This window comes from Brevibacillus centrosporus, from assembly GCF_003710815.1.
GTDB classification, from domain to species: Bacteria; Bacillota; Bacilli; order Brevibacillales; family Brevibacillaceae; genus Brevibacillus; species Brevibacillus centrosporus.
Genome location: NZ_RHHP01000017.1, coordinates 1 through 57671 on the forward strand (window position 1 = coordinate 1; position 57671 = coordinate 57671).

Annotated in this window: 58 protein-coding genes and 2 pseudogenes (1 of these 60 running past the window's edge); 50 read left to right on the forward strand and 10 right to left on the reverse strand. The window is 50.5% G+C overall.

What is annotated here, in order from left to right; translation table 11 throughout:
* Positions 1-141: 141 nt before the first annotated feature.
* Positions 142-1167, reverse strand: coding sequence for an MFS transporter (locus tag EDM55_RS16460; protein ID WP_122960813.1), 1026 nt, complete (start codon positions 1165-1167; stop codon positions 142-144).
* A 2-nt stretch (positions 1168-1169) separates the two neighbouring features.
* Between EDM55_RS16460 and EDM55_RS16465 the strand changes: the two genes are divergently transcribed.
* On the forward strand, positions 1170-1625 hold the full coding sequence (locus EDM55_RS16465; RefSeq protein ID WP_246070944.1) for a LysR family transcriptional regulator substrate-binding protein: 456 nt from the start codon (positions 1170-1172) through the stop codon (positions 1623-1625).
* 97 nt (positions 1626-1722) lie between these two features.
* Positions 1723-2070 carry a VOC family protein gene (locus EDM55_RS16470; protein WP_092275947.1) on the forward strand — a complete coding sequence of 116 codons (348 nt, stop codon included), beginning with the start codon at positions 1723-1725 and terminating at the stop codon, positions 2068-2070.
* A 150-nt stretch (positions 2071-2220) separates the two neighbouring features.
* Here EDM55_RS16470 and EDM55_RS31030 read toward each other — a convergent pair whose 3' ends face one another.
* From EDM55_RS31030 to EDM55_RS16480, 3 genes and pseudogenes are all read right to left on the reverse strand, one after another.
* Entirely contained in the window at positions 2221-2646 is a 426-nt protein-coding gene (locus EDM55_RS31030) for a GNAT family N-acetyltransferase (RefSeq protein WP_258957920.1), read from the reverse strand.
* 96 nt (positions 2647-2742) lie between these two features.
* Positions 2743-3336: pseudogene (locus EDM55_RS31035) on the reverse strand (GNAT family N-acetyltransferase); the annotation flags it as partial.
* Entirely contained in the window at positions 3320-4297 is a 978-nt protein-coding gene (locus tag EDM55_RS16480) for a LysR family transcriptional regulator (protein WP_311133299.1), read from the reverse strand. The pseudogene EDM55_RS31035 and the gene EDM55_RS16480, both read right to left, overlap by 17 nt.
* A gap of 21 nt (positions 4298-4318) precedes the next feature.
* Between EDM55_RS16480 and EDM55_RS16485 the strand changes: the two genes are divergently transcribed.
* The 3 genes and pseudogenes from EDM55_RS16485 to EDM55_RS16495 all read left to right on the forward strand — a co-directional run bounded on the left by EDM55_RS16485 (position 4319) and on the right by EDM55_RS16495 (position 6723).
* Positions 4319-5509, forward strand: a complete 1191-nt coding sequence (locus EDM55_RS16485; protein WP_122960815.1) for an acyl-CoA dehydrogenase family protein — start codon at positions 4319-4321, stop codon at positions 5507-5509.
* A 183-nt stretch (positions 5510-5692) separates the two neighbouring features.
* Positions 5693-5956, forward strand: coding sequence for a helix-turn-helix domain-containing protein (locus EDM55_RS31465; protein WP_326245083.1), 264 nt, complete (start codon positions 5693-5695; stop codon positions 5954-5956).
* A gap of 177 nt (positions 5957-6133) precedes the next feature.
* Positions 6134-6723: pseudogene (locus EDM55_RS16495) on the forward strand (SDR family NAD(P)-dependent oxidoreductase).
* A 52-nt stretch (positions 6724-6775) separates the two neighbouring features.
* On the opposite strand, the gene EDM55_RS16500 reads toward EDM55_RS16495, so the two are convergent.
* On the reverse strand, positions 6776-7588 hold the full coding sequence (locus EDM55_RS16500; protein WP_092275935.1) for a DUF6492 family protein: 813 nt from the start codon (positions 7586-7588) through the stop codon (positions 6776-6778).
* Positions 7589-7849: 261 nt separating this feature from the next.
* Between EDM55_RS16500 and EDM55_RS16505 the strand changes: the two genes are divergently transcribed.
* The 7 genes from EDM55_RS16505 to EDM55_RS16535 all read left to right on the forward strand — a co-directional run bounded on the left by EDM55_RS16505 (position 7850) and on the right by EDM55_RS16535 (position 14062).
* Complete coding sequence (locus tag EDM55_RS16505) at positions 7850-8407, forward strand: helix-turn-helix domain-containing protein (RefSeq protein WP_122960816.1); 558 nt, start codon at positions 7850-7852, stop codon at positions 8405-8407.
* A gap of 31 nt (positions 8408-8438) precedes the next feature.
* The gene (locus tag EDM55_RS16510) at positions 8439-8918 is read left to right on the forward strand and encodes a YbaK/EbsC family protein (protein WP_122960817.1); all 480 of its coding nucleotides are present in this window, start codon (positions 8439-8441) and stop codon (positions 8916-8918) included.
* 198 nt (positions 8919-9116) lie between these two features.
* Positions 9117-10550, forward strand: a complete 1434-nt coding sequence (locus EDM55_RS16515) for a right-handed parallel beta-helix repeat-containing protein (protein ID WP_246070943.1) — start codon at positions 9117-9119, stop codon at positions 10548-10550.
* Complete coding sequence (locus EDM55_RS16520; RefSeq protein WP_122960818.1) at positions 10547-11101, forward strand: nitrous oxide reductase accessory protein NosL; 555 nt, start codon at positions 10547-10549, stop codon at positions 11099-11101. The genes EDM55_RS16515 and EDM55_RS16520 overlap by 4 nt, the downstream gene beginning before the upstream one ends.
* 22 nt (positions 11102-11123) lie before the next feature.
* The gene (locus tag EDM55_RS16525; RefSeq protein WP_122960819.1) at positions 11124-11930 is read left to right on the forward strand and encodes an ABC transporter permease; all 807 of its coding nucleotides are present in this window, start codon (positions 11124-11126) and stop codon (positions 11928-11930) included.
* A 3-nt stretch (positions 11931-11933) separates the two neighbouring features.
* The gene (locus EDM55_RS16530; RefSeq protein ID WP_122960820.1) at positions 11934-12662 is read left to right on the forward strand and encodes an ABC transporter ATP-binding protein; all 729 of its coding nucleotides are present in this window, start codon (positions 11934-11936) and stop codon (positions 12660-12662) included.
* 38 nt (positions 12663-12700) lie between these two features.
* Positions 12701-14062, forward strand: coding sequence for a PepSY-associated TM helix domain-containing protein (locus EDM55_RS16535; RefSeq protein ID WP_122960821.1), 1362 nt, complete (start codon positions 12701-12703; stop codon positions 14060-14062).
* Positions 14063-14163: 101 nt separating this feature from the next.
* On the opposite strand, the gene EDM55_RS16540 is transcribed toward EDM55_RS16535, so the two are convergent.
* Entirely contained in the window at positions 14164-15276 is a 1113-nt protein-coding gene (locus EDM55_RS16540) for an N-acetylmuramoyl-L-alanine amidase family protein (RefSeq protein ID WP_122960822.1), read from the reverse strand.
* Between the two features lie 182 nt (positions 15277-15458).
* Here EDM55_RS16540 and EDM55_RS16545 point away from each other — a divergent pair, with 182 nt between their 5' ends.
* The 3 genes from EDM55_RS16545 (at position 15459) to EDM55_RS16555 (ending at position 17698) form a co-directional block, all read left to right on the forward strand.
* Positions 15459-16349 (forward strand): fumarylacetoacetate hydrolase family protein, encoded by an 891-nt coding sequence (locus EDM55_RS16545; RefSeq protein WP_122960823.1) that lies wholly within the window; start codon positions 15459-15461, stop codon positions 16347-16349.
* A 291-nt stretch (positions 16350-16640) separates the two neighbouring features.
* Positions 16641-16904 carry a CD3324 family protein gene (locus tag EDM55_RS16550; protein WP_122960867.1) on the forward strand — a complete coding sequence of 88 codons (264 nt, stop codon included), beginning with the start codon at positions 16641-16643 and terminating at the stop codon, positions 16902-16904.
* A 155-nt stretch (positions 16905-17059) separates the two neighbouring features.
* Positions 17060-17698, forward strand: coding sequence for a FusB/FusC family EF-G-binding protein (locus EDM55_RS16555; protein WP_122960824.1), 639 nt, complete (start codon positions 17060-17062; stop codon positions 17696-17698).
* Positions 17699-17757: 59 nt separating this feature from the next.
* On the opposite strand, the gene EDM55_RS16560 is transcribed toward EDM55_RS16555, so the two are convergent.
* Positions 17758-19284 (reverse strand): alpha/beta hydrolase domain-containing protein, encoded by a 1527-nt coding sequence (locus EDM55_RS16560; protein ID WP_246070942.1) that lies wholly within the window; start codon positions 19282-19284, stop codon positions 17758-17760.
* 186 nt (positions 19285-19470) lie between these two features.
* Between EDM55_RS16560 and EDM55_RS16565 the strand changes: the two genes are divergently transcribed.
* From EDM55_RS16565 to EDM55_RS16620, 12 genes are all read left to right on the forward strand, one after another.
* Positions 19471-21183: a sigma 54-interacting transcriptional regulator gene (locus EDM55_RS16565; protein ID WP_122960825.1), complete on the forward strand. Its 1713-nt coding sequence runs from the start codon at positions 19471-19473 to the stop codon at positions 21181-21183.
* Positions 21184-21200: 17 nt separating this feature from the next.
* On the forward strand, positions 21201-21929 hold the full coding sequence (locus tag EDM55_RS16570) for an endonuclease/exonuclease/phosphatase family protein (RefSeq protein WP_092275903.1): 729 nt from the start codon (positions 21201-21203) through the stop codon (positions 21927-21929).
* A gap of 352 nt (positions 21930-22281) precedes the next feature.
* The gene (locus EDM55_RS16575) at positions 22282-23913 is read left to right on the forward strand and encodes an ABC transporter substrate-binding protein (RefSeq protein ID WP_092275900.1); all 1632 of its coding nucleotides are present in this window, start codon (positions 22282-22284) and stop codon (positions 23911-23913) included.
* Between the two features lie 8 nt (positions 23914-23921).
* Complete coding sequence (locus EDM55_RS16580; protein WP_092275896.1) at positions 23922-24869, forward strand: ABC transporter permease; 948 nt, start codon at positions 23922-23924, stop codon at positions 24867-24869.
* 9 nt (positions 24870-24878) lie between these two features.
* Positions 24879-25751, forward strand: coding sequence for an ABC transporter permease (locus EDM55_RS16585; RefSeq protein WP_218033699.1), 873 nt, complete (start codon positions 24879-24881; stop codon positions 25749-25751).
* A gap of 19 nt (positions 25752-25770) precedes the next feature.
* Positions 25771-26754 carry an ABC transporter ATP-binding protein gene (locus EDM55_RS16590; protein ID WP_122960826.1) on the forward strand — a complete coding sequence of 328 codons (984 nt, stop codon included), beginning with the start codon at positions 25771-25773 and terminating at the stop codon, positions 26752-26754.
* Positions 26751-27734, forward strand: a complete 984-nt coding sequence (locus EDM55_RS16595; protein ID WP_122960827.1) for an ABC transporter ATP-binding protein — start codon at positions 26751-26753, stop codon at positions 27732-27734. The genes EDM55_RS16590 and EDM55_RS16595 overlap by 4 nt, the downstream gene beginning before the upstream one ends.
* A gap of 137 nt (positions 27735-27871) precedes the next feature.
* Positions 27872-28642 (forward strand): 3-hydroxyacyl-CoA dehydrogenase, encoded by a 771-nt coding sequence (locus EDM55_RS16600; RefSeq protein WP_122960828.1) that lies wholly within the window; start codon positions 27872-27874, stop codon positions 28640-28642.
* 234 nt (positions 28643-28876) lie between these two features.
* Positions 28877-30025: a stalk domain-containing protein gene (locus EDM55_RS16605; RefSeq protein ID WP_092275884.1), complete on the forward strand. Its 1149-nt coding sequence runs from the start codon at positions 28877-28879 to the stop codon at positions 30023-30025.
* A gap of 49 nt (positions 30026-30074) precedes the next feature.
* Entirely contained in the window at positions 30075-30944 is an 870-nt protein-coding gene (locus EDM55_RS16610; RefSeq protein WP_092275881.1) for a hypothetical protein, read from the forward strand.
* 158 nt (positions 30945-31102) lie between these two features.
* Entirely contained in the window at positions 31103-31561 is a 459-nt protein-coding gene (locus tag EDM55_RS16615; RefSeq protein WP_122960829.1) for a RidA family protein, read from the forward strand.
* Positions 31562-31573: 12 nt separating this feature from the next.
* On the forward strand, positions 31574-32524 hold the full coding sequence (locus EDM55_RS16620) for a threonine ammonia-lyase (RefSeq protein WP_122960830.1): 951 nt from the start codon (positions 31574-31576) through the stop codon (positions 32522-32524).
* On the opposite strand, the gene EDM55_RS16625 is transcribed toward EDM55_RS16620, so the two are convergent.
* Both EDM55_RS16625 and EDM55_RS31040 read right to left on the reverse strand, forming a co-directional pair.
* The gene (locus EDM55_RS16625) at positions 32525-34681 is read right to left on the reverse strand and encodes a winged helix-turn-helix domain-containing protein (protein WP_246070941.1); all 2157 of its coding nucleotides are present in this window, start codon (positions 34679-34681) and stop codon (positions 32525-32527) included.
* Positions 34682-34707: 26 nt separating this feature from the next.
* A complete protein-coding gene (locus EDM55_RS31040; protein WP_246070940.1) occupies positions 34708-34857 on the reverse strand; it encodes a hypothetical protein in 150 nt (49 codons plus the stop codon).
* 233 nt (positions 34858-35090) lie between these two features.
* Between EDM55_RS31040 and EDM55_RS16630 the strand changes: the two genes are divergently transcribed.
* Entirely contained in the window at positions 35091-36185 is a 1095-nt protein-coding gene (locus tag EDM55_RS16630) for a CapA family protein (RefSeq protein ID WP_092275868.1), read from the forward strand.
* Between the two features lie 99 nt (positions 36186-36284).
* Here the strand turns inward: EDM55_RS16630 and EDM55_RS16635 are convergent, their stop codons facing one another.
* On the reverse strand, positions 36285-36713 hold the full coding sequence (locus EDM55_RS16635; protein ID WP_246070945.1) for a GNAT family N-acetyltransferase: 429 nt from the start codon (positions 36711-36713) through the stop codon (positions 36285-36287).
* Between the two features lie 128 nt (positions 36714-36841).
* Here EDM55_RS16635 and EDM55_RS16640 point away from each other — a divergent pair, with 128 nt between their 5' ends.
* The 22 genes from EDM55_RS16640 to EDM55_RS16745 all read left to right on the forward strand — a co-directional run.
* Entirely contained in the window at positions 36842-38221 is a 1380-nt protein-coding gene (locus tag EDM55_RS16640; protein WP_092275862.1) for an aminotransferase-like domain-containing protein, read from the forward strand.
* A gap of 249 nt (positions 38222-38470) precedes the next feature.
* Positions 38471-39388, forward strand: coding sequence for a VOC family protein (locus tag EDM55_RS16645; protein ID WP_092275859.1), 918 nt, complete (start codon positions 38471-38473; stop codon positions 39386-39388).
* A 44-nt stretch (positions 39389-39432) separates the two neighbouring features.
* The gene (locus EDM55_RS16650) at positions 39433-40224 is read left to right on the forward strand and encodes an SDR family oxidoreductase (protein ID WP_092275856.1); all 792 of its coding nucleotides are present in this window, start codon (positions 39433-39435) and stop codon (positions 40222-40224) included.
* A gap of 22 nt (positions 40225-40246) precedes the next feature.
* On the forward strand, positions 40247-41932 hold the full coding sequence (locus EDM55_RS16655; RefSeq protein ID WP_092275853.1) for a thiamine pyrophosphate-binding protein: 1686 nt from the start codon (positions 40247-40249) through the stop codon (positions 41930-41932).
* 16 nt (positions 41933-41948) lie between these two features.
* Positions 41949-43394 (forward strand): aldehyde dehydrogenase family protein, encoded by a 1446-nt coding sequence (locus EDM55_RS16660; RefSeq protein ID WP_092275849.1) that lies wholly within the window; start codon positions 41949-41951, stop codon positions 43392-43394.
* A 91-nt stretch (positions 43395-43485) separates the two neighbouring features.
* Positions 43486-44763 carry an MFS transporter gene (locus EDM55_RS16665; protein WP_092275846.1) on the forward strand — a complete coding sequence of 426 codons (1278 nt, stop codon included), beginning with the start codon at positions 43486-43488 and terminating at the stop codon, positions 44761-44763.
* A gap of 39 nt (positions 44764-44802) precedes the next feature.
* A complete protein-coding gene (locus EDM55_RS16670) occupies positions 44803-46107 on the forward strand; it encodes an aromatic ring-hydroxylating dioxygenase subunit alpha (RefSeq protein WP_092275843.1) in 1305 nt (434 codons plus the stop codon).
* Between the two features lie 21 nt (positions 46108-46128).
* Complete coding sequence (locus tag EDM55_RS16675; protein WP_092275840.1) at positions 46129-46638, forward strand: aromatic-ring-hydroxylating dioxygenase subunit beta; 510 nt, start codon at positions 46129-46131, stop codon at positions 46636-46638.
* A gap of 21 nt (positions 46639-46659) precedes the next feature.
* Positions 46660-47445, forward strand: coding sequence for an SDR family NAD(P)-dependent oxidoreductase (locus tag EDM55_RS16680; RefSeq protein ID WP_092275837.1), 786 nt, complete (start codon positions 46660-46662; stop codon positions 47443-47445).
* Between the two features lie 14 nt (positions 47446-47459).
* Positions 47460-48419, forward strand: a complete 960-nt coding sequence (locus EDM55_RS16685) for a VOC family protein (protein WP_092275834.1) — start codon at positions 47460-47462, stop codon at positions 48417-48419.
* Positions 48420-48477: 58 nt separating this feature from the next.
* The gene (locus EDM55_RS16690; RefSeq protein ID WP_092275966.1) at positions 48478-49275 is read left to right on the forward strand and encodes an IclR family transcriptional regulator; all 798 of its coding nucleotides are present in this window, start codon (positions 48478-48480) and stop codon (positions 49273-49275) included.
* A 1-nt stretch (position 49276) separates the two neighbouring features.
* Positions 49277-50095 (forward strand): dienelactone hydrolase family protein, encoded by an 819-nt coding sequence (locus EDM55_RS16695; protein ID WP_092275831.1) that lies wholly within the window; start codon positions 49277-49279, stop codon positions 50093-50095.
* A 210-nt stretch (positions 50096-50305) separates the two neighbouring features.
* Positions 50306-51340 (forward strand): ABC transporter substrate-binding protein, encoded by a 1035-nt coding sequence (locus EDM55_RS16700; RefSeq protein ID WP_092275828.1) that lies wholly within the window; start codon positions 50306-50308, stop codon positions 51338-51340.
* A gap of 110 nt (positions 51341-51450) precedes the next feature.
* A complete protein-coding gene (locus tag EDM55_RS16705) occupies positions 51451-52245 on the forward strand; it encodes an ABC transporter ATP-binding protein (RefSeq protein ID WP_092275825.1) in 795 nt (264 codons plus the stop codon).
* Positions 52245-53006: an ABC transporter permease gene (locus EDM55_RS16710; protein WP_092275822.1), complete on the forward strand. Its 762-nt coding sequence runs from the start codon at positions 52245-52247 to the stop codon at positions 53004-53006. Before EDM55_RS16705 ends, EDM55_RS16710 begins: the two co-directional genes overlap by 1 nt.
* Before the next feature lie 6 nt (positions 53007-53012).
* Positions 53013-53762, forward strand: a complete 750-nt coding sequence (locus EDM55_RS16715; RefSeq protein ID WP_122960831.1) for an ABC transporter permease — start codon at positions 53013-53015, stop codon at positions 53760-53762.
* A 115-nt stretch (positions 53763-53877) separates the two neighbouring features.
* On the forward strand, positions 53878-54420 hold the full coding sequence (locus tag EDM55_RS16720) for a cupin domain-containing protein (RefSeq protein ID WP_092275816.1): 543 nt from the start codon (positions 53878-53880) through the stop codon (positions 54418-54420).
* A gap of 119 nt (positions 54421-54539) precedes the next feature.
* Complete coding sequence (locus EDM55_RS16725) at positions 54540-55343, forward strand: alpha/beta fold hydrolase (RefSeq protein WP_259676089.1); 804 nt, start codon at positions 54540-54542, stop codon at positions 55341-55343.
* Complete coding sequence (gene nadX / locus EDM55_RS16730; RefSeq protein ID WP_122960833.1) at positions 55344-56126, forward strand: aspartate dehydrogenase; 783 nt, start codon at positions 55344-55346, stop codon at positions 56124-56126. It abuts the gene before it with no gap.
* Between the two features lie 107 nt (positions 56127-56233).
* Positions 56234-57010 (forward strand): IclR family transcriptional regulator, encoded by a 777-nt coding sequence (locus EDM55_RS16735; protein WP_092275807.1) that lies wholly within the window; start codon positions 56234-56236, stop codon positions 57008-57010.
* Between the two features lie 215 nt (positions 57011-57225).
* Positions 57226-57408: a YezD family protein gene (locus tag EDM55_RS16740; RefSeq protein ID WP_092275804.1), complete on the forward strand. Its 183-nt coding sequence runs from the start codon at positions 57226-57228 to the stop codon at positions 57406-57408.
* A 41-nt stretch (positions 57409-57449) separates the two neighbouring features.
* Positions 57450-57671, forward strand: the 5' portion of a protein-coding gene (locus tag EDM55_RS16745) for a DUF2325 domain-containing protein (RefSeq protein ID WP_092275801.1). It continues 60 nt past the right edge of the window; the window shows 222 of its 282 coding nt (coding positions 1-222); it begins with the start codon at positions 57450-57452; the stop codon falls past the right edge of the window.

The following is a 57671-nucleotide window of genomic DNA, read 5'->3' on the forward strand; positions in this document are numbered from 1 at the left end:
ACACATACTTAGCAAACATGCAGAGCCAGTTTTGAATGAATGACAAAGCCATTCCGTAAAGGAATGGCTTTTTTGCTGCTGAAAAACACAAAATCCGCATTCACGGATGATAGTCCCCGTTAAGCTTCGCTACGGGTTTTCTTATTCATTCATTGCAATGCTTGTGACGGTTTCCTTCCTCTCAATCCATTTGACGGAGACGAAGTGGGCAGTTAAAAGGACCAATGCTCCAAACAGATAAGGCAAATGGATATGAACATCAAACAGAATGCCGGCAAGTAAGGGTCCAAAAATATTTCCCAGACTCATGTAAGCATTGTTCATTCCAGCGACGAATCCTTGTTCTTCCCCGGCTCCCTTGGAGAGAAGCGTGTTGATCGTTGGCCGCAAGATGTTGTTACAGGTGAAAAACAGCATCGTGATAAACATGACATACCAGAAATTCCCTGAATGTAGCAAAAGGACGAACGAGATCGAAGACAATAGCAATGTATAATTAATCGTCTTCTTCTCCCCGAAGCGTCGAATGAGCCTGGTAGTCAGCATAATTTGATTGAACGTACCCATCAACGAACATAAGGTAAACAAGATAGCGATGTCACGGCTGGTAAAGCCATAGCTCTGAACCACGTATAAAGGATAAATCGCGTCAAAGTGAGTAAGGCCAAAGGTAAGGACGAAGACAAGGAATAGTAGGACGAAAAAGCGAGACTTGATCGACAGGGCAAGCTGCAGGAAAACGTTGGGTTTTTTATCCCGGGATTGTTGTCGAGTCATACGGTGTTCCAACGATAGTGACTCGGGTAAGAAGACCATGCTGCCGATCATCGCCAGAACACCGATGCACGCAGATGCGAAAAAGGGCGTACGCATGCCAAACTCAGCGAGTAATCCTCCGACACCTGGCCCGATAATAAAACCGGAGGACATGGACGCTCCGATATACGACATGGCTTTGGTGCGCTGTTCGTTCGTTGCAATATCCGCTGCATAAGCCATGATGGACGGCACCAGAGCAGCAGAGCCAATTCCACCAATTAAGCGTGATACGAACAAAAGCATCAGATCGTCAGCAAGTGCTGCCGAGAAATTGGAGAGGGAGAATAAGCTCAGCCCGAGGACAATCAAAGGCTTTCGACCGTACCTATCGGCGAAATTGCCCGCCATGGGTGAAAAAGCGTTATCCACACATTACCTATAAAATCCAGCAAAACGAGTCGGCTCAGCTCTGCAAGATGGTAAAGGAAAGGGTGATCCAGCTGACGATCGTACGCTTCCCGCTGGAGCTCGATGATTTTTCCGTCATGCAGGCCTATCCGCTGATTTTGCCGAGTACCGAAGGCTTAGGGGTCTACCACATGATCGTGGAGGAATTTAGCCGTCGCAAATTGGAAGTAAATCTGTTGTCCGAATGCTCGGATATTCCCATGCTGTTGGAACTGGTTTCATCGGGTTTCGCGGCAACGATCGTGCCCGAGATTGTGCTGAAAATGCACAAGGGACACGAGTTGAAAGCCACGAGGATTGATGACACGCATTTAAGCGCCGCATCGGGGATCATTTGGCTAAAGGACCACTTCCTTTCAATGGCAGCTCGGCATTTTATTGAGCAAATCAGGCAGTAGAACGCTGAGCTTGTCGGAAAAGGAACATACCTGCCATTCTCGAATCTCTCATGAATCGGATAGCAAAAATTAAAAACGCAGACAGGAGCTGGATACGATGATTAAAGGTTTCGGAGGAGTATTTTGGAGAACGAAGGATCTGGAAGCGGTGAAAAAGTGGTATAGCGAAGTGCTGAAGCTTGACATAGAAAATTGGAATGGGACTGTGATAAAACCCCAATCAGGAAATGAGACGATCTTTTCTTTCTTTGCCGAGGATGACAGCTATTTTCCAACAGAGCAACAAGTGATGCTCAATTTCCAAGTACATGATCTAAACGAGACGATCCAGCATCTTGAACATATGGGTGTGCCTCTCGCAAAGGAAAAAGAGAGTAGTGAATTTGGAAAGTTTGTTTGGATTAAAGATCCTGAAGGTCGATTGGTCGAGCTTTGGGAGAAGTAATCGATTGGAAATTTACCTAAATAAAAAGGAACCATTGTTTTTTCAAAGGACAGAAGTGAAGCATGCCGAGGAAAAAGGGAAAAAAGCTAGTGCGTTCTCCCTTTTCCTCCTCTCCACAACACCTTGACCAAGAGCCGGTCTACAAACCCTTCACAAATCCCTCTTCAAATAGTAATGCGTATACCCTCCAGCATTGGGCAGCTGCCCGTACACCTCAAAGCCCAGCTTGCGATAGAAATCCAATGCCTGAAAGCTCAGCGTATCCAGCTTGATGAAGTCACACTGTTTTTCCCGGGCGATTCTTTCTGCTTCCCGCATGAGCTTGGTGCCATAACCGGATTGGCGAAGCTCATCGCTCACATATAAGTAGTGCACCTCGAGCCAGTTCCAGCAGATCTCACCGAGCAAGCCGCCAAGAACTTCTCCTTGCGCATTCTTGACGAAAAGATTGACCTCCTGATATCTCCCTTTCAGCTCGGCAGGGAAGTGTGCTGCATTGAAGACGTACATTTTTTTACGCACGTAGTCTTTATCTGCTTGCGTCGTTTCACTGGAAATGTGTAATTTCCGCGGCAGGCCTTCCCTTTTGATCGAGTAATAACTGTAGGATTCAAAATCGGAGAAATCCTCGGGCAGGTTATGCAGGGAGTGAGAGTAGCTCATTCCGATTTTTTGCAGAATCCGTAGGGAGGCGTGGTTCTGCGGATGCACAGTGGTGATGATTTCGTCCAGCTCCAGTACATCCAGTCCATAGGAAAGAACGGCTGCTGCCGCTTCTGTAGCAAAGCCCCGACCCGTATAGCGTTCCGAGATTCCGTAATAGATTTCTATTTTCGTAGGGTCGAGATCGTAGGGACCGAGCCCGCAGTACCCGATGAGACGATCGGTTTCCTTGCAGATGACGCCTAGATTGAATTTATGGATTTGCTCCTTGGTATTGCGCTCGCAGCAGGAGATGGACCAGTCTATGATCCCTTGTACCTCTTTTAAGGTAGGGGTGCTTTCTCCTGGGATGAAATCATAGAAATGCTGACCCGATACGGCTAGAAACAAGTCGTGGGCATCATCGGGCTGATAGGGACGAAGGAGGAGTCTTTCGGTTTCGATCCTCGCATCGACAAAGAGATGATGAGCGATAGGAATCACAGCCTTTCGTTTTGACAAAGACACAATTGGTCCACTATTTCTCCAGCTGCCTGGCGACTTCCTCCATGAACAAGACGATGGAGCGGTTTGGGGTGTCTTTCTTCTAGCAGGCGACGACATCAGCTTCGTATCCGTCCCCTTCCAGATCGATCAAGCGGAGGCTGGGAGTAGCATACATCTGGACATGTTTGGATTGGACCGTAATTCCGATCCCGGCATCGACCATGAGCATGACAGCATCGATACGAGAAGCGTGGCTGACGATATCAGGGGAAAAGCCATGCTTTGCACATAGTGTCAAAATGTGATCATAGCCTTGAGGCGACTGGGAACGATCCAGCATCACGAAGGGCTCGGTGGACAGCTGCTCAAGACGCAGAGAAGTGCTCGCGGCAAGTCTGTGATCATGCGGCAGGATGGCACAGTACGGCTGCGCCCAAAGCTTCTGGTAAGCGATTCCTTTCATGCTGCCCAGTCCGTGCGACAGGGTAAAGGCGAGATCGATTTCATCTCTCTCCAGCTTTTTGTTGATTTCTCCTACGTTGTAAAAAGCAAAATGAATGTGGATGTTGGGATACTTCTTGCGGAAGGACCTCACGACCAGTGGGAGAAACGACCGTACCGAAACACTCAAAAGACCGATGCGAATGGTTCCGATCCTTCCTTCTTCTGCCAGACGGACGTTCTCGACCGACTCCTCCAAGCGCTGCACAATCTCGCGGGCATCTTTTAAAAAGAGTGTTCCAACCAGTGTCAGCTCGACGGAATGCTTGCTGCGGATGAACAGCTTGACGCCCAGCTTCTTTTCCAGATACGCGATCTGTTGGCTAATGGCGGGCTGAGCGACGAAAAGGCTACGTGCGGCCTCGGAAAAATTCAAGTGCTCGGCGACGGCAATAAATAGCGAAGCTGACGGATGTCCATCTTTGCCTCCTGTGTCTATTTTCGAGAGAAAGCTTTGTTTTATGATAACACAGAGGCGCATTTGAGTAAGTTCGTAATAAGGAAAGCTTATGACGGAATAACGATCGGATATTTCAGCTCTGCGTGTGTCCAGGTGTACCATGATTGATAAGGACATAAAAGTCGGGAGGAAATTACGATGCAACGTTTACAGTCCCTTACTCATGAGAAAGCGATGGAGCTCGTCCGCGAAATGCTGCCGGCGATCCGCTCCCGGGCAGCTCTCTCTGAAGAGCTTCGCTGTCAGCCAAAGGAAACGATACAGGCGTTTCGCGATGCCGGACTGATCCGTGCGCTCATGCCCAAGCGGTGGGGAGGATCTGAGCTGGGGATTGACACGATGTACCAAACGACACGTGAGATTGCAAAAGCCGATCCTTCCGCTGGCTGGTGCTTTGGGTTACTGGTGCTGCATTCCTGGATGCTCGCTTATTATCCAGATGAGGCGCAAAGAGACGTTTGGGGAGAGGATCCAGATGCATGTATTGCCTCCTCCTTTGGCGGTTCGCCTGCCAATCGGGTCGTGCGGGTAGACGGAGGATACATGGTCGATGGAGAATGGGGCTTCTCCTCGGGAATCGATCACAGTGACTGGGCCATGATCTTTGCCCACGCGGCTGCCAGTGATCCTGACGTATCTCCGCAGGCGATGATGATGCTCGTACCCAAAAGCGATTTTACGATTCTTCCCACCTGGAAGACGATCGCGCAAAAGGGAACAGGGAGCAACAATCTCCGTGTACAGCAAGTATTTATTCCAGAGCACCGAACGATTGATATGGTGGCCTGGTGCCAAAAGGGAGAAGGGCCCGGAAGTCAGCTGTCTGACAATGAACTGTACAAGCATCCGCTGTATGCAGTGATTCCCGTGAGTCTCGCGTCCGCGCTGATGGGGGCAAGCCTGGGGGCTTATGAGCTGTGGAGAGATGGAATCAAAGGGAAGTCCACCGTACGAAATGCCAAGGTGGCTGACTTTACCCATCAGCAAATTCGCGTCGCAAAGGTGTCTGCGACCCTGGAGGCCGCCCAAGCGCTGTTTGAAAAATCACTGTCAAGACTGGAAACAGGTGGGCCGATCGATACGTACGAACGCTTGCGTTTACGGCGAAATTACGGCTTTACAGCGAGGCTGTGCAACCAAGCCGTGAAGACCATGATGGAGTCGAGTGGCGCAGGCAGCATGTTTGAAGCCAATCCTCTTCAACGCTACTGGAGAGATGTCCAGGCATCGGCTATGCACATCACCTTTAACATGGATCACCTAGGGGAGATGTTCGGCAAGCTGGAGTTGGGATTACCTCTGAACGAAAAGGATTCCCGGCTTTCCTGATCGATGAGAGAAATGAAAAAGCGGTAGTCCGGGGGAAGGAAAATCCCTCCAGTATTTTCATACCAACTGTTTTAGACCGCGATCATTTGTATTCCCAATTAGAATGTGATGGTGTAGGATAGTCTGCACAAGAGACAGGCGATCAGTAGCTAAAGGAGATCCAGACGTATGAGATCAAACCGTATGAATGTCCCGACGGGGTTTTGGGCTGGATTGCAACGACTAGGGATTGACCCATACGATGTCGTTCGCAAAGCGCGCCTACCAATCACCATTCTCACAGAACCAACTGCAGTCACCATTTCCCAATATTATAGCGTCTGGGAAGTAGCTTTCTTAATCGGGTATGAGGATCAAAACTCGTTTTACCGGGCCTTTCGACTATGGGAAGGTGATACCCCGTCAAATTGGCGGTCCGCATATTTCGGTTCAAACCCGAGTTGCTGATTCGTTGACCTAGTCGTTGCCAAGCATGCTTGGCGGATGAAGCAAGAAATTTGGCGTTGTACGCTAGTTACCGAACGATCCAGACAAAGTACGATAATCTCTATCCGGGGCACAAGGATGTTCCCAGATCAACTTCTAGTCAGCTTGCCGTGAATGACAACAAAGGAGACAAGAGTTATGGATATGGGATTAAGGAACAAAACAGCTTTCGTAACGGGATCGACGAGGGGCATCGGAAAAGCAATTGCCATTGAGCTTGCCAGAGAAGGCGTCAATGTCCTCGTAAATGGACGAAATCATGAAGAGGTAGAACGAATCGTAAATGAATTGAAGGCGGAATTCCCGGCTACTTCTCCTCAGAATGCTACGGCCGATATAGTCGATAGGCAGCAGAGAGAAGCTTTATTTGAGAAATATCCTTCTGTGGATATTCTCGTTAATAATATGGGCATTTATGAAATCATGTCCTATGAAGACGTCTTAAACAAACGAAAGGAACAGAAGTGACATCCAATACAATCATGCCAGGACCAACGCTTTCCGAAAATGTATATCAAATCATTGATCGTTTGTTTCCCGATGATCTGCCATTTTCGGAAAAGGAGAATCAGTTTATGGCTGCAAACCTGCCCCAATCCGAATTACAGCGGTTTATCAGGCCTTTTGAAATAGGCAGGCTGGTTGCATTTCTCTCCAGCCCATATGCAACGGCTTTTAAAGGTTCGCCAATCCGTATGGACGGAGGGATGGTGCCAACGATTTTTTAACAGAAAATCACATCAGAGGCTGCTGGAGAAGATCCAGCAGCTCTTCATTTTCTCAAGCCTTCTTCCGGATATACCAGCGGCGTTTGTGAAAGGAGATGGACCTATATTTCTTGGCAAGTTTTTTGATTCGTTTACTAGTCAGTGATGCCGGTTTTGAAGAGGAGCTTTTATTAAGGGAACCTCTTATAACCAATTGTCCGGGGTAGTGAGCTTTCACGAAATTACCGTACGTTTCAAACTCGGAAAAACCAGCATAACTCTGTTTGTTGGTTTTCTTGATAATCGCCCAGTACCACCTAGTTTTATGTCTGGCCTCAATTTTGCGCTTCAGCCGGGAGAGCTTCGATTTGTCGAACAGCATATAGTGGGCAACGAAAGAGCGCGAGGCGGTTGGCTTGGTCCCCAGCAATTTCTTATATGTGCGAAAATAAGCGGGACGACTCCAGTTACGGCAGTAAAAAATGGTTTTTCCCTTGACGAGAAAGACATGAGGGCGGATGAGGATGGTGTCTGCGTCTATCACGAGATAATACCTTCGTTTGGTCAAACTTCCTCCCGCCAGCTTCAACAATTGCTGGAGCAGCCAGCCTGAGCGATTCGTGCGCTTGGTTTGGTAGCGAATATCCTTTTTGGTAATCGGTAGGACACGTCTTTCATTGATGAAGGTGCAGTTTTTACGACGGCAAAGGGCCTGGATTCGCTTGCTTGGTGGCGATACAACCATGATCTTACCTAGGGGATGCTTCACTTGCTTACGGATACTGTCAATGACATAGGGGAGAGTGCCAAGATCTTTCTCAATAGCCGGGATCAGAACATCAATTTTGATAGAGCTGTTGAAGGCGCTTTTCGCTGAACGTCTCAACGTCCCAACTCCTTTTCGCGAGGCAGTTTCAATCATACGTGTCTGAACAGGTAGGCTAGGGTGTCCGACTTTCCAGATAGGATATGATTTTCTTTCTTGGGGTGAATAAGACATATATGGAAAAGTTGCGAAATGGATGTTTGTCTAGGGAAACGGCTCTCCCCTATTGGCGGCTGATTGCTGAAGAGGTAAGACAAAGATTTTCTTTTATAATAGTATATTTGTATAATAAATTGAACGAGAGGGGGTATCGTCGCAAACGTGGATTCCATACATATTCGCATCGGTCATAACCTGCAGCGTATCCGAAAGCAGCGAGGGCTCAGTCTGGATAAGGTAGCAAGCGCCACCCATGTCAGGAAAGGCATGCTGCATCAGATCGAACGGGGGGAAGTGACCCCCACAGTGACGACGGTTTGGAAGATTGCGACCGGACTGAACATCTCCTTTTCCTCGTTGTTAAAAGAAGAGAAGACAGCTGTGTCGATCGTGATTCCAGGATTGCAGCCGGACATCACGGAGGACGAGGGAGGATGCAAGGTCTACCTGCTGTTTCCCTTTGACCCGCAAACGCTTATGGAAATCTTCACCATCGTACTAAGCCCGGGAGCTAACTATTGCTCCTCGCCACATAACGATGGCGTGCTCGAATACATCACTGTCCAATCTGGCAGCTTCACGATCCAGGTAAAGGAGGAGATCTATTCACTGGGCAAAGGTGAGGCTATCCGTTTTACTGGCAATGTTCCGCACTGCTACAAGAATCTGTCCGCGCAGGAAACTACGATACAGGTCATCATGCATTATCCGGAAGCGTAATTTACCAAAAGCATAAGGGGAGGGAATCGAAGTGAGTCAGGGAATGAAAGAGAGTGCGCAGCGTGTCCAGAATGTGCTGCGAGAGCTGGGATACACCAATGAGGTCGTAGAACTGCCAGACAGCACACGAACGGCGCAGGAGGCCGCAAGCGCTATCGAATGCGAGATTGCGCAAATAGCCAAGTCGATCCTGTTTCGCCTGAAAAAGTCCGAGCGCCCCCTGCTCGTCGTGGCAAGCGGCGTGAACCGAGTAAACGAAAAGCTCATCTCGACGTATGTAGAGGACGAGCTGGGAAAAGCTGATGCCAATTTCGTACGGGAGAGGACGGGCTTTGTCATAGGAGGTGTCGCGCCGGTTGGCCACACGGGGGCGATCGAGACGATCGTGGACGAGGATTTGTTTCGGTACCAGACGATCTGGGCAGCGGCAGGGCATCCGAAAGCCGTTTTCCAACTGACGCCCGATGAGCTGCTCAAAATGACAGGCGGGCGAGTATTGCCGATCAAATAGCTAATTCGCATACAGAGTAAACAAGAACCATCCCACACGTCAGTGCGTGGGATGGTTTTCTATTTGGCCAGGCTGTTTGTTCCAATCGTTTTGTTTTTTGCCATTTTTCATAGCCCGGTTGAGTCATTTGAAAATAGTCATGTGCTGATATGCTTGTGATAGCTCCACAATAGTAAGTCGTCGAAGGGGGGATTCACCTTGCAACGAGGTTGGAAGCAGTGGTCTATTTATTTTCGTTTGTCAATCGGCGCTTTTCTCATCCTTTTCCAACTTCTCCCTGTTCGTGTGTCAGCTACAGGATTTATTGAACAGGACGCGCTGCAAAAACAAATAGACCAAGCACTTCCCGGCTCATTTTTGACAATACCAGAGGGCATGTACACGGGTCCCATTCGTATTGCCAAGCCGATTACGTTGGTCGCCCAAGGCTCTGTCATCATCTCAAATCCTTCACCTGATCCAAAAGATGAACCAGTGGTCGTGATCAGCAGTGATCATGTCACACTCAAAGGCATTGCGATCTCGGACAAACGAGTCAATAGTGCTGAAGCCTCCCTCGTTTTAAAGGGAAGTCACAATGTTCTCGAGCAAGTTCGCATCAAGACAATGGGAACGGGGATTCAGCTGCGAGAGGCAACGAATAATACTCTGCACAACATCAGTGTCACGGGTAAGGTTAAGGAGCAGAGTATCTACGGTGGGGCTGTGCATGATCATGCCAGTCATGGAGCTTCGTCTGCGAACAAGGTAGCAGCCTCAGCACAGAATGTCCCGGCTCGCAAAGGAAACGGTATCGATTTGTTCCGATCCCATCAAAATCGAATCGTTGCAAACCAAATCACCAATGTTTTTGATGGTATTTATCTGGAAAACAGCAACGGCAACCAGATCGTCCAAAACAAGGTCGAGACATCACGTTACGGATACCACTTCATGGGAACTGCCAAGACGCTGCTGCAAGAGAATACCGGCAGCGAGAACGTAACGGGCGCGATGTTGATGGAAACAACGCAAGCTACCGTTCTAAACAATCAGTTCTTCAAACAGAAAAACAACCCGAGTGCACAAGGCATCCTCTTGTATGCCGTGACCGATTCACAGATTAAAAGCAATTTTATCGAAGGCAACCGAGTGGGGTTGTATCTGGAAAACTCGACTGGCATTGAAATTAGAGACAATCGACTCAAGCTGAATTTCATCGGAATGCAGGTGAAAGCGTCGTCAGCGAATACGTTTACAGAAAACCTGTTCATCTCCAACGTGATTCAGGCCCAAGCCCAGGATAGTACCACGGACTCTTTTCGCGGAAACTACTGGGATAATTTGCAGACGCTCGACACGAATGGGGATGGGCGCAGTGAGCTTCCTTACGAAATGAATCCCTTTTACCTAGCATTGACGGATGCTGTACCGCCTTACCAGCTTTTTTTTCAGGCACCAGGGTTCGTTTTTTTAGAGAACCTTTTCTCTTCCGGAACAAATACCGTGATTCGGGATGAAAGTCCTTTAGTAGCAATTTCTATGAATGCGAAGGATCAAGCATCCGGCACTCCATGGGCAACCGGGATACTGGGGTTGCTCCTTCTCGCAGGCAGTACAACGATTATGTATAAGGGAGGAAAACGGCAATGAAGAAAAGAACATGGACCACCATTATGGGTGCGGTAGTTGGGATTAGTTTGTTTGTCATCGGCTGCGGTAAACAAGAGGCTCAGCCTGTTGAGATCGCAGAAGGGGTGGACAAATGTGATATATGCCACATGCATGTTGCCAATGACCAGCACGCGACAGAGCTTGTTCTCAAGGATGGAAAAGTGTTGAAGTTTGATGATATTGGATGCATGCATGAATGGACTGAAAAGAATGGAACAGAGCAAGTAGATACACAGTTCGTGCGCGATTACTACACAGCAGAGTGGTTGAAGGAAGAACAGGCAGCTTTTGCCTATGACAAGACATATAAAACACCGATGGGATACGGCATCCTCTCCTTCCAGGACAAAGCAGCGGCGGAGAAGTTTGTACAAGAACAAAAAACGGGCACCGTGATGAGTGTTGATAGTCTCAAAAGCCATACCTGGGAACGGACGATGAGTGAACACAAGGATATGAATATGGACATGAACATGAATCAGGACAACAACAAATCTTCGGAAGGAACGATGCAGCATTCGTCCCATTAATGACAGGGGAGAGTAGAATATCATGCACATCGAGCTTATCGCCAAACGGGAAGTGACTGTCGGTTTTCGTAATCCGTGGTCGTACTCCTTTCTCGCTTTGTTCACTTTGTTCAGCTTGGGGCTTTTGGTGATCCAGTCGCAGAGCTTTCTGGATGGCTACACGTACTCCACGGGTACCATGCTGAACCTCATTTTGTACTTGCTGCCATTGATGACCATGCTCCTCTCTTCTTTTTCCCTGACTGCGGAAAAAGAGGAGGGTAACTGGCAGCTATTATCTACGTATGCCATGACCACAACCTCGTTTTTGTTTGGAAAGTACGTGGGGCAAGCAATCGTGCTGATCGCGATTGTCTGTTTTGGATATGGTCTGTCAGGCGTAGCGGGCGTTCTTTTGGGTAAAAGTTTCTCTTTCACGGCGCTCTTGTTTCTGCTTGTCTTTTCGGTGTCTATCATCCTTTTGTTTTTAGGGGTGGCGATTGTCATAGGTGCTCTCAGTAAAAATCGCTGGCAGGCTCTCACAATGGGGGTTGCTGTTTGGTTTTTCCTGATTCTGGCTTGGCCGACTCTTCTCATTTCTCTGCTTAGTTTTGTTCCATATACGTGGATCAGGCCTCTGTTGCAACTTGCGACGTTTTTCAATCCCGCTGAGTTCGTGCGTATTTATTCTGTCGCACGCTTGGGCGGGGGCTCGATCTTTGGTCCTGAATATTACAAGTGGATGTATTGGATTGATTCCCCTCTGGGCGATGTCATCTTCGGTGGACTCATCATCGGGTGGATCGGGGTCACCATGTTTATCGCGAGCAAGGCATGGGAAAGGAGGTAGCACATGTCAACGAACGGATTACAAATACAGCAAGCTACGAAGAAGATAGCGGACAAAGTGATTGTTCAGCCGTTCGATCTGCAGATACAGCCAGGTGAGGTAGTCGCTCTCTGCGGTGGGAATGGAGCGGGGAAAAGTACGATTCTGCGCATGATCGTCGGAATTCTGTCTCCTACTTCTGGAAAAATTTCATTGAACGGGAAGACCCATGTCGATCAGCGAGTGGATTACCTGCAGCAGATCGGGTACATGCCGGATCATTTTAACTTTGCCGCTGGTTTGTCTGCGCGTGAAACGATTCGCTTCTACGCTGCGTTGCGAGGGAAAACAGCGGATGTCGCCGATAAGGCTCTCCGTGCAGTCGGACTGGAGGAGGTGAAAAACAAACGGGTTACCCAGTTTTCGAAGGGAATGCAGCAGCGTCTGCTGTTTGCCCAAGCCATTTTAGCCAAACCAGCTCTCGTCGTTCTGGACGAACCGACAAACGGGCTTGATCCTTATTGGATGGATGCATTCGTCGATCTTGTTCGGGATTTAAAACAAGCAGGCCAGTCCGTCCTGTTTTCGACACATCAGCTGCAGGTCGCTGATACAGTTGCCGACCGGGCGATCTTCCTGATGAACGGGCATGTCGTACGAGACAGCTCCATACAGGAATATCAGGCAGAGTACGGGGCGCTTGGATTATACGCAGCGTTTGCCGATCTGTTTACGCCTACCTTACAGAAGTAAAAATCAGCTTTGCTTATTCTCATAACGGAGGGTTATACATGAAAGTGAGCCATTATAATCGTTTTTGGCGCTGGCATTTCTATGCAGCCTTTTTTATCACACCACTCTTGATTACATTAACGTTAACGGGCATTGGCTATTTATTTTATACAGATGTAGAAAATCGCGCTTACGATGACCTGTTCTTTGGAAAAAGCAATCATTCAGAAGCATTAACCATTGATAAAGGGATTGAGAAGGCGGTAGAGCAGTTCAAGGACTATTCAGTCTCCAAGGTCATTGTTTTGGATGAGCCCTATAATACACGTCTGACGATGACAAATAACGATGGCGACCAAAAATACGTATTTTTAGATGAGAATTATGAGGTTGTCGGCAGCCAGGACGCCAAGTATACATTCTCGAACGTGATGAGAGAATCGCATAGCTCATTATTTGTAGGTGGAACTGTTGTCAACTATTTAGTGGAATTGGCTGCCTGCTGGGCAATCTTCTTGCTGATCTCCGGTATTTACATGACCTTTAGAGGAAAAATATTGAAGATGAAACAAAACCTTACCAAGCAGCAAAAAAACAAAAAGTGGCATGCGTTAATCGGTACCATCATTACCATTCCTATGATTGTCATTATTTTTACCGGCTTGCCTTGGTCTGCATTTATGGGCAATTTTATTTACTCAGCTGCTCAAGAATATCCTTCCATTGGTAACCCGCTATTAAAGCAACAGCCACCAACATCAGATATGAGTGAAATTCCTTGGGCCACACGAAAAAATGAGGCCCCCACATCCAATCAATCCCATGCGCATCACGGGAATATGGCTGGTATGATGACACACAACAGCAACATGATCAGTATCCAGCAGTTAATGCAAGAGGTTGAAAAGGAACAGATTTCCAAACCTTATTCCATTGTGTATCCGAAGAATGAAGAGGGCGTATTCACGGTATCAAAAGGCAGCAATACGGGAGTAACGGGCCTCGATGTAAGTCCCTATGAAGAAGTCACAACCTATTTTGACCAATACAGCGGAAAGCTGATTTCCAAAGTGGGCTATGAGGATTACGGCATTTTAGCAAAATGGTTCACATGGGGAATCCCCTTGCATGAAGGACATTTATTCGGCTGGCCCAATAAACTCATAAACCTGGTCGTTTGCCTATCTTTTCTCCTCGTCATTTTTTGGGGATTTAAGTCCTGGCTGTCTCGGAAGAAAGAAGGATCGTTTTCTGCTCCACCTAAAGCCTCCAGTAGCGTATCCATCAGTTTCCTTGTCTTGATGGTGGGATTGGGAGTGATTATGCCCTTATTTGGTTTGTCGCTCATACTGGTGGTCATTCTGGAAGGGATGATGCACTTCATGAATAAAGGGAACAAGAGGGATTTGACGGCTTCGTAGAAAGCACTGCATTTCCCGAAAAAAAGAAACGGATAGGGAAGGAAGTGGCTAGCTTCCTCTCTATCCGCTCTTTTACCCTTTTGGCAGCAAGCTCTCAATACCTACTCTCCAAAGTAGTCACTAAGCCCTTTCACGATCGCATCCGCCGAGCGCTGCTGATAGTCGGCTGTGCGTACCAGCGCCTCATCTTTGGCATCCGTCAGAAAGCCCAGCTCGAGAAGAACAGAGGGCTGATCGTTTTCGCGCAGGACGTGGTAGTTGCCAAAGGAAATCCCGTTGCTCTTGGTTCCATAGACCTGTCCGAGGCGGGCTTCGATGGCTTGGGCCAAAGGCTTGTCTTTTTGATCGGAGTAGAAGAAGGTCAAGGTTCCGTTTACCTTCTTCGGGGAGGAGTTGTAGTGAATACTGATAAAGGCATCGGCTCCCTTTTGTTCACTGATACTCACCCGATCGTGCAACGCTGGATTTTCATCATTCCCTGTTCTTGTCATGACGACCACGGCTCCTTTTTGCCGGAGCAGTTGGGCCAGCTTGTTCGCGGTTTGCAGATTGATCGTCTTTTCCAAGGTGCCATATTTGGTACCAATGGCCCCCACATCACTTCCACCATGGCCGGCATCGATGACGATGAGCTTTCCTTTCAGACCTGGCTTTCCGGCTGATTGGAAGTGGCTGGCTTGGGAAGCAGCGGATGCAGCACTTTTCTGGTTACCGATATAGGCTCCGGATACCCAGCCCGTTTCCCCGGAAGCTAGACGGATACGCAGCCAATCGTTTTGTTGACCAAGGATCGTAACAGATGTATTCATCGGCAGTACACGAATCACGCCTTGATCCAGTCCAGGGCCGGTCCGCAGCCGCAGGGCATCGGCTAAAACGGAGCCCGTCTTCTGGGCAGGCTTGCTGGCTGGTGCGGGAGCAGGGTTGGACACGCCGTCCGTGTTCTTCAAATAATGCCCGGCGACCCATCCTGCTGTTTTGCCTGCACTGATTTTTGCCCATCCATATGACTCTGTACTTACGGAGACGATAGTACCGTAAGGAAGGGATCCTACAATGCTTGCCTGTTGGGCAGGCTCGCTGCGCACATTCAACGAAGTAGCCAAAACAATGGCGCTGTCCATGGATGCAGCAGAGGTTTGTTCAGGAAGTGGCAGGGAGGTGGATAGCAGCATGGCGGTGATGAGAGCTGCTTTGCTAGTAATCTTCTTCATGGCTTCTCCTCACGAATGGATGGGAATCTTTTGCAGATCATTATAGGAAACCTTTTCCGTTTCGTGTAGGGCATTTCTTCCTGAATTGGACAAGGAAGTTACAGACGGTCGCGTTGCAGGACTTGTGTGGATGGATGCCGAATCTGCGAAAGAGTAGGTCGAACAGTAGGAGGGATTCAGTCATGATTACCGTCTCATTTTACAAGCAGGATGGGATTGCCCTGGGAGTTCGCACAGAGAGGGGCATTCTGGACGTGCAGGCGGCAGCCAGCCGATTTACGGAGTGGAGCGATGCACCTGTGACCATCGAAGCTCTCATCGACGGAGGGGACAAAAGTCGGCAGCTGCTGGACAAGCTAACAGATGCAGCATACCAAGACGAGAGCCTGTTTCTGCAGGAAGAAGAGCTGGAGCTTGCTCCAGTCGTACCAAAGCCTTCGAAAATTGTTTGTGTAGGGCTGAACTATCGAAAACATGCGGATGAGTGCAACCTGCCATATCCGGAAACCCCGATTTTGTTCAGCAAGTTTGCCAACGCCTTGGCGGGGCATGGAGAGGACGTACCACTGCCGAAAGAGTCCGAAAAGATCGACTACGAAGCAGAGCTTGCGATCGTCATCGGGAAGCGGGCGAGCAACGTCACGGAAGAGGAAGCGCTATCCTACGTGTACGGGTATTGCAGTGCCAACGATGTGTCTGCTCGTGACCTGCAGTTTGCGACCTCCCAATGGCTTTTGGGCAAAACCTGCGATAAATTTTGTCCGATCGGGCCCTACCTAGTCAGTGCCGACGAAGTAGGTAATCCTGACCAGCTCCAGATTCGTACCTATGTGAACGGGGAGCTGCGTCAAAATTCCAACACATCCGATATGATCTTCTCTTGCTCCCAAATCATTAGCTACATCTCCAGGCATTTTCCTCTCCTACCGGGAGACGTGATCCTTACAGGCACACCGGAGGGAGTCATTACCGGCTTTCCTGTAGAGAAACAGGTTTGGCTCAAAGATCAGGATGTCGTCTCCGTCGAAATCGAAAAGCTGGGGAGACTGACGAATACATTCCGCCAAGCCTAAGCGCCTAAGCGCAGCTGACACATGGAAAAAGGAACGAGATGCAAAAGACTCAAATTTGCATTATACTAGCTAATAGCAGCCATTTTTCACGAACGACGGAGGTGTAAGGGATGGCAAATCACGTTTGTTTGCCGGATACTGCAGCCACTCATGCAAAGCCTGAAATGGAAGAGGCGATACTTTGCATGGGGCAGATAATCTGATTCACTATCGCCCATGAGCGTAGCGAATTTCCATTCATTTGGCTTTGCATCCTTATTTTCTTTCATTCAAAATAAGGGGCTGGCAGAAATGAAATATGTGAATGCAACCGCGATCCTACCGGAAAAGCTGATCGAGGAAATCCAGAAATACGTGCAAGGCGAGACGATTTATATTCCGAAGCCGGAGGGTACCTATCAGAAATGGGGGACTCGCTCAGGTGGAAGAAAGCTGATTGACGACCGCAACCGTGCGATCAAAACGGCTTTTTTATGCGGAAGCTCCATTGATCAGCTGGCTGTCGAGCATTGCCTTTCCGTGGAGACGATCAAAAAAATCGTGTATACGAAATGAACCAGAAATGATAAAAGCACTGTATGCGTTAGATGCGCACAGTGCTTTTTTGTGTATGCCAAGATTATTTCCCAATCGTCTTCTCCCTTTCGAGCCTTGCGTGGAGCGTGTAGTCTAAAAGAGCAAACACGCACACAGGAATTGGAGTGAGAAAAATGCCCCCCTTTATGAAGAGCTATCAATACAATTATATAAAAGCCCAAATCAAGATCCTGCTGAATGGACTTTCCTCCAGCAGCGATGCGAGTGTACACCGAGCACGCAAGGATATCGCCAAAGAAAATGTGGCAAACCTGTTTCCCGTGCTGAGCGAAGAGCAGCAGCAGCTTCTTTATCCGATTGCACAGATTGCCGAGACGGCAGATGTGAAACGGTATTTGTCCGAGCTGCAGCCATACGTCATCCCTTTTCCCGTCATTACCGATCAAACGCTGAAAAAGCTTTTCCCAAAAGCGAAAAAGCTCAAGGCACCTTCTATCAAAGACTTGAATCTGCAGGAGCATTCCTATGTCAGCTGGCAGGATGACGGAACGCAAAAGAAATTCGTCATCGCAGAATACCAAGGGAAGCTGGTCGGCTTTAACGGTACGTTTACCCCCATGAACCAAAAAGGAATGTGTGCAATTTGCAACCGATTGGATGAAGTGGGCATGTTTATTACGGAAATCAAAAGCTCGGGTGACGGTTCTTATCTCAAACGAGGGAACTATGTATGCCAAGACAGTCAATCCTGCAATCAGCAGATTACCATGATCGAAAAGCTGGACGATTTTGTCCGGATGATGACGCAGTAAAAAACAAGACCGAGCGCTGACGTCAGCAAGCTCGGTCTTCTTTCTTTCTCAGAGTGTCCCTAGTAAGGCTGGATTTCCTCTCCTGTCTCCAGATCGATGACCTGCGTGTTGTCTTGTGGGGTAGGAATGGTCTTGCTCTTTGGTGCCTTGTCGTTTTCTTCCACCCATTTGATGAGCATGTCAAAGCTCTGATGGACGTAGGGGAGAAGGGGCTGCAGCTCTTGATCCGGGTCCGATTTGCTCCAGACGAGGCTGTCGACGTGATTTCCTTTCTCAACCATGTACAGGCGATGCAAATCTCCTTTCCCGGCTTTTTTCACGAGCTCCTCATATCCTTTCGCATGCACATCAGGGAAGATGAGCGTGTCCCAGGAGCCGGCGACCGTAATGAGAGGAACGTTGATATTTCCCGTGTTCTCGATCGCGGCGACGTTGTTTTTCACACTGCTCGGTCTTTTGAAGTAATCGTAGCTTGCAAATACGTCGTCATGACTGCGGTCGCGCAGCCCGTTTTGATCGAAATTCAAATAGTCGCGCCAGTCCAGATGGCGTGGTGCCTTTGGATCAAACTCGTCCCGGTAAATATTCAGGCTGATAAACCAGTAGACCTGATCATGGTAGGCCCACAGCTTTTCAGAGCCCTTGGGGACGCCTGCAGCGTACAGTGCTTCTGCCGCCTTTTCCTTTTCTGCGCCAGAGCCGAAAATGGCTGCTTGGGCATGATTGACAACAGGGGTCAATGTCGAGATGAGATTGGCTTCTTTCGCACGCCACAGGACGCCTTCCCAGTCTACGCCTCCATCGTAGAGCTTTGGCTCCTTCGTCTTTTTCGGATCGTCATTTTCCAAGGCGTAGCGGACGACGTAGCCGCCGTTGGAGATACCCACGGCATAGGTAGGGACCGGATGATTTTTGGAAACGAGCTTGCTGGCAGGGTTTTTCCTGTCCTTGCTTGAAATGAGCAGGTCAGAATAATGGCTGGCCAAGTAAGCTTGCGCCGCTTTGGTTACCTGCCGATAGCGGAGGTTCCATTCACGGAGGGAATCATCCTCGGACACGAGCGCGTTTTTGTTTTTGGCTAAGGGATCGTTCGGATCGATCTCACCCTGTGTGCCTTTATCGATGGCAGCAAAAGCAAAGCCCTTTTCCAGTACATAGTCACTGAATAAAAGATCGGTGGAGGTTTCGTTGCGTGTGGCTGGAATGCCTGCGACGACGAGCTTTCCATTCCAATCGGCGGGGACGCGGATGACGAATTTTGCATCCTCAAACATGCCATTGACCTGCGTTCCGGCTACCTCGGCGGGCTGGTACATGCGATACCAGCCGCTCTGATCATCCTTATAGCCCCATGTGTACGGAGCGAGCCCGATGTTGCCAAACTGGGTCGCGGCAGCATACTGTAACGGATTTTTCGTGGTAAGCCAGTTTTCCGCTTTCCCGTCAAATGAGGTCACGGTCACACTGTGTGCGCCGGGGATGACGGGAGAGTAGGCAGCATGGACCTGGGTGACGGGATAGGATGTAATGGCAAGGGTGGAGAGCAGCAGAGCAGCGAGCGAGTGGGACATCCAGTTTCTTTTCATACGTTCCTCCTTTGGGTTGAAAGCGGTTCCAATATCCTGCTAGGAGAAGCAAGGATCGTACCGAATTGAAATGGAGAGGTTTCATGCGCCCTTAAACCAGAAGTGTCGCAAAAGTGAAGCATACAGAATGGCGCGTTTTTGCGACATGACGTATTTTTGCTACAGTTGCGACGAGGAGGTACGTATATGCTCACCCCCCAATTCCTTCGTTTTCTCGATTCGCTGCAAATCGGCATGATGATCATCGATCGGGAGGGAATGATTCTTCACGTCAATCAGGTTGGCTGTCAGCTACTGGGCCTGAGGCTCTCGGAAGTCAGGCAGCATCACGTCTCGAGAATTACACCGGGTGCAGACATCATGCAGGTCGTACGGGATGGCAAAGCGAGCTTGCGGGTGGAAATCCGTTTCGGCGATAAAACGCTGCTCGTGGACCGGATTCCTTACGTAGAGGAAGGCGAAATCATCGGCGCCATTTCTGTCTTTCAGGACATTACCTCCTATGAGGCGGCGACGCGAAAAATTTCGGAGCAAGAACGGGAGCTCCATCAGTTTCGGGAGCTGGTCGAGCAGCTGTATGACGGTATCGTGATGTGTGATCGAAACGGAATCGTCACGATGATCAACCAAGCGTACTGCGACTTTCTGGAAACGACGATGGAAGAGGCGATCGGAAAACCGATTACCGAAGTGATCGAGAATACCAGATTGCCTCAAGTCATGGAGACGGGGAAAGCAGAGCTCGGACACCTGATGAGAGTAGGAAATCGGGATATCATCGTGAGCCGCATGCCGATGCGCGAGGACGACAAGATTATTGGCGCGATGGGAAAAGTGATTTTCAACGACCTGCGTGAGCTGCGCAGCATGGTGGATCGCTACAACATCATGGAGCGGAAGCTGGATTACTACCGTCAGGAGCTGAAGCGGGTAGTCGGGACCCGGTATTCCTTTGATTCGATTTTTGCAGATCACCATTTGTTGAAAGAGACGATCCATTTGGCAAAAAAAGTGGCTTCCTCGCGTTCCTCCATCCTCATTCTGGGGGAGAGCGGCACAGGAAAAGAACTGTTTGCGCAGGCGATCCACGGTGTCAGTGCCCGTGCGGAAGGTCCGTTTGTCCGAGTCAATTGCGCGGCTATCCCGAAAGACCTCATGGAAGCAGAGCTGTTCGGGTACGAGGAAGGGGCGTTCACTGGGGCGCGAAAAGGAGGCAAGCCAGGCAAGGTCGAGCTGGCGCATGGCGGCACACTGTTTTTGGATGAGATCGGGGATATGCCGCTGGATATGCAGGTAAAGCTGCTGCGAGTGCTCCAGGAAAAAGAGGTAGAAAGGATCGGAGCCACGCGTCCCACACAAGTTGATCTCCGCGTGATTGCAGCGACGCATCGCCCTTTGGAAAAGCTGATGGAGGAAGGGCGTTTTCGCGAAGATCTGTACTATCGACTCAATGTCTTTACGATCAGCATCCCACCCCTGCGCGTACAGACTGGTTCCATCATCGCGATGGCACAGCACCTGATCCAGAAGCTGAATCGCGAGCTGTATACATCCGTGACAGGGCTCAGCCCAAGAGTGGAGGATGTCTTTCTCTCCCACAGCTGGCCGGGAAATGTCAGGGAGCTGCACAATGTGCTGGAGAGAGCGATCCAGCTGGCCGATCATGGGTTGCTTGAGACAGAGCATCTGCCGGCTTATTTGCAGGAGAGAAAGGTCGTAGTCAACGGAGAGAGTCTGACACTGGATCTGGAGGCAGAATTGGCCAAGACAGAGAAGAAGGTGCTCGCCATGGCATTGGAGAAGGCAGAGGGGAATAAGGTAAAGGCAGCGAGCCTGCTGGGGATTCATCGGGCGAGCCTGTATCGGAAGCTGGAGAAGCTGGGGATGGATGTTACCTAGGCGAGGAGAGATCATGGATGAACATCGGCATCGTCGCATGGAACTGTCGGCAGGCCTTTCGCAAAAAAGTGGAGAAGCTTGCGCGGTTTCGCCCCGAGATCGCCGTCATTTCGGAGTGCGAATCACTAGAGCGGCTAGGTGATAAACACACTTCCTTGTTTCCAAACGCTCTCTGGTTTGGCGACAATCTGCACAAAGGACTCGGTGTATTCAGTACTTCCGCGTATTCACTTACCGTTCATCCTGCCTACGACCCACGGTTTCGCTGGGTTGTTCCTATCTGCGTGACAGGCTTGGAGTCTTTCACGCTGTTGGCCGTTTGGACAAAGGATCACAAAGATAGAAAGCAGGGCTATATCGGGCAGCTGTTCTTGGCTCTGGAGCAGTACCAGATGCTATTGCAAAAGGAAACCTGTCTCGTAGTAGGGGATTTAAACAGCAACGCCATTTGGGATGCTCTTCCGCGTGTCGGAAACCATACGGCAGTCGTCCAAATGCTGAAGGAGTACGGGGTAGAAAGTACGTACCACTGTTTTTTTCAGGAGGAACATGGCCAGGAATCAGTTCCAACCTACTATTTTCATCACCATCGGGAGAAGGGCTATCATATCGATTTTTGCTTCCTGCCTGTCGAGTGGATCGAGAGAGTAGAGTCCGTTCAAATAGGAACATACGAAGAGTGGCGGGAATGGAGCGACCATGTGCCTGTGGTGGTAAAGGTTGGAGAGCGCTTGAAGGGAAACTAGCAAAGAACCTCAATGGAGTGCGACTGCTGAGCTCTTCACGGAGGTTCTTTTCATTTGGACAAGATGGGTAACTAACCTTCCTTGCTAAATCGCTTTCATAGGATAACTTTATACGAGATATAAAATAATTGAATTTGTGAAAGTAATTTTCACAATCTATCATTACAATATATTTTTCTAACTAATAAAAATATTCAAAATAAAAAATGAGCAATTGCTGCTTTTCAGTTTTATTAAAAATCTGTAGGCGAATCGCGCCGCTGCTCTATGGAAAGGATCACACAAAAAAAGGGGGATAGAAAGGAACACGCACTTCGAGAAGACTCGTAAAGAAAGAGGGGGTTACGTTACGATGGTATGCTTCAAACAGGTTGTAAAAAAAGGCTTTCTCCTGATGGCAGCCTTGCTATTGACGGTGGGGACTGTGGCTTGTTCTTCCGCACCAGAGAGCAGCCAGGGAGATTCGGGAAGCACCACAAATTCAGCCGCTCAGCCAGCAGCAGCTCCTGCAGCCAATGCAGGTGATGAAACGCCAAAATCAGGTGGCATCTTGAAGCTGGCACGAGCACAGGATCTGTCCAATCTCGACCCGATCGTTCCGGGTGACAACATGACGATCTGGGCTCTGCTTTTGATGTACGATCAGCTGGTGCGGGTGACGGCAGACGGAAATGATGTAGAGCCGGCTCTGGCCACCGATTGGACGATCTCGGAAGACAAGAAAACGTATGTATTCAACCTGCGAAAAGACGTGAAATTCCACGATGGCTCCGTGATGACGGCTGCTGACGTAAAATTCTCTCTCGACCGCGCACGAGACGAGGGCTCGAGCTGGAGCTGGATCTATACCGGCATCGAATCCGTAGAAGTATCCGGTGACAACCAAGTCACGATCAAAACAAAAACGCCTTATGCACCGCTCCTTTCTTCTCTCGCTTTGTTCAGCAGCTCGATCGTGTCCGAGAAAGCGGTGAAGGACCAAGGCAAAGATTTTCTGAGCGACAAAGAATTCGGTACCGGGCCCTTCAAGCTGGCCAACTGGCAGCGCGGACAAAAAGTGGAGCTGGCGAAAAACCCGGATTATTGGCAGGCAGGCAAGCCTTATCTGGACGGCGTAGAGCTGGTGCAGGTGCCAGAGGATACGACCCGTCTGTTCCAGCTTCGCGCAGGCGACATCGATATCGCCTCCAACGTTCCATTCAACGCGATGGCCGAGCTGCAAGCCGATCCCGCCCTGACGGTAATGACTCCGCAAGTATCTCGCGTGGACGTCATCAACATCAACCATACGCACGAGCCGTTTAACGACGTGAAAATTCGGCAAGCGATCAACTACGCGGTCGACAAAGATCTGATCATCAAAACGGTACTGATGGGCAATGGCGAAATGGCTACTTCTTATTTGCCAAAAATGAAGTACTTCAACGATCAGCTCGAAGGCTACAAATACGATTTGGAAAAAGCGAAAAAGCTGATGGCCGAATCCTCGAAACCGCAGGGCTTCAAAACGAAGCTGCTGATCGCCTCCGGTGATGAGACAGACCGCCAGATCGCCGTGATCGTCAAAGATCAGCTGGCAGCACTGGGCATTGACGTAGAGATTCAAATGATGGAATCAGGTGCGGCGTATGAAGCAGTCAACCAGATGAACTACGATCTGGCGACCACGTACTTCTCGACGGATATTATCGACCCGGATGAGCTGACGAGCTTTGAAGTCGTTTCTACGGGCGGCACGGATGCGTATCACACGGGCTACAAAAACCCGAAAGTGGATGAGCTGGCTGAAAAGGCCCGCGCTGAGCTGGACGAGGCGAAGCGCAAGGAAATGTACCTCGAAATTCAGAAGCTGGTCAGCGAAGATGCGACCTTCCTGTTCCTCTATTACAAGCCGGCAACCTACGCGGTGCAGAATTACGTCAAAGGCTTCCACGTATTGTCGACCGGAAACTATCGACTTGAGGAAGTATGGCTCAATAAGTAAAGAGGGTGATGGAGATCTTACGCGTACACTTTATTCTCCAACGTTTGATCCAGCTGATCCCTGTAGTGTTCGGGATCTCGATCGTCTCGTTTCTGATCATCCATCTCATTCCCGGAGACCCAGCGAGCATCATGCTGGGTTCTCGGGCCACTCCGGAAAATGTGCAGCAGCTGACGGCGCAGATGGGATTGGACAAGCCATTGTACGATCAATACCTGATTTTTCTCCAGAACCTGGTACAGGGTGACTTGGGGAAATCCATTCTTCTGAAGCAATCCGTTAATACGTTAATTAGTGAACGCTTGGGAACGACCTTTTTTCTTGTGATGTACGCCTCTGTATTAAGCCTTTTGGTAAGTATCCCGATCGCCCTGTGGTCGGCGATGAAAAAGGATTCGCTTCTGGACAACGGGTTTCGCACACTGTCTATCTTTGGTTTGGCGATGCCTTCTTTCTGGATTGGCATTCTCCTGATGCTTCTCTTCAGTATCAAAATCAAGCTGTTTCCGGTGTCTGGTTATGGCAAAAACTTCATCGGTCATCTCTATTATTTGTTCCTGCCAGCCCTGACGATTACGTGCTCTTTGGCGCCTGTGCTTGTCCGTCCTTTGCGCAGCAAAATCATAAACGTCTTTTCGTCCGAGTACATTGAAGCGGCGCGAGCGAGAGGACTTAAAGAGCATCAGATCATCCTCAACCATGTCCTGCGCAATGCCATCAGTGGCACCGTGACCATCCTGGGGGTAAACATCGGCTGGCTCTTGGGCGGTTCGATCGTCATTGAAACGATCTTTTCGGTGCCGGGTCTCGGACAGCTTTTGATCAACTCGATTTTGTCCCGGGATTATCCGATTATCCAAGGTCTCGTACTCGTTTTTGCGATTCTGGTCATAGTGGTCAACCTGCTGACGGATCTGTGCTATGCATGGCTCGATCCTCGCGTTGATCTGGAATAGGGGGCGAACATGGCAGAACTTCAACAGACGGCTATGAAAAAGCCAGTGAGAGCCTTTCGACTGGGGCTGTTTTCCCGGCTGCCCGTCAATACAAAAATCGCAATTGGGTTGGCTCTGGTATTGATCGTCATCCTTCTCTCCCTATGTGCGCCGTGGCTTACCCCTTACGACCCCAATGCGAACGATCTGAACAATGTCCTGCAAAAGCCGAGCGTCAAGCATTGGTTTGGCACGGATAATTTCGGGCGAGATATTTTCACGCGGACGCTGTATGCCGGACGGATCGATTTGCAAATCGGGATAGTGGCGGTGGTTGTTCCCCTTATTGCGGGATCGGTAATCGGACTTTTCGCCGGGTATTTTGGCGGATGGTTCAATATTCTCATGATGAGGCTCGTCGATGTTATGATCAGCTTTCCGTTCATGGTCTTGATCATCGCGATCATCTCGATTCTCGGTCCCGGCTTGATGAACATGTATATCGCGATTTTTTTGGTTGGATGGACGTCATACGCGAGAATTGTGCGCGGTGAGGTGCTCGTGGTGAAGCAGCAGGAGTATATCCTGGCTGCACGCAGTATCGGGTATGGACATGGGCGGATCATCTTTCGGCATATTTTGCCCAATGTCATTTCGCCCGCGATCGTTTTCGCCATGTCAGACGTGGTCCTTTGTATCCTCACCGGGGCTTCCCTCAGCTTTCTCGGTTTGGGGGTTCAGCCGCCGGCAGCAGAGTGGGGAGCCATGATATCCGAAGGGCGCAGCTACATCATCAATGCCTGGTGGATTTCGACACTTCCGGGCTTGGCGATTATCGTGACGGGTCTCGGCTTTAGTCTCTTGGGAGATGGTCTGGCAGAAAAAATCGAGAATCAATCATGAGGCAGAGGAGTGGTTCGCCATGCAGCCTATACTCGAAGTGGATTCGCTAAAGGTCGTTCTCCAAACCAAGCAGCGGACCATTCACGCAGTCAACAATGTTACCTTTCACGTTCGAACTGGGGAAACCGTGGGGCTCGTTGGCGAGAGCGGAAGCGGCAAGAGTATCACCTGTCGCTCCATTTTGCAGCTGTTGCCGACCCCGCAGGGGAAAGTGGTGGGTGGTGGCATTCGGTTCGCAGGAAAAGATTTGCTGAGCTATTCCAAAAAGCAGATGCAGGAGCTGCGAGGAAGGGAAATCGGGATGGTGCTGCAGGATCCCATGAGCTCGCTTGATCCTGTCTATCGGGTCGGTGAGCAGCTGGTAGAAACGCTTCGGACCCATACAAAAATCAGCAAAAAGGACGCCTGGCAAAAAGCGGTGGAGCTTTTGCGTTTAGTGGGGATTCCATCTCCGGAAAAGCGAGTCCACGATTATCCCCATCAAATGAGCGGCGGGATGAGACAGCGGGTCATGATCGCGCTTGCCATCTGCTGCGACCCGAAGCTGCTGCTGGCAGATGAGCCGACGACTGCACTCGATGTGACCGTCCAGGATCAGGTCCTGAGTCTGATGAAAGAGATCCAGCAGCGACTTGGCATGGCCATCCTGATTGTCACACACAATCTCGGCGTGGTAGCGGAAATGTGCGATCGCGTCGTCGTCTTGTACGCAGGAAAGGTTATGGAAACAGCTGCGACCTCTGACCTGTTCCAAACGCCGCGCCATGCCTATACGCTCGGTTTGATTCACTCGGTACCGCGCATAGAATCGGAGGAAAAGCTGGAAGGAATCCCTGGGACATTGCCTGACATGTCGCATGCCATCAAATGCTGTCCCTTTCGTGAGCGCTGTTCCTTTGCTACCAGTGAGTGCTCTTTTGACGAGCATACGCAACTGAAGGAAGTAGCCCCTGGTCATTGGTCGGCTTGCTTTCATCATGAAAGGGTGTGTACGCAGGCATGACGACCATTCTGCAGGTAGAAGGATTGCGAAAAGAATATCGCAAGCAAGCAGGCTTGCTCGGCAAGCTGCTGGGGCAAAGCAGTACCTCCCTTTATGCCGTGGAGGATGTGTCATTTTCGCTGGAAGCCGGAGAAACGCTAGGCCTTGTCGGGGAGAGCGGCTGCGGAAAAAGCACCTTGAGCCGAACGCTCATGCGTCTGTATGAACCGACGGATGGAAAGATCACCTTTCTCGGAGAAGATGTCACGTCCAGCGATCAGCGGTCATTGCGCAGGCTGCGGAAAAATATGCAGATGGTCTTTCAGGATCCCTATTCTTCGCTCAACCCGCGCATGACGGTGAGAGAGATGCTGGCGGAGACCATTCGTTTTCACCAGATCTGTCAGACGGAGCAAGAGCTGAATGCGTACATCGATTACTTGCTGGTGCGAGTCGGACTTCACGGGAAGGATGCAGACAAATATCCCAAGGCTTTCAGCGGCGGACAAAGACAGCGAATCTGCATCGCTCGAGCGATTGCCATACGCCCCAAGCTTTTGATCGCAGACGAGCCGGTCAGCGCACTCGACGTATCGGTGCAAGCCCACATCCTCAATCTCTTGGAAGATTTGAAAAAGGAATTCCAGCTCTCCCTGATTTTCATTTCCCACGATCTTTCCGTCGTGAAGTACATTTCCGATCGCGTGGCCGTCATGTATTTGGGACGGATCGTGGAGATGGGAACGACGGAGGAAATCTTTCGTAATCCCGTGCATCCATATACCAAGGCGCTGCTGTCAGCGGTTCCCCGTCTAGATCTGGGACAGCGAGAAAAGATCCAGCTGGAAGGCGATCCCCCGAGTCCCTATGAGCTGCATAAAGGCTGTCCATTCGTCACCCGTTGCTCCGAGCGTATGCCCATGTGTGAAAATGTCGTTCCTGCCTTTTCGAAGAGGGGAGAAACCCACCAAATTCGCTGCCATCTTGCTGATCCGCAGTGAGAGGATGAAAACCTCGTTCATTTCTAGAGATAACTGGCAGGGAATGGTAATAAGCTAAAGAGAGCAGACGCAATTTAAGCGGACTTCAGACAGACATTCGTTTTGGAAAGGCGGATAACCAGAAGGGAGAGAATGGCATGGAGATTCAAAATGCAGTAGCCATTGTAACGGGTGGAGCCTCCGGTCTGGGAGAAGCAACGGTGAGGAGTCTGGTGCGGTGTGGGGGAAAGGTTGCGATTTTGGACCTCGCCTCGGAAGCGGGGCAGGCATTGGCCGAGGAGCTCGGAGACGAAAACGCGATGTTTATTCCCACGGATGTGACGAGTGAGGGAAGCGTGCGGGAGGCCATCGAGCAAGCGACAGGCAACTTCGGTACGATTCACGTAGCCATTAGCTGTGCGGGAGTCGCTGCTGCGCAAAAGACGCTTTCGAGAAGCGGTCCCCATCCACTGGAGTCGTTCTCAAAAGTGATCAACGTCAATCTGGTCGGCACGTTTAACGTTATTCGCTTGGCTGTGGAGCAGATGGCGGGCAATGAGCCGAACAAGCATGGCGAGCGTGGGATAATTGTCAATACGGCATCCGTGGCAGCTTTTGATGGGCAAGTAGGACAGGTCGCATACAGTGCGTCCAAGGCAGGGATCGTCGGCATGACGCTGCCGATCGCACGAGATCTGGCCCCCTACGGTATTCGCGTGATGACCATCGCTCCGGGTCTTTTTGATACACCGTTGTTCGACAAGCTTCCTCGCTCGGCAAAAGAAGCGCTAGGCGCAACCATTCCCTTCCCGCCACGCTTGGGGAATCCGACTGAATTTGCAATGCTGGTGCAGAGCATCATCGAAAATGTCATGCTCAACGGAGAGACGATTCGACTGGACGGAGCGATTCGCATGCAGCCAAAATAAAACATAGGGACGTTTCTCACCTCGCAGTAGAGGGAAAGAGAGACCGTCCTTTTTTTTGTAGGTGTGAAAAGCTTGATGAATCAAGGGTGTTGCCACGATTCGCCGGCATTTGGCAAATTGTGTGCAACAAATCGTCCCTAAGTTCACGTTTATATAAGCGTATGGAAAAGTTTGCGAAAAAGGTTGCTGCCTGAAAGAGACAAGGCACGGATTAGCCTGGTTAGGAGGAGTGAGATGCGCAAGATCATTTCAGGGATGCTTGCAGGAGCGATTGTGTCTTCAGCCGCGGTAGTATCTGCCGCACCTCCCACTACACTTGTGCTGAACGGACAAGCGGGACATGCAAGTGATTCGGTGAAAATCAAAAAAGGGAGAGCTCTCGTTCCCGTGCGTGAAGTGGCAGAGGGGATGGGGGCTGTCGTGCGCTGGGATGCATCCCAGCGCACGGTTTACGTTTCCACGGGAGAACCAAAAGAGGACGAGGCAGCTGAGGGGAGTAAAAACGAATCTGCCTCTCCTACGATGCAGCTCGTCATTAACGGAAAAAAGGTAGATTCCTCAGTCCCACCCCAAATCATAAATGGGAGAGCATGGGTACCCGCTCGGGAATTGGCGGAGGGTTTAGGGAGTGGAATTCAATGGAATGACTCCCAAAGATCCGTGTCGATAACGAACAAGATCGTCAATCCAACAGCAAAGGACTTTCGTGGACAAGCCATGATTACGTTCTCGTACGACGACGGCTTGGACACCTTCTACGATTTTGCCTTGCCGCTGCACGAAAAATACGGGATCCCGGCAACGGACAACGTCATCGCCGGAAAGATCAAAGACGGCGCGCAAACGATGTATCTAGATGCCGATCAAATCAAGGAAATGCACGAGCGCGGGGTCGAGATCGGTTCGCACAGCTATTCTCACCAGGATGGGTTGACGACTCTCTCAGACGAGGATTTGGATTTTGAATTGAGAGAAAGCAAAGCGGTGTTGGAGAGAATTGTCCCCAAGGTGCAGACGATCGGGATTCCCTTTTCCATGTATGATGAGCGCGTAAAAGCTGCCGTGAAAAAATATTACCAGGCAGCGAGAAATTTTGAACATCTGCAGAACGACATTTCAGCAGTCGACAAACTCTGGCTCCATACCGCAATCGCTGTGACCAACGAAATGACGTTTGAGCAAATCAAGCTGCGAATCGATGAGGCAGTCAAAAACAAGCAGTGGTGCATCATCATGCTGCACGGCATCGACCCGGATAACCGAGATTTGTATGAAATAAAGCCAGCACTACTGGAGCAGGTGCTCGCTTATGTGGCTAGCTTGGGCAGAGATAAAATCTTGCCAGTCAACACGATCGATGGAGTATCACTTGCCGCGAAGTAGAAGAGGGTGACGATACCAAAAAACAACGAGCAGATGGGGGACTGAGAAGATGAAAGTTCTACTAGCCGTATCACTGGCACTCGGACTGACTTTTGGGATTATAGGTGTGGTTCATATGAACGCTAGCGCAACGGAGAGTCAGTTCACGGGCTCAGCATTGCCAGGGGGAGGAATTGAGGTTCCGCACAACCAGCGATTCCATCTCTCTACGGATCAACAATGGGTATCCTCTCAGGGGCATTTATCTGATCTGATTCGTCTGCAGTGGACGGCAGACCGGGCAAAACCGGCGATCTCCTGGGTAGATGAAGCAGGTAAGGATAAAACCGCCATCGTGTCCCATGCCAAGGCTAATGATCCGAATCAAGAGGACCACAATCATCTATCGATCGAAACCACCATGTCGCCAACAGGCAAGAATGCGAACCAGCTTTTTACCAGATTCGAGATTCCCTTTGATCAAGACGTAGCAGAAATCCGGACGCATTCTTCCAATTTGAATGTGGTAGATGGACTCCTGCGAATGGCCGGTTCGGATGGAGTGAATCGCGATGTGCAGTTTGCCAAGACCTCAGACGGAAATGTAACGAGTCCGCGATGGACGCTGCGAGCAGATAGTACGAATGAAACGGGAGCAAACGCCGGATCGAACTTTCATATTATCCGTTATTCGGATGCCGGGGAGGAGATCGACACCCCTTTCTCGATTAACCGCAAGAATGGCAATGTCGGGATTGGCAGTGCCGATCCTACGACTAAGCTGGACGTGGATGGGGATCGCATTCGAATCCGCCAATCAGCCGCTCCCGCCTCCTCGTCGGCACCGGGCAATGTCGGGGAGATCGCGTGGGACAGCAATTATGTCTATGTCTGCGTCGCACCGAACAAGTGGAAACGAACTGAGCTTTCTTCTTGGTAGATGGGGAAAAGCAATAAAGGGAAGGTTCGATTCCGTCTGCTAACGAAAGTTATACATTTTGAAGGAAGCTTATTCATCGCTTTTTACTCCTTTTTCCATCTATAATAAGAAAGAATTGCCAAGCAGAACATTCAGACATCCGAATAAAGGAGGCTGCTATGATCCGAGAAAGATTGCGAGAATTGGGACTGGAGTTGCCCGAACCGGTGCCATCCCTGTATCAGTATGTTCCAGTCGTCGTTCATGAAGGAATCGCCTATATCAGCGGGCAAGTACCGAGAGTGGACGGAAAGCTCCCATTCGTGGGTAAAGTGGGAGTGGACGTAACTATCGAGCAGGCGAGGGAGCTGGCCAAAATCTGTGTGTTAAAAGGGCTGAGCAGTCTGGAAGCGGAAATTGGCAGTCTAGACCGAGTAGAACGGGTATTGAAAGTGACGGGATACGTGCAGTCGACAGATGGATTTAATCAGCAGCCGCAGGTGATTGACGCTGCATCCGAGCTGTTGGAGCAGATTTTTGGCGAGCAGGGGCGTCACGCGCGTACAGCCGTAGGAGCGGCCGAGCTGCCCGGGAATACGCCAGTGGAAATTGATTTCATGATTGCAGTCCAACGATAGGAGGCAACTGTCATGATCGGAATCGCAGATATCATGGCTGCGCGGGAGCAGATCGCAGATACCATTCGCCAAACGCCGCTGCTGTCATCCGAGCAGCTATCGTTGCAAAGCGGAAATTGCGTCTTTCTGAAAGCAGAGCATCTGCAGAAAACGGGGTCCTTCAAGCTGCGGGGAGCCACAAACAAGGTCAAGCAGGCTGTATACGCCGGGGCAGCTTCTGTCACGACAGCTTCCTCTGGCAATCACGGACAGGCAGTAGCGTATATAGCCAACAAGCTGGGAATACCAGCGACGATCGTCGTTCCGGAGGATGTGGCTGTCTGCAAGGTCGAGGCGATCGAAGCTTACCAGGGCAAGGTGGAAAAATGCGGGCTGACCTCGGCGGAGCGACTGCCAAGAGCGATGGAAATTGCGGAGCAGCAAAAGGGAGTCTTCGTGCCACCCTATGACGATCCGTACATCATGGCCGGGCAAGGCACCGTGGGATTGGAGATCATGGAGCAGCTGGATGACATCGATGCGATTTTCGTACCAATCGGCGGGGGCGGCTTGATTTCAGGAGTGCTTACCGCCATCAAGGAGACGAAGCCCTCCATTCAGGTGATTGGAGTAGAGCCGCAGCTTGCCAACGACACCTACTTGTCCTTGCAGCAAAACCAGCTTGTCTCGCATGAGGGAACCACGACGATCGCGGATGGCTTGCGGACCAGCCAGCCCGGAGATCTGACGTTTCCTGTTTTGCGCAAATACGTAGATGATGTCGTGCTGGTTTCGGAGGAGGAGATTCGCCAAGCGTTTACCTTCGTACTCGAAAGAATGAAGCAGCTGATCGAGCCATCCAGTGCGACTGCGATTGCAGCAGTCATGTTTGAAAAAACAGCCCTGCGCGGAAAGCGGGTCGTCACACTTGTCTCGGGCGGAAACGTTGACCTCGCTGCCATGGCAGGGCTGATCGTCAAATAGTTAGATAGAGTCTGCTTCGACTAAAGAGAGTTCCTGTGCCTTCAGCAGAGCCTGGGTCCGATTGTTTACCCCGAGCTTGCCGTAGATGCGGTGCAGATAGACTTTGACGGTTCCGACCGTATTGCCGAGTGCTTCTGCAATCTCTTTGTTGGAGGCTCCCTGACTTAGCATGGATAACAGGATCATTTCTTTTCCCGTCAGCGGTTCGAGCAGGGGAGAGGGATGATCCGTTTTTCTTTTCGAGCTGCTTTTGGTGGCCATGAGCTCGAGCAGCTGCTGCACGTAAGCCTCAGAGACGGATTGATGAAGAAGCTGCTTCTTGTTCCGGCTCTTGCTGGATGACAGGAGCAGATACAAAGCCTCTCCATCGTCGAGGAAGCTGCGTATATAACCGTTCGCCCCGCCGATGAGCAGGGCTTCCTGCAAATAAACGAATGCCTCATCCGAGGAGCCGAGTTGTTGATTCGCCAGAGCTTGCAGGACAGCGATTTCGACTTGGCTGGCGAGAAGCCCCTCTCGTTTGCTGGCGAGCTTCAGCGTGTCCAGAATCCGCAGCGCCTCTGCTCCTTGTTGGCTGGCTAGCAGGAGACGGACATAGGTCAAGAGCTCGAGCTCGCGCTGAATCACAGGCTTGTCCCAGAAAGTAGCAGGTATTTTGGCGAGCCGCTTTTGAGCCTGCTCGATTTCCCCCTCTGCGAGATCCAGTTTGGCGAGAAACGCATGCAAAGGATTCAGCCAGTATTCTTCCCCCCAGGTAATGATCGCATCGAGTGCTTCTTCGACCCTTTTTCTGGCATGGGAAACCGAGCCTGAGGCAAAGGCAATCTTCGCTTTTGTCAAAAGGCACGGGACCAGCAGTCCGGGTATCTGATGCCGGCGGGCGATCGGCTCTACCTGCTCCAGCAAGGAATGACTCTCATCGAGGCGATTCCACTCATAGTATCCTTCAGCGAGGGCTTGGACGACATACATGTTGAACAAGGAATCCTGCCATCCGTGCTCCGTCAATTTGCCAATAAACATTTTGCCGACGAATTCCGTTTGTGCAGACAAGACGCCTTTGAGCCCGAGTGAGGTGCGCCGGATGAAAGGCTCCGTAGTATTGTAGTTAAACGAGAAGAACAAAGGTGACTCCGGCAGATTTTGATAAAGGATGTCTGACTCGGCAAGAAGCATCTCGAAGTGCCCCAAGGCAAAGGCGAGATTGGATCGTACGAAAAACAGGCTGCTGAGCAATTGCTGCTTTTCGAAAGAGTCCTTCATGGCAGCACATTCTGCCTCCAGCTCAGCAAAATCGCTTTGCGCAAGCTCCGCCTGACCCCAAAGAATCTGGATAAAGGCAGCCAGCATGCGCAGCGAGGGGGAGAGCATCGACGACTTGTCAGGAAAGCTGTTTAGCCAGCGCAAGAGCGTGGACAGCTCGCCCCGCTGGATCATTTGCGGAAAATGCTGCTCCAACAGGACTGCAGCAAAAGAAAAGTGAGAGGCTGCCAAAGCATGGTCGATCGCTTCGTCGAACAATTGGCGCTCAGCAAAGCATTCACTGGCGATCCGGTGAAGCTCAACAGCTTTTTGCGGATGCATCTCCTGGAGCTGTGCCAGCAGGAATTCGCCGAACAGATGATGGTAGCGATACCAGGTTTGGTACTCATCGAGCGGGATGAGGAAGATGTTTTGCGAGAGCAGCGAGGCAAGCATCTTTTGCCCGTTGTTTTGCCCGGTCAACCGATTGCAGATGGAAGCATCCAAGCGCGGCAAGACACAGGTTGAAAGCAGAAAGCTTTGAATATCAGGAGTGAGTCTCAGCCAGACCTCATGCAGCAAATACTCGGAGATATCGCGATGGGAGCCGGAAAATCCGTTAAAAAAGCGCTCCTGATGAAACGGATTGCGCAGGGATATCGCAGCCAGCTGTAGGCCTGCGACCCATCCCTCGGTGCTCATGGCGAGCTGGTCGATTTGCTTGGGGCGAAGCGACAGGCCATGTGCATCCAGATAAAAGCGTGCCGTCTCCTTATGAGTAAACCGCAGCTGCTCGAGTGTGATATGGCTCGCCTGCCCGCGGATCGTCCATTTGCTTGTTGCAAAAGGCAAGGATGTACGTGTGGCTATGTACACATGAATAGAAAAAGGCAGATAGTCCAGGAAATACGACAAGCTGGCGTGGATATGCTCCTCAGTGATCAGGTGACGGCAGGAGCGCATAAAGTAGTCAGCTTGCGCGTCAAGCCTTCTTCAAGCTGTCGAAGCAGCTGGTTCCGCGCAACGTTGTTAGGGCGAATCGCAGGCGTAGTTGTCTTGGTTCTGAGCATATTGGAACGCAAGGGACTCATAGCTCCTCCTTTATCGAACATCCGGTCATCTATTACCTCTACCCACATTATACTTGCTGGTAACAAGAATCGACATTTGAAATAAAGAAATCCACGAAATGTCAGACCCATCCCCTTTTTGCTCGAATTCGTCGGATTTGCGCGAGAAATGTTCCATCGCACCGGACAAGCTTCAACAGGCTTCACAGCTCGCTCCATCTAGAATGGGCGTAGAAGCGTGTAGAGAGAGGTGCATGGAAATCGGACGGTGGAAGAATCTGTTTGCAGGTGCGATCGCGATGCTCTTGGTCGCAGGAAGTACGATAGGGGCTGGACGAGTTTTGGCGAATGACACTTCAGTCAAAGTCGCCACACCGAAAGAAGACGAGGTCATTCGTGTCGCATTTGCAGGAGACATCATGCTGGATAAAAGTGTGGGGGTGCAAATCGGACGAAACGGCGTCGACTACCCCTTTTTGAAAACGGCAGCCTTCCTCAAGCAGGCGGATCTAACGATTGGCAATCTGGAGACATCCGTCAGTACACGAGGTCAGGCCCAGCAAAAAGAGTACACCTATCGCTCCAAACCGCAAACGCTCCAGGGCTTGGTCAACGCAGGGTTCGATGTTGTCAATCTGGCCAATAATCACTCGCTGGATTACGGCATGGATGCATTGTTTGATACGATGGAGCATTTGAAAAAATACCAGCTTGGGTACGTCGGGGGAGGAAAAAACGAAGCGGAGGCTTTTGCTCCTTATATTCGTACGATCAAAGGAAAGCGGGTCGCCGTCATCGGGTTGAGTCACGTCTTGCCCAATCGGCAATGGTTTGCTGGGAAAAACAAGCCTGGACTGGCCCACGCCTATTCCTACGAGCCGATGCTTTCCTATGTCAAAAAGGCAGTCGCCCAATCGGATATCACGATCGCGGTCATGCACTGGAACCTGGAGTACAAGGACTACCCGGAACCGTATGCGCGAGAGGTGGCGCGCAAGCTGATTGACAGCGGTGTAGACGCAGTGCTCGGGTCACACAGCCATTCGGTGATGGGAGTGGAGTATTACAAAAACGTCCCGATCTACTACAGCGTGGGCAATTTCGTCTTTACCACCTCGTACAATCCGAAAGGGAGAGAGGCTATGATGGTGGAGCTGACTTTTGGAGAAAAGGATACAACCTCCAAGGTCATCCCAGTCAAAATCGCCAACGGTCAGCCAGCTCCCATGGATGCGGCGAATCGGAAAAAGATGATCGATAAGCTGAACGAACTGTCCTATCAGGTAACATTTGATGAAACAGGTCAAGCAGCTCAACATGCTGAGAAGAAGATTGTCTCAAAGCCATAGGGAAGAAAAATAGGATCATTTGAGGCGTTATGCTCAAATGATCCTATTTATATAGAAGCGATGCTATATATTATAGAAGAAAGGGGAGGAGCGATTGACTCAATTGGCAGGGAGAGCCACTTGCTCATTCACCATCCGCCGCATCGCTTCCCGGCGCACAAACCCGTACTGTTCGTACAGCCCATGTGCATCCCGTGTCGCCAGCGAAATGTTGGTTTGGGCAATGGCAGGGTGCTGAGTGATCACTTCCATGAGCCATTTGCTTAAACCTTTTCCGCGGTGGGCAGGATCGATGAAAACATCGCATAGCCAGGAGAACGTCGTGTAATCGGTCACGATACGAGCGAAGCCTACCTGCCCTGTTTCGCTGTAGATGCCGAAGCAGATGGAGTGCTCAAAGCTAGTGAAAATCACCTCCCTCGATCTCTCCGATGCCCAATAGGTTGTGGAGAGCCACTGGAAAATCTGTTCCCTGTCCAATAAGTCTTTGATGTCACTGATGGAATAAGGTAATTCTGCATGCTTCATTTTCAATCTGTACCCTCCTATAACCACTTTACTGATTGGTATGTGATCAAATATACTGAACATAAAGAGTTATTTAAACAAATAAATTCACATCTGTACCCATACAGTTTGGTAAGAGGGGATGAGGGATGGAGAACAAATACGAAGTCGTGAAAGCGCTTTTAAAAGAGCAGCTGCTAACCCACGCAATCAAGCCAGGTGAAAAGCTGCCTTCCATACGGGCAGCGTCTGAGCTTTGGTCGTGCAGCAAAAACACGGCGATCCGAGCGTATCAAGAGCTGGAAAATGAGCATTTGATTTACTCTGTCCCGAAAAGCGGCTACTATGCCGTGGTTCGATCCGAGAAGACAACGACATCTGCGATTGACTGGATCGATTTTTCCTCCGCCACACCGGATGCAGAGGTGATGCCGTATAAAGATTTTCAGCACTGCCTAAACCGTGCTATCGAGCTTTATGAGGATCATCTGTTTACGTATTCCGATCCACAGGGATTTTTTACGCTGAGAAGAGCGCTCGAAAAACATTTGGCGCATTCGCAGATTTTTGCGCCTCCTTCGCAGATCTGTGTCGTGTCTGGCGCGCAGCAGGCTTTGCATCTCCTCGCCTCCATGCCTTTTCCCAATGGAAAGAGTGCGGTGCTGGTCGAACAGCCGACCTTTCATGGCATGCTTCGTTCTCTGGAGCTATTGGGGGTCACAGCGCTGGGCATCGAGCGGAGGATGGATGGGATTGACCTCGACGAGCTGGAGCGGCATTTCCGCAATAATCACATCAAGTTTTTTTACACGGTTCCGCGGTTCCACAATCCGCTCGGGGCAAGCTATACGGAAGAACAGAAAAAGCAGATAGCCATGCTCGCGCAAAAATACGACGTCTACATCGTGGAGGATGACTTCCTGGCGGATATGGACACGGATGAAAAGGCCGATCCGATTTATGCGTATGATCAGGCAGGCAAGGTGATTTACGTCAAGAGCTTCTCCAAGATCATGCTGCCCGGGCTGAGACTGGCGTGTGTCGTGCTCCCAACCTCGTTGATGGAGACGTTCCGGCTTTTCAAAGCGTCCAGTGATTCCAGCACAGCGGCACTGTCGCAGGCAGCGCTGGAGCTGTATTTGAACTGCGGTATGTACGATCATCATGCTGGCTTGGTCAGAGAGAGGTATCGCATGCGAATGGAAAAGCTCGCAGAATGTGCAAGCCGGTTGCTTCCCCCACAAGTGCAGCTAGCAACAGGACGGGGAGGAATCTTCGCCCGGTTGTCTCTGTCTGATGAAGTCAATCTTCATGATCTGATTACGGCTTTGCATTTAAAACAAGTAAGGGTGAATTCCACGGAGCAGAACTATCTGCGTTTGTTTCGCCGGGATCATGGCCTGCGGATCAGCATCATGCAAACGGATTTCACAAAAATTGAGAGAGGGATTCAAATCGTGGCTGAGACGCTGGAGAGCCTGCTGGAACAGCAAAAATCGAACCGGCTGCACGTCATTGACTGGATATGATTGGATATAGGGGGAATAATCAAAATCTTTTGTATTGACACGATAGTTACGAAAAATTTAAAATAAGTTCATATAGGAAACTATGTTTTGTATATAAAACACAAAAACGATAAAGTAGAGGTTTTCATCGAAAAAGAGCTTGAAGATACTTTGACAAGGAAGTAACAACAAAGCTCGCTTTTTTTTGCGAAATAATCGAAACATTGTTTTGTATACAAAACACAAATCTAACCATTAGAGGTGAAATGGATGCTAGGTATCACCCATTTGCGGCATATCAGCTTGTTTACACCGGTCTTGAAAGAACACGCAGATTTCTACGAAAAAGTATGGGGATTAGATAAGCTTCAGGAGGACGAAAACAACGTTTACTTCCGTGGAGCCGGATCCGAAAACCACATTCTCCACCTGCAGGCTGGAGAAAAACGCGGTTTGCATCATATCGCGTTTGGAATGATTGACAAGAATGCCGTAGATACCGCGGCTGAAAAGCTGAAAGAGCTGGGCATCCCTCTCGTCTCCGAGCCAGGCTATCTCGACGAAGCGGGCGCAGGCTATGGATTGCGTTTCCTCGATCCAGAAGGACGCTGCATCGAGCTGTCCTGTTGGGTAGAGATCCACACGAAAGACTGGAGCAAGAAAAATGTGGATCCAATCAAGCTGAACCACGTGGTTATGAACACGAAAGACATCGACATGATCACAGACTTTTATACCAAGGTACTGGGCTTCAAGGTAACCGACTGGAGCGAGCATCAGATGGTCTTCCTGCGCTGCAACAAAAACCATCACTCCCTCGCTTTCAACCAGGATGTGCATGCGTCCGTTAATCACATCGCGTATGAAGTGGAGAGCGTAGATGAAGTGATGCGTGGTATCGGTAACGTTCGCAAGGCAGACGTAGAGCCCATGTGGGGACCTGGTCGTCACGGCCCTGGTAACAACATCTTCTGTTACTTCCGCGATCCAGCCGGCTACGTCATGGAGTACACCTGTTACCTGACTACGGTAGAAGATGACGATAAATGGCAAGCACTGGTTTGGAAGCGTGTTCCTCACCTGATGGATCAGTGGGGAATTGCAGGACCACCACCACCAGGAGCGCGTGCTTCCATGCAGGGCGATCCGGACGAGGGCTGGGCAACCAAGCTTGCAGGCAAGCAATAAGAAAACTACCTATTTGGCACGAGCGTAAGGGAGTGGATAAACCGATGGATTTGGGACTGAAAAATAAAGTCGCGGTAATCATGGGCGGAACTTCTGGTGTTGGCTTGAAGGCAGCGGAAATGTTCCTGCAGGAAGGCGCCAAGGTTGCCATCTGCGGACGTGATCAAAAACGCATGGAGGGAGCGGCCCTTCACCTGGCTGCATTCGCCCCCTCTGAGCAGGTATTTGCTGAGACCTGCGACGTTACCAATAAAGAAGACGTAACCCGTTTTATCGACGGAGCAGCCGAAGCGTTTGGCGGCGTGGACATTTTGGTCAACGCAGCAGGACAGAGCGTGATGGGCTACTTCTTCGACATTACCGATGAGCAATGGAGACAGCAGATTGATCTGAAGTACTTTGCCATCATCAACGCGGTTCGTGCCGTTCATCCGCATCTGCTGAAGCGTGGCGGCGGCCGGATCGTCAACATCAACGCTACGCTGGCAAAAGAACCAGAGCGTCACATGGTAGCGACTGCGGCTACTCGTGCAGGACTGTTGAATCTGAGCAAAACCTTGTCCCACGAGCTGGCACCGAACAACATCCTGGTCAACTCGGTGAGCCTGGGGTTGATTGCAACGGATCAATGGGAGCGCAGACGGATGAAAAACGCTCCTGATATGGACCCGACAGAATACTACAACGATTTGGCACAAAAACGGAACATCCCGCTTGGCCGAGTGGGGCAGCCGGAAGAGGTTGCGAGTGTGATTCTCTTCCTGGCGTCTGAGCAGGCCAGCTATGTATCCGGTTCGACAATAGAAGTTGCGGGGGCTTTGGGAAAAGCGCTGTAATGTGAAGGGGCGAGAGAAGAGTATGACAACGAATGTGCAAATGGAATTCACAACGGCAGACGCAGTTGTTGCGGAGCTTGTACGCGCCGGAGTAGAAGTCGTTTTCGGTGTAGTAAGTATTCATAACATGCCAATCTACGACGCGCTATTGCGCGAGGGCAGCATCCGTATCGTTTGCTCCCGTGGTGAGAGTGGTGCAGCGAACATGGCTGACGGCTATGCTCGCGCGACAGGCAAGCTCGGTGTCGTCATCACTAGTACGGGTAGCGGTGCAGGCAACGCAGCAGGTTCTCTGGTAGAGGCATGGGCTGCCGGAACGCCTGTCCTGCATTTGACAGGGGAAGTTTCCTCCAAATACTTGGGCACAGGCAGAGGATACATCCACGAATGTAAAGACCAGCTGTCCATGATGAGCGGCTGCTGTAAAGAAGCGTATCGTCTGCGCAAGCCTGAGCAAGCGGCAGCAGTAGTACGCCAAGCAATTCAAAATGCAACAACAGCTCCACGCGGTCCAGTGTCGCTGGAAATTCCAATCGATTTCCAATCCGCGATCATTCCAAACAGCGTGCTAGAAGCAATGCAGCCTGCAACATCTCCTGCCGCAGCTCCACATATTCCAGCAGAAGTAACCCAGAAAATCGCAGCGGCTCGTCGTCCTGTGATCTGGGCAGGTGGAGGCGTGATCTCCTCGGAAGCATCTGCAGAGCTGACCCGTCTGGCTGAACTGACTGGCGCAGCGGTCATCACGAGCCAATCCGGTAAAGGATCTATTCCAGAGGATCATCCACAATGCATCGGTCACTTCGCTGCCTATGAAGACGTGAAAAACCTGCTGAAGCAATCCGATCTTTTGATCAGTGTAGGCGTACGCTTCCGCGGCAATGAAACAGCCAACTGGAAAGTGACTGCACCAGAAGATCACATCAGCATCGATGCGGACTGGAGCGCATTCAACCGCAACTACGAGATTACACACGGTCTTTTGGGTGAAGCGAAAGAGATCCTGAACGCGATCAATGAAGACCTGGCAGCCAAAAACACAGCGCCAGATGCTGCTTATGTAGCAGAAGTAAAAGGCGTAAGAGAAAAAATCCGCGGGATTCTCCGCGATACGCTTGGTCCATACGAGAAATTCGTCGATGGCATGCGCAAAGTCCTGCCGAAGGATGCGATCCTCGTTCGCGACGTAACCGTTCCTGCAAACGTATGGGGCAGCCGCCTGTTTGAAATCTACGAGCCTCGCACATCCATTCACGCTTCTGGCGGTGGTATCGGACAAGGTCTGCCAACAGCATTGGGTGCACAAGCAGGTCGTCTGGATCGCGTCGTCGTCCTGATGGCTGGTGACGGTGGATACATGCTGAACGTAGGCGAAATGCCGGTAGCCGTTCAAGAAAACCTGCCGCTGATCGTCGTTCTCTTTGACGACCAAGGCTATGGCGTACTGCGCAACATCCAGGATGCTGCATACGGACGCCAAGTTGCCGTAGATCTGGTGAGCCCAGACTTTGTGATGCTGGCAAAATCCATGGGCTTTGAAGCCAATCGCATTGGTAACCCGGATGAGTTCGTAGCAGAGCTGGAAGCAGCAGTTGCTCGCAGAAAGCCATCCATGATCGTCGTCGACATGAATGCTGTCGGTCCAATGGCCAAGCCGTTCGGAGGCCCTCCTGGAGCAGCAGATGCATTCAAGCCGAAAAAATTGTAAGGAGGCCTGATCATCCATGTCAAACGCATATCCTAGCATTTCCGGCCAATTTCTGATCAATGGTGAGTGGGTAAAAGGGGCAAAGGTCACAGATGTGACCAACCCCGCTTCTCTCACAGAGGTAGTAGGGCAAGTCGCTCTTTGCTCCAAGGAAGATGTTCAGCAAGCGATCGATGCTGCTGAGCAGGCGTTTCCGGCTTGGGCATCTACGCCTGCCGCAAAACGGGCGGAGCTGGTAAAAGAGGCTTCCAAGCACTTGGCGCCGATCATTGAGCAAACGGTTCCCCTGTTCGTTCGTGAAAACGGGAAACCGCAGGTAGAAGCGAAAAAGGACATCATGCGCTGTGTGGAAATCATGAGCCAGGGGGCAGATGCCCTGGTCAAATGGTGGGAGCCGCAATCCATCCCGGGTGGACAAATGGTTCAGCTGCGCAGAAGACCAAGAGGGGTTACAGCCGTTATCTCTCCTTGGAATTCTCCGATGATTCTTACGTTCAAACGCGTGGTCCCTGCGATTCTTGCAGGAAATACGGTCGTAGTAAAACCAGCTACAGACTGCCCGTTGACTGTTTTGGCAACGCTTAAAGTCGTAGCAGAGCACTTGCCTCCGGGTGTCATCAATATCGTTACCGGTTCCGGCGCTTTGGTCGGAGAGCAGATCTGCGCTGACCCGCGCGTTCGTACCATTGCCTTTACAGGAAGTACCGAAACAGGAAAGCGTATCATGAGCATGTCTGCCGGTACTGTGAAAAAGCTGTACATGGAGCTGGGCGGAAACGATCCGGCGCTCATCCTGCCAGATGCCGTTCTCGACGAAACCGCGATGACACGCATTCGCATGGGGATTCTCCGAGCAGCCGGTCAGGTTTGCTCCGCGATCAAGCGTGTATACGTGCATGAGTCGCGCTACGAAGAGTTCATGAGCAAGCTGACTCGCGAGTTTGGCCGCATGATCGTAGGGAACGGAATGCAGCCAGACGCTATGATGGGCCCAATCAACAACAAAGCGCAATACGACTACGTGACAGGCCTGATCGAGCGCACAAAGCAAGCGGGTGCTCAGGTAGATACACTCGGTATCAAGCTGGATGAAGAATCCTGGGGTCAAGGCTACTTCCTGCTCCCTTCGATCGCAACTGGTCTTGATCAATCGAGCGAGCTGGTACGTGCCGAGCAGTTCGGTCCAGTCATTCCCGTACTGAAGTATTCCGATTTGGACGAGGCGATCGCGATGGCGAACGACACAGAGTTCGGCCTGCGTGCTTCGGTATGGACGGCAGATCAGAGCGTTGCCGAGACATTTGCTGATCGTCTGGATGCAGGGGCGGTTTTCTTCAATAACCATACGATTTTCCAAGATCTGCACTACGATTTCCCAGGCTTGAAAGAGAGCGGACTTAGCCGTGAAACACAAATGTGCGGTATCGACCTCTTTGCGGATACCTACGGATTTGCCAACTAACAACGACTAACAGACCAGAAGCTTTTGCCAAAGTTGCCATTCAACTAAGACTGAATATTGCGTGTCCAGTCATCAGGGGGTTGTTGCTCACATGCTTAGCAAAAACATGCGATGGGTTTACATTTCATTGCCAATCTTCTTCTTTTGGTTCTTTGGCCAGATCGATAAGCTAGGGATTTCTGTCATTCAGACAGATCCGGGCTTTCTGCAGGACATGGGACTGACCGGTCCGGATAAAAATGCGAAAATCGGGTTCTTGACCTTTATTTTTACGGTAGCATACGCCTTGTCTAACTTGTTCTGGGGCGTCGTGATCGACAAGCTGGGAGCGCGGAAGACAGCCATGCTGGGGATTGCGGTATGGACTGTCACCATGGTGATGGCTGGTCTCTCCACATCGTATGAAATGTTTGTGCTTTCTCGTATTATCCTGGGGATCGGGGAAGGAATTATGATCCCGGTGTCCGGTAAATTTATTGCCAACTGGTTTAATCGAAATGAGCTGGGTCGTGCACAAGCTTCGTGGATTTCCGGTAACTATCTGGGACCAGCGCTTGGAGCACTCGTATTGTCCGTCTTGATTGCCAACTTGACCTGGCATTCTTCCTTCTTCATTCTGGCTGCTTGTAACCTGATCTTGAACATTCCGATGTTCTACTTCATGACGCGAGATAAGCCGGAAGATCATCCGAAGCTGAGCAAAGAAGAGCTGGCCTTTATCCGCAGCAACGATGGAAACGTGGAAGAAAAGCAAAACTTTGCGCAGGATTTCCGTTATTGGATCGTTTGGATCGGGATGCTGGTGGCGTCCTTCCTGTTCTTCGGATTGAGCATTTGGCTGCCGACTTACCTGACACAAGGCAAAGGCTTTGCTCGCGAAGCAATGGCAGGGATTACTTCTCTCTCCTGGCTGTTTGCCCTCGTCTTCGTACTGGTGTGCGGCTACTTGGCTGATAAGACGAAGCGTCCTGGCCTGCTCGCAGCGATTTTATTCGGACTCTGTGCGCTCTTCCTCGGCATTGCCGTGAGTGCGACCAACCCGATCATTGCGGGGATCTCCATCGGACTCGCCATGGGAACACAAGGCGGCGTATTCCATCTGAGTAACCTGTTCATTGTCAAATTCTCTACCCCTGAAACGGCCGGACGCGCAGCTGGCTTGATGGGCTTCACGAACATTCTGGGCGGTTTTGCGAGCTACATCATGGGCTGGATGCGCGACCTTTCCGGCGGAGATTTCGGACCATCGATCTTGATGCTGATCGCCATCTCCCTGATCGGCTTCGTCGCTTACCTCTTTACCTTGAAACGGGAAGCAGCGGAGGCCGTGCAAATCAAGCAGGCAGAACGTGCTCGAGCTGTATCATAAGTTTTTATAACTGTAATTCTGAGATTGGAGTGAAAACGCATGGGCAAACCAGAAGTGCGCTTGGATGAAATGACAAGGGATGAAGCCCTTCAATACCTGAACGAGACAATGAACCCGGAAGAGGGTGCCATTCCCGCCTATATCTTGTCGGACCCTACGATCTACAAGCTGGAGCATGAAAAAATCTTCATGAAAACGTGGGTATTGCTCGGCCACGTTTCCGAAATTCCAAACAAAAATGACTACATGCTCCGCGACCTGGCTGGTTACTCCGTCATTGTTTCTCATGGACAAGACGGTGAAATCCGTGCTTTCTACAACATGTGTACCCACCGCGGGATGAAGCTTTGCCGTGCGGATCATGGAAACAAAGCGAATTTCACTTGTCCGTACCATGGCTTCAACTTTAAAAATAACGGCGACCTGATCGGGGTTCCACTGCAAAATGACATTTACGGCGGTAGACTCGATACCTCCAAAATGGGCCTGAACAAAGTAACGATCGATACGTATCGCGGTCTGATTTTTGGTACATGGAACGACAATCCGCAGCCATTGGATGATTTCCTCAGCGATTTCAAATGGTATTTGGATATTGGGCTCGGCCGTACGGAGATGGAAGTTGTGGGACCGCCACAAAAATTCATCGTCCATTCCAACTGGAAAATCGGTTCGGATAACTTCGTGAGTGACTCCTATCATACGATGGTGACCCACGGATCGATCGCACAGCTTGGCATGGTGCCAAGCGCAACCTACTCCAAAAAAGGCTATCAGGTTCATACAGATAACGGACATGGATGTCTGATCGGGATGCCAAACCCTGACTTCCCGTTCCCGGAAGAGCTGAAAGACGAGTACAAGGCAAACCTGACACCTGAGCAGTTCGATCTGATTTCCAATATGAAAAACTTGATCGGTACCCTGTTCCCGAACCTGTCCATTCTGGTATCCCATACGAAAGTAAAAGGACAGCTTGTTTCCAACACCACGATGCGCCTGTGGAAGCCAGTTGGACCAGACAAGATGGAAGTCATGACCTGGTTCCTGGTGGAGAAAAATGCATCCGAAGACTGGAAATATCGTTCCCGTGAAGCGTATATCCTGACGTTTAGCCCGTCCGGTATTTTTGAGCAGGACGACACGGAAGTATTTACCGATATCACCCAAGCGGCTTCGGGGACGATGCCTTTTGCGAAGCAACTGACTTACAACTACACAATGGGTATGCACCGTGAGCCTGTGACCGATTTCCCTGGACCAGGTGTTGCCTATGGAGATAAATTCTCGGAAGCCAACTCCCGGAACTACTACCGCTACTGGCTGAACCTGATGAACTCGTAATTGCCTAAGGAGGAAGAGTCGATGAGCATGGAAATGATGCTGGCTACTTACGAATTCCAGCAATGGTTGTACCGTGAAGCAAAATTGTTGGATGATATCGATTTTGACGGCTGGTTTGCTTTGATGCATCCCGAAATTATGTACTCAATGCCAGTCCGCGTAAACAAAGAAGGGATCGAGCGTCCTGACTACGCGACAGACATGTTCGCCTTCCATGACGATCATCACCTGCTGTCCCTTCGTGTTGAGCGTTTGAAGTCCGACTACGCTTGGGCGGAGATTCCTCCGTCCCGGACACGCCGCTCGGTGAACAACGTGCGGGTAGAGGAGTATGCTCCGGGCGAAAAAGCAGTGGTGAAAAGCTACCTGCTTCTGTATCGCAGCCGTTCGACCGACATTCACCACGACATCGTATCGGGTGAGCGTACCGATGAATTCGTGTATGTAGACGGCGAGTGGAAGCTGAAAAAGCGCTTCTTCGTTATCGACCAAACCACCATCAATACACGTAACCTGGCAATTTTCGTATAGAGAGAGGGAGGCATGACGGGCATGGCAGAGCTTGCGGGAAAATCAGTGTATATCACAGGGGGAGCCTCCGGAATCGGCAAGGCGGTAGTGGAGGCCTTCATCAAAGAAGGAGCTGTTGTAACGGTACTGGATCGCTCGGCGGACGGCCTGGGCGAGCTGGAACAGCACCTCGGCGACAGCGTCCGTACCATCACGGGTGATGTGACTGTGTACGAGGACCATCAGCGAGCGGTGCAATGTGCAGTCGAGGCATTTGGGAAGCTGGACATTCTCGTCTCCAATGCCGGCGTGTTTGACGCATTTGCGAAATTCGTCGATGTTACCCCACAGGCGATGTCCGATGCCTACGACATGTTGTTTAACATCAATGTAAAAGGGAGCTTTTTCGCTGCCAAAGCGGCAGTGGATGAACTGAAACGGACGCGGGGGAACATGATTTTCACCGTGTCCGGTGCAGGCTTTTACCCGGATGGCGGGGGCGTGTGGTACACCGCGAGCAAGCATGCGCAGATCGGTCTCTTGCGGCAGCTCGCTTTCGAATTGGCACCCGATATTCGGGTAAATGCTGTGGCTCCAGGCGGTACATTGACAGCCTTATCCGTGATTCCACCTCTGCGTCCTTTTGTCAATGTGGTTGACAACGAAACAAAGGCGAAGAGCATCAAGCGCCGCAACCCATTGCAAATCGCAATGGAACCAGAGGATCACGTCGGGGCGTACGTCCTCTTGGCATCAGATAAAGCACGTGCGATTACCGGTGAAGTATTGGCCAGCGACGGAGGATTGGTCGTACGCGGACTTGGATAGGGGGGAAAAAAGACATGACACAAGCACTGCTCGGAACAAGCGAGATAAACCAGATTTGCTTTGTCGTAAAGGACATTGAAAAAGCGGCTGGGGCTTTTGCCACTCTGCTCGGAATTGAGAAGCCGAACTGGTTTTTGACAGGTACACAGGAAATTTCTCAAATCGTTTACAACGGAGTACCAACTCCTGCACGCAATAAGCTGATCTTCATCAACACACCATCCGTACAGATCGAGCTGATCGAGCCAGATCAGGAGCCAAGCACCATGCGTGACTTCCTGAACCAACAGGAAGGTATCCACCATGTAGCTGTAAATACGGACGATATGAAAAAGCAGCTGGCACTTCTCGGCGAAAACGGCTATGGCGTCATTCAAACCGGCGAATTCACTGCGAGCAAAGGACGTTATGCCTACGTAAATACTGTTCCTGCCTGCAAAACGATGGTAGAGCTGTTGGAGCGCGATGAGCCACAGCCGATTCCTCCTGTAAAACCAAGAACAGCAGACGATCCACAGCCTCTTCTGGGCACCGACACGTTGACGCAGATCGCGGTTGTCGTAAAAGATCTGGATGAAGCAGCTGAAGCGTACTGCGCGCTTTTGGGCATAGAAAAGCCGACCGTGCTGAAAGAAGGCGACAGCAAAATCACACAAGTCGTTTACCGTGGCGAGCCTACTGAGGCGAAAGCTCGCTTCCTGTTCATCAAGACCCCGATGATCGAGATTGAGCTGATCGAGCCAGGCGATTCCCCAAGCACCTGGAAGGAACACCTCGAGACAAAAGGCGAGGGTGTCCATCATATTTCCTTCCACGTGAAAAACATGGATGAGAAAATTGCCATCCTGGAGGAAAAAGGATATCCTGTGATTCAAAAGGGGAACTTCTTTAACGGTACAGGTCGCTATGCTTACATGGATACGACTTCTGACTACCATGTCATTATCGAGCTGTTGGAAAAGTTCGAAGCGTAAGTGGAGTAAATGGTAGGTGGGACGGATGCCGCAGGTTCCAGAAAGGAGAGACAAGACGTTGGCAAAAGAAGAAAAAGATCGGTACAGTTCCAGCTCCCTTGTTAGGGGATTGGAAATATTACGGCTATTCAGAGCAGAGCAACCAACGCTTTCTCTTGTGGAGATTGCAGGCCAATTGGGGATTAGCCGGACGGCACCGTTTCGGTTATTGTTTACACTCCAGTCTCTCGGCTATTTAAAGCAAAATGAAGATACAAAACGTTACGAATTGACCCCAAAAGTGCTGGAGCTCGGATTTGCTTACCTGAACACGCTGCAGATTACCGAAGTGGCGAGGCCGTTTCTGGAGAAGCTGCGCGACGAGACGGGTGGCTCGTCTCACATCGGCATTCTGGATGATACGGCTGTCGTGTTTGTAGCGGTTCAGCAGGCGAGAGGTCCTTCCACCGTCAGTGTGTCGGTCGGCTCACGTCTGCCAGCTCATGCGACGGCGGTCGGCAAAATTCTTTTGGCCTTTCAGCCGCGAGAGCAGTGGGAAGAGCTTCTTCTACTGTCTGACCTCCAGTCGTATACGAAAGATACGAAGACCATGATGACATCGATCCTCAAAGAGCTGGACGTCGTTCGCAGGCAAGGCTATTCGGTCAGCAGCGGTGAGTTTGAGGTTGGAATCCGTTCGGTATCTGCCCCGATTTTTGATGAGTCAGGCCGTGCAGTCGCCGCTGTGAGTGTAGCTGCCCATGAATCGTTATTACCGATGGAGCGTGTGGAACAATACGTACTGCCGGCGATTTGCGAATCCGCTGAAAAGCTCTCTGCTTTTTACGGCTATCGGCAGCCACAAAGGAGGGTATGAGTTGTCCTTACAAACAGAATGGATTCATTTTGAGCAAGACGGCGTGAAGCACCGCCTGTACACGTCCCGGCTGGCGCGCGCGAAAACGCCTCTGCCTGTGGTCATCGTCATTCAGGAGATCTGGGGGACAGATGCCCATATCCGGGACTTGACGGATCGCTTTGCAAAGGCAGGGTATTTGGCCGTAGCGCCTGACCTGTTTGCGGTAGAGGGAAAACGCCCGGAGACCTTGACGGAGGAGCGCATCGAGCAAGTGAAGGCTTTTCTCGAAACGCTGCCGCCGCCGGCTTGGCACGACGCGCAGGCGAGGGAAGCGGCACTGGAGCAGCAGCCGCCAAAAGCACGCGAAGAGCTGCGCGCTACATACGCGGATGTGTTTGCCCATCTGAAGCTATTCCCGCAGCTGCTGGAGAAGCTGAAGGCAGCGGTGAGCTTCCTCGAGGGCTACGCGCTTTCCAAAGGGCAAAAAATCGCCTCTACGGGCTATTGCATGGGTGGAGCTCTCTCACTGCAGCTGGCATCCTCTGTGCCGAACCTGGCAGGCTCTGTGGTCTACTACGGACATCTGCTGAACAAAGAACAGGTAGCGACGATTGAGTGCCCGGTTCTCGGATTCTTTGGCGAGCTGGATGCGAAGATCAATGCCCACTTGCCTGAGTTCGTCAGCGCGATGAAAGAGGCGGACAAGTCTTTCACCTATGAAGTATATGAGGGAGCGCATCACGCTTTCTTCAACGATACGCGCGGAGCTTACCATGTGAAAGCTTCCCGTGACGCATGGGAAAAGACATTGGCTTTTTTCAAGCAAGTATTGGTATAAAAAAACGCAACCCCTATCTCTTCGAGCGAATATGGCTCAGGAGATGGGGGTTTTTTTACTTTCAATAACTTTTCGTTTATTAGTAAATAATTTTGTGACTTTTTCAACGGTTTTCAATATTGACAATTATATAACCTGGACATTATATTTAAATAGCAAAACCACGTTTTTCATGTAAAACACTAGTAATTAATTTCCAGGGGGTTGCGTATGAGAAAAAACATGGGAAAACTGGCAATGATTTTGGGCCTAGCGGTTGGATTGACAGCCTGTGGGTCAGGGCAATCTGCCCAACCATCTTCAGGAGCAGCATCTGGCGGACAAGCCGCAGCGGGAGGAAATCAGCCGGTAGAAATCAGATTAGGCGGCGGTTTTTCGTCTGAGGAGCCGTTGTGGCTGATGCAGGTCAATCCGGAATTAACACCACACCAAGGGAAGAGCTACACCCTGAACATCACCCAGTTCCGTGCCAATGCCGACCGACTGAACGCTTACCAGGCCAATCAGATCGACATCGCATCGATCGGTCAAGGCGCTACGCTAGTCGCAGCTTCCCAAGGCATTCCGCTCAAGGTAATTGCCTCTGTAATTAAAGAGACTCCTGGCAAGGGCTTTAATACCCCGTTCATGGCTTTGAAGGATTCAGGAATCAACAGCATGGCGGATGTAAAAGGAAAGGTAATCGGAATTCCTGATTTTAAATCCCCGACAGACATGTGGGCACGCGCCGCGATTCGCTCCGCAGGGATGGACCCGGATAAGGACGTGAAATATGCGATTATTCCGATTCCTTCGATGGCAGAAGCGGTGAAGTCCAAGAAGATCGACATCGGGATGTTCCCGCAGCCATTTGGAGCAACCGCTCTGAAAGCGGGAGAATTTAAAGAAGTGTTCAATGCAAAGACTGGCGTGCAAGCAGATGAGGACTTTTTGTCGATGTTTGTGAACCCAGAGTTTTTGAAAAACAACGAGCAAGCCGTGAAAGACTTCCTCAGTGATTACGTGGCTGCACTGAAGTACTACAACGAAAATGGAACAGAAGCTCGTAAATTGTTGATCGAAAAACAAAAAGTCAAAGCGGATCCAGAGATTTATATCAATCTGACAGACAACAACCGTTCTACAGACGGAAAAGTGGATCCGGAAGGCTGGAAAGCGGTACAAGACATTTTGTTGCAGGAAAAATGGCTGGACAAGCCAGTTGATCTGAATACGATCATCGACATGTCCTATTTGCCACAATAGGCAAGCACCACCCAAAGCCTATTTCGTGAAGTGGCGGTCCCTATGTCCCGATATAGGGGCCGCTTCTATATGGTTGTACGACAAAAAAACACAGCGAAGGAGAAGTTGTCATGTCAACACAGACACCCGCTATTGATATCGAGAAGCTGCGCAAGGTATACACACGAGGCAAAGAAGAGGTCACGGCGATTCAGGAGATCAGCCTGCAAATTCCAGAAGGCAAATTTGTCAGTATCGTAGGACCCAGCGGATGCGGAAAAAGTACCTTTTTGCACATCGTGGGCGGGTTCATTCCGAAGTCTACGGGGACTGTCCGCATTCGCGGCAAGGAAGTAGACAAGCCGGGTCCGGACCGGGGAATGATGTTTCAGGAATCAGCTTTGTTCCCTTGGAAAAACGTCTACGACAACGTGGCATGGGGACTCGAGGTTCAGGGAGTGGAAAAGGCCAAGCGGGATGAAATCGTGGAGCATTACCTCAAGCTGGTCCACCTGTGGGACTTCCGCAACAATCTTCCGTCCGAGCTGTCTGGCGGGATGAAGCAGCGTATCTCCCTCGCGCGTGTCCTTGCTTTCAATCCAGACGTTCTGCTGATGGATGAGCCGTTTGGGGCACTCGACGCCCAGACACGTGAAAAGATGCAGGTAGAGCTGCAGCGCATTTGGCAGGAATCGAACAAAAGCGTGATGTTCGTCACGCATGATATCGATGAAGCTGTCTTTTTGAGTGACATCGTAGTCGTTTTCAGCGGTCGTCCTGCCGTCATTAAAGAAATCATCGAAATTGACTTTGCGCGACCTCGTCAGCTCGATGTTCACAAAACGCAGGAGTTCATGGATATTCGCAACCACATTTGGGACTTGCTCCATCAAGAACACAGCAAGAGTGGAGAGGATGAATTTTAATGGATAAACGCCTTCATAAAATAGCCTTGATCGAAGTCGTTGTTCTCCTGGTCTTGTGGCAGCTGCTTGCCATGCTGCAGTGGATTCCCGAGTATTTGTCCAGTCCTGCCGTGATTGGCAAAGAGCTGCTTGCCATGGTCATGAGCGGGGATCTGTTCTCCAATGCGGCAGCCAGTCTCTATCGCTCGCTGCTCGGATTTTTGCTGGTGGCCGTCGTGGGGATTGTGCTCGGGATCGCTGCTGGTTACTTTAAGCCGATCGGAGTATTCTTCACACCGATCGTGGATGTCTTGAACCCGGTACCGAAGATCGCGTTACTGCCCATCCTGATGGTTTGGTTCGGTATTTCCGATACCACGCGGGTTCTGCTCATCTTTTTGACAGCCTTTTTCCCTTGTTTTATCGCGACTCAGGACGGCGTACACGGAGTGAAGCAAGTTTACGTCTGGGCTGCGCAAAACATGGGAGCAAGCCGCATACAAATCTTGTGGAAGATCATTCTGCCTGCTGCGCTACCCAAGATATTTGACGGGCTGCGCGTTTCCCTCGGTTTAACCTTCGTCATGCTGTTTTCCTCCGAAATGATTGGATCCTCCAACGGATTGGGACTGGGCTTTATGATTTTGACTGCTGATATGGCGGGTCGAACTGATTTGATGTTTGTATCCATCTTCGTCATTGCTTTGCTGGGCTTTTTGTTTGACCGCATTTTATTGGCTGTCCGCGCACGTTTGCTCTGGTGGTCGGAGAACAGGGGGTAGAGAGATATGAAAAAAGGCTGGAATATCATCGTTCAATACCAATCACTGATCTGGATCGTCGTGGCATGGGAAATCATTGCCTTTATGCAAGTCATGCCGGAGCGCCTGTTTCCCTCTCTCGGCAAGGTCGTGGTAGTCGCAATCGATCTGATTTCGTCCGGCATGCTGATGGAAAACCTGCCGACGACACTGTTTCGGGTATTCGCCGGATTTGCGCTGGCAGCGGTAGTCGGTGTACCGCTCGGGCTTTTGATGAGCCGTTCGGCCAAGCTCAATGATGTGATGCAGCCGATGTTTTCCCTCGGATATCCGATCCCGCGTGTGGCTCTGTACCCGATCCTCGTGTTTATTCTCGGCCTTGGCTCGGCGTCGAAGGTTTCCCTGATCTTCATTGAATGTCTGTTTCCGATCGTGCTCAATACCTACTATGGAGCGACCCGCGTCGGCAAGATCTATCTGTGGGCAGGGCAAAACATGGGAGCGAGCAGCAGCCAGATTTTCTGGCGCATCCTGTTGCCTGCGACGATGCCGACTATTTTTACGGGACTCAAAATCGCTCTTCCACTCGCATTTATTATCGCCGTTCTGACAGAGATGATCGGTTCGACCGTTGGAATGGGATATCTGCTCAGCTACATGTCGGCCTCTCTGATGCAGGAAAAGGTACTGGCCTGTGTGCTGTTGATTACGCTGGTCGGGTATTTGCTCAACCTGCTGCTACAGGTGATTCAGAGAAAATACGTATTTTGGCAGTAGTTTCATACAATTATCTCACACTTTCGAATATTGACTTTTGATAAAATCGGCCGTATAATAATTTTAAATACAAAACATTGTTTTTTATATAAAACAAAACAGGGAGGCATTACCCATGAGTGAACAAAACATCACTATTGAAGAATTTGAACAAAAGTTCGTAGCGCGTCTGGAAACTAGAAAGCTTGACTACAATGCACTCTCTTTCCAAGAGCAAGTAAGCCCAGCATACCGTCGTGCACAATGTCGTTATGTAGGTACTGGCGGCGTAGCTACAACTGACAGCAACGTAATCCAAGCAGGCAACTTCACACTGAGCAACATGTATCTGCCAGTAGGCGCTGAAGGTCCTCTGCACCTGCACAGCGACGTAGAAGAAGTATTCTTCGTGATCAAAGGGAAAATCGTAGCATTGGTTCAATTGGGCGACACTGTTCATGAAATTCCACTTGGCGAGCGCGATTGCATCTGGTCTCCTCCAGGCTACTACCGCGGTGTTCGCAACGTAGGTGACGAAGAAGCGATCATGGCTGTTATGCTGGGCGCTCCAAAACCACAAATCCCTACTTATCCAGAAGGCAGCGACCTGGAAGCCATCCGCGTAGAGCGCGCAAAAGCAAAAGCAGCAGCAGCAGCTGCAGCTGAAGAGCAAAAATAAGAGCGAACTGTATGGGGGCCTGCCACCACAGGCTCCCTCCTATACAGCGAAAGGACCGGCATTTACAGCACAGCCGGGTCTTTTCATTTCTGGACGAAAATGATTGTTCGAGGTGATCGATGATGCCATACGCACAAGTAGGAAACCTCTCCATTCACTACCGGACGGCAGGAGAAGGGGCACCGCTCATTTTACTGCACGGCTTGGGCAATAATTCTCAATCGTGGTCAAGACAGCTCGAAGGCTTGCAGGAGCATTTCCAAGTCATTGCATGGGACACGCCCGGCTACGGAGACAGCTCCGATCCAGATCCGGAGTTCCGCACATTTGGCGAGCTGGCGGATATTTTGAAAGGCTTTATTGACTCTCTGGGCTTTAAAAAGATTTTCCTGCTCGGGCATTCGATGGGCAGTACGACCGCGATGGAGTTCTGTGCGAAGTATCCGGATTCCGTGGAAGCGCTGATTTTGGCGGCTAGCACACGCGGTGGACGGACAAATCCGGAGACGAACGAACGCAAGCTGCAAAACCGCATTCACAACGTGGAAACGTCACCCGAAAAGCTGGCTGAGCTGAGGACGCCAGACATGTTTTCCCCATACGCCAAGCCGGAAATGATTGCGGAGGCGAAGCGCATCATGTCGATGGTGAGGCCGCCGGGATACCGTTCCGTCGCCTATTCGCTTTATAATGCGGACCAGACAGAGCTGCTTTCTTCTATTAAAATGCCGACGATGCTCATTTGCGGAGAAGACGATAAAGTCACGCCTGTAGCAGAATCGCGCATTGTCGAGGAGAAAATTGCCGGCTCTACTCTGAAGCTCATCCCACAGGCTGGGCATTTGTGCTATTTTGAGCAACCGGAGGAATTCAACCGTCTCGTGCTTTCCTTCCTGCAGACATACAACAAGGGGGAAGCGTAAATGAAGATTGGGATCATTGGTGGGGGTACGGTAGCGACATTTCTGATCAAAAGCATCAACGTGGATCAGAAGCTGCCGGGCAGCCTGGTCGAGTCCGTTTATCTGCGCAAGCCTGAGGTGGCAGACGAGTGGGAGCGCACGTACGGAACGCGGGCCTTTACGGATATGGAGGCATTTTTGTCTTCCGGAATCGATATCGTCGTCGAAGCAGCGACGGTAGAGGCTGTCCGCGATTATGCGGAGCTGGTCATCTCCAAGCGCAAGGAATTGGTGGTTATCAGCGTAGGGGCACTGGTAGATCCTGAGCTGTACGGTCGTTTGAACGAGCTCTGTCGCCAGCTGGGAACTAAAATTTATCTGCCCTCAGGTGCCATCGGCGGGCTGGATGTGATCCACTCGGCAATGGCTCTGGGGCAGCTGGACGAAGTATCTTTGACGACACGCAAGCCAGCAGCCTCCCTTTTGGGGCGTCAGGTAGAGGTAGAGGAAGTCGTATTTTTCGGTACAGCTACAGAAGCCATCAGCAAATTCCCGAAAAATATCAACGTGGCGATCGTGCTGTCACTGGCTGGACTCGGCTGTGATCAAACGAGCGTGAAGATTGTCGCAGACCCAGAGGCAACGAAAAACACTCATTGCATCGAGGCAGTTGGATCTTTTGGGAAAATGAATATTCGTCTGGAGAATGACCCGATGCCGGACAATCCAAAGACGAGTTACTTGGCTGCATTGAGTGTTCTCTCGACGCTGAAAAAGCAAACAGAGCGCATTACCATAGGCTAAGCAGTGGATTTTCCACGGTTCGCACTTGTTACGCCACCCTGTGACGACTACAATAGGTGAAAAGGTACCAATTGCATGTCCCTTAGTGAAAGGAGTAACAAGCGCTCATGCCGAAAACGGAAAAAGATCGGTATCTGTCCAATTCCCTGATCCGGGGTTTGGAAATTTTAAAAATGTTCGATGCTTCTCATTCCACGCTGAGCTTGGCAGAGATCGCCTCCAAAATGGGGGTGAGCCGGACGGTTCCCTTCCGTTTTCTCTACACGCTTCAGCATCTGGGGTATCTCTTCCAGGATGAGACGACCAAGCGCTATCAGCTGACTCCAAAAGTCATGGAGTTGGGTTTTGCTTTCTTGAACACCATGCATCTTCCCGAATTGGCACGGCCATACTTGGAGAAGCTGCGGGATCAGACTGGAGCATCAGCGCATATCGGCATTTTGGATGGGGTGGAAGTCGTGTATATTGCACGAGCGGCTACATCCACCAGTTTTTCTACCTTGAATGTCATGATCGGCTCGCGACTGCCTGCACACGCCACTTCAATGGGGAAGGTATTACTGGCCTTTTTGCCTGAGGACAAACGCGCGGCCATGCTGGAGAAGATCGAGCTGCAATCCTTTACGAATCAGACGAAGACGATGATGAAGGATTTGAGCAAGCAGCTGGATGAGATCCGCAGGATTGGATATGCCGTCAGCAACGAGGAGTTTGAGATCGGGATCTATTCCGTGGCATTCCCGATTTTTGACCGGGATGGGGTGATCATGGCTGCGGTCAATATCGCTTCGCCGACGAGCATGATCAACGAGGACATGATTGATTCGCAGATTATACCAGCCGTTCGCGAGGCTGCTATCGCATTGTCCGGATACTCCAAGTAAGACTATCATCGATCGTTGATTGCAAATAGGAAGCTGCCGCTACCGATGGAACTGCACCCGAAATGTTAGACACGTCTAACAAGAGGAGGTGCAGTTTTTTGCTGTGTGCGTTGACAAAATAAGGGGCTGGGAGTATGATTGTAAATACAAAACATAGTAAAACGGTAGGAATAATATAAATTGAATCAGGAATGGAATCGTGAGGAGGGGACCGAATGGCAAAGAAACGGGAAGCGTTGGATGATCAACTGAGGGAGCGGGTCTTGAAGGCGTTGGAAGGCTTGGAGTACGGCTCCATTCACATCGTGGTCCACGACTCGCAGGTGGTTCAGATTGAGAGAACCGAGAAGTACCGCGTTCCAGCTGAGAAGGCGGAGGGCATGCGCGCTAGCAAATAAATCGGATTTTGGAATCTTGCAAGTAGAGGGGAGGATCTAGTATGGCAGGTGTTCTGGTTATTGGTGGAGATCGAGTGGGGGAAATTGAAAGCCGGCTTCAGGAGAAAGGGTTTCGCAGGGTCTATCACGTTTCGGGCAGAAAGAAATCGGATGTCAAAGCCATGATTCCTTCTGACACCGAGCTGATTCTGGTATTTATCAACTTCGTCAATCACAATCTCTGCAAAAATATCAAGAAGCTTGCCAAGCAAAGACAGGTACCG

What these genes read in the sequence shown, in the direction of transcription:
- EDM55_RS16460 (WP_122960813.1), bottom strand. Translation starts at nt 1,167, where the DNA reads ATGGCGGGCAATTTCGCCGATAGGTACGGTCGAAAGCCTTTGATTGTC.
- EDM55_RS16470 (WP_092275947.1), top strand. Translation starts at nt 1,723, where the DNA reads ATGATTAAAGGTTTCGGAGGAGTATTTTGGAGAACGAAGGATCTGGAA.
- EDM55_RS16480 (WP_311133299.1), bottom strand. Translation starts at nt 4,297, where the DNA reads ATGTCCTTATCAATCATGGTACACCTGGACACACGCAGAGCTGAAATA.
- EDM55_RS16485 (WP_122960815.1), top strand. Translation starts at nt 4,319, where the DNA reads ATGCAACGTTTACAGTCCCTTACTCATGAGAAAGCGATGGAGCTCGTC.
- EDM55_RS31465 (WP_326245083.1), top strand. Translation starts at nt 5,693, where the DNA reads ATGAATGTCCCGACGGGGTTTTGGGCTGGATTGCAACGACTAGGGATT.
- EDM55_RS16520 (WP_122960818.1), top strand. Translation starts at nt 10,547, where the DNA reads ATGAAGAAAAGAACATGGACCACCATTATGGGTGCGGTAGTTGGGATT.
- EDM55_RS16525 (WP_122960819.1), top strand. Translation starts at nt 11,124, where the DNA reads ATGCACATCGAGCTTATCGCCAAACGGGAAGTGACTGTCGGTTTTCGT.
- EDM55_RS16530 (WP_122960820.1), top strand. Translation starts at nt 11,934, where the DNA reads ATGTCAACGAACGGATTACAAATACAGCAAGCTACGAAGAAGATAGCG.
- EDM55_RS16535 (WP_122960821.1), top strand. Translation starts at nt 12,701, where the DNA reads ATGAAAGTGAGCCATTATAATCGTTTTTGGCGCTGGCATTTCTATGCA.
- EDM55_RS16540 (WP_122960822.1), bottom strand. Translation starts at nt 15,276, where the DNA reads ATGAAGAAGATTACTAGCAAAGCAGCTCTCATCACCGCCATGCTGCTA.
- EDM55_RS16545 (WP_122960823.1), top strand. Translation starts at nt 15,459, where the DNA reads ATGATTACCGTCTCATTTTACAAGCAGGATGGGATTGCCCTGGGAGTT.
- EDM55_RS16550 (WP_122960867.1), top strand. Translation starts at nt 16,641, where the DNA reads ATGAAATATGTGAATGCAACCGCGATCCTACCGGAAAAGCTGATCGAG.
- EDM55_RS16555 (WP_122960824.1), top strand. Translation starts at nt 17,060, where the DNA reads ATGCCCCCCTTTATGAAGAGCTATCAATACAATTATATAAAAGCCCAA.
- EDM55_RS16560 (WP_246070942.1), bottom strand. Translation starts at nt 19,284, where the DNA reads ATGAAAAGAAACTGGATGTCCCACTCGCTCGCTGCTCTGCTGCTCTCC.
- EDM55_RS16565 (WP_122960825.1), top strand. Translation starts at nt 19,471, where the DNA reads ATGCTCACCCCCCAATTCCTTCGTTTTCTCGATTCGCTGCAAATCGGC.
- EDM55_RS16570 (WP_092275903.1), top strand. Translation starts at nt 21,201, where the DNA reads ATGAACATCGGCATCGTCGCATGGAACTGTCGGCAGGCCTTTCGCAAA.
- EDM55_RS16575 (WP_092275900.1), top strand. Translation starts at nt 22,282, where the DNA reads ATGGTATGCTTCAAACAGGTTGTAAAAAAAGGCTTTCTCCTGATGGCA.
- EDM55_RS16580 (WP_092275896.1), top strand. Translation starts at nt 23,922, where the DNA reads ATGGAGATCTTACGCGTACACTTTATTCTCCAACGTTTGATCCAGCTG.
- EDM55_RS16585 (WP_218033699.1), top strand. Translation starts at nt 24,879, where the DNA reads ATGGCAGAACTTCAACAGACGGCTATGAAAAAGCCAGTGAGAGCCTTT.
- EDM55_RS16590 (WP_122960826.1), top strand. Translation starts at nt 25,771, where the DNA reads ATGCAGCCTATACTCGAAGTGGATTCGCTAAAGGTCGTTCTCCAAACC.
- EDM55_RS16595 (WP_122960827.1), top strand. Translation starts at nt 26,751, where the DNA reads ATGACGACCATTCTGCAGGTAGAAGGATTGCGAAAAGAATATCGCAAG.
- EDM55_RS16600 (WP_122960828.1), top strand. Translation starts at nt 27,872, where the DNA reads ATGGAGATTCAAAATGCAGTAGCCATTGTAACGGGTGGAGCCTCCGGT.
- EDM55_RS16605 (WP_092275884.1), top strand. Translation starts at nt 28,877, where the DNA reads ATGCGCAAGATCATTTCAGGGATGCTTGCAGGAGCGATTGTGTCTTCA.
- EDM55_RS16610 (WP_092275881.1), top strand. Translation starts at nt 30,075, where the DNA reads ATGAAAGTTCTACTAGCCGTATCACTGGCACTCGGACTGACTTTTGGG.
- EDM55_RS16615 (WP_122960829.1), top strand. Translation starts at nt 31,103, where the DNA reads ATGATCCGAGAAAGATTGCGAGAATTGGGACTGGAGTTGCCCGAACCG.
- EDM55_RS16620 (WP_122960830.1), top strand. Translation starts at nt 31,574, where the DNA reads ATGATCGGAATCGCAGATATCATGGCTGCGCGGGAGCAGATCGCAGAT.
- EDM55_RS31040 (WP_246070940.1), bottom strand. Translation starts at nt 34,857, where the DNA reads ATGAGTCCCTTGCGTTCCAATATGCTCAGAACCAAGACAACTACGCCT.
- EDM55_RS16630 (WP_092275868.1), top strand. Translation starts at nt 35,091, where the DNA reads ATGGAAATCGGACGGTGGAAGAATCTGTTTGCAGGTGCGATCGCGATG.
- EDM55_RS16635 (WP_246070945.1), bottom strand. Translation starts at nt 36,713, where the DNA reads ATGAAGCATGCAGAATTACCTTATTCCATCAGTGACATCAAAGACTTA.
- EDM55_RS16640 (WP_092275862.1), top strand. Translation starts at nt 36,842, where the DNA reads ATGGAGAACAAATACGAAGTCGTGAAAGCGCTTTTAAAAGAGCAGCTG.
- EDM55_RS16645 (WP_092275859.1), top strand. Translation starts at nt 38,471, where the DNA reads ATGCTAGGTATCACCCATTTGCGGCATATCAGCTTGTTTACACCGGTC.
- EDM55_RS16650 (WP_092275856.1), top strand. Translation starts at nt 39,433, where the DNA reads ATGGATTTGGGACTGAAAAATAAAGTCGCGGTAATCATGGGCGGAACT.
- EDM55_RS16655 (WP_092275853.1), top strand. Translation starts at nt 40,247, where the DNA reads ATGACAACGAATGTGCAAATGGAATTCACAACGGCAGACGCAGTTGTT.
- EDM55_RS16660 (WP_092275849.1), top strand. Translation starts at nt 41,949, where the DNA reads ATGTCAAACGCATATCCTAGCATTTCCGGCCAATTTCTGATCAATGGT.
- EDM55_RS16665 (WP_092275846.1), top strand. Translation starts at nt 43,486, where the DNA reads ATGCTTAGCAAAAACATGCGATGGGTTTACATTTCATTGCCAATCTTC.
- EDM55_RS16670 (WP_092275843.1), top strand. Translation starts at nt 44,803, where the DNA reads ATGGGCAAACCAGAAGTGCGCTTGGATGAAATGACAAGGGATGAAGCC.
- EDM55_RS16675 (WP_092275840.1), top strand. Translation starts at nt 46,129, where the DNA reads ATGAGCATGGAAATGATGCTGGCTACTTACGAATTCCAGCAATGGTTG.
- EDM55_RS16680 (WP_092275837.1), top strand. Translation starts at nt 46,660, where the DNA reads ATGGCAGAGCTTGCGGGAAAATCAGTGTATATCACAGGGGGAGCCTCC.
- EDM55_RS16685 (WP_092275834.1), top strand. Translation starts at nt 47,460, where the DNA reads ATGACACAAGCACTGCTCGGAACAAGCGAGATAAACCAGATTTGCTTT.
- EDM55_RS16700 (WP_092275828.1), top strand. Translation starts at nt 50,306, where the DNA reads ATGAGAAAAAACATGGGAAAACTGGCAATGATTTTGGGCCTAGCGGTT.
- EDM55_RS16705 (WP_092275825.1), top strand. Translation starts at nt 51,451, where the DNA reads ATGTCAACACAGACACCCGCTATTGATATCGAGAAGCTGCGCAAGGTA.
- EDM55_RS16710 (WP_092275822.1), top strand. Translation starts at nt 52,245, where the DNA reads ATGGATAAACGCCTTCATAAAATAGCCTTGATCGAAGTCGTTGTTCTC.
- EDM55_RS16715 (WP_122960831.1), top strand. Translation starts at nt 53,013, where the DNA reads ATGAAAAAAGGCTGGAATATCATCGTTCAATACCAATCACTGATCTGG.
- EDM55_RS16720 (WP_092275816.1), top strand. Translation starts at nt 53,878, where the DNA reads ATGAGTGAACAAAACATCACTATTGAAGAATTTGAACAAAAGTTCGTA.
- EDM55_RS16725 (WP_259676089.1), top strand. Translation starts at nt 54,540, where the DNA reads ATGATGCCATACGCACAAGTAGGAAACCTCTCCATTCACTACCGGACG.
- nadX (WP_122960833.1), top strand. Translation starts at nt 55,344, where the DNA reads ATGAAGATTGGGATCATTGGTGGGGGTACGGTAGCGACATTTCTGATC.
- EDM55_RS16735 (WP_092275807.1), top strand. Translation starts at nt 56,234, where the DNA reads ATGCCGAAAACGGAAAAAGATCGGTATCTGTCCAATTCCCTGATCCGG.
- EDM55_RS16740 (WP_092275804.1), top strand. Translation starts at nt 57,226, where the DNA reads ATGGCAAAGAAACGGGAAGCGTTGGATGATCAACTGAGGGAGCGGGTC.